Here is a 43,839-nt window from a genome sequence, read left to right as displayed (position 1 = left end):
GTAATTGTTAAAGGTACAGCTCCATACATATTATATTCTTTTGCTATACCAGCCCTATGCATGGCTCCCAATTGATCGTCTGTTATTACAAAGCGATCCAGTATTAAAGTCTGCTTATTACCATCCCAATTATATCTATCAAAAGACATTAGGTTAAAATCCATTGAATAATTACCCTTACCATCATGTGTTGCACGACCTCCACCATACAGCAATACACCACCAGTAGCATAGTACCAATTTCTACTATCAGCAGTAGCTCCACTTGCTCCTGTAGAATGGAAATCTATCACTCCTTTTGAAGTCAAATTTTCTTCAATAAATAATTGAGCCTCGTTAATTTCCTTTTGAACAATCGGGGCAATACCACTATCTTTCATCAAGCCTTCAAGATCTATTTGATAATTTTCCCCAGAGTTTGCCAAATAGTGTCTTAATGCAGCGGTTGCATCTGGATATACAGGGGAATTCAGGGCTACGCCCATGGCTATACTATAATCCCTATATACTTCAAATGATGCTTGTTCACTACCTCATTCTCCAGCACCAGCATCATATTTTAGCTTAGGGTAGCCTTTCCCTAGTTTATAATCTTTACTCCAAAACCCATCACTCTCCATCTCTCCCTCTAGCTGCTCCTTATTCCCATCCAAGATTGCTTGGTTGTTTGTGTGATAAGCAAGCTGTTCATTGGTGCTTAGATTTTGCAGAGTTTGAGTGGTTGGCGTAATGGCTTGTCTACGGGTGTTGATATCCTCTTGATTGAGACTTATGCCAATATTATATGCAAAGTTACCAAGTTTGCCCATATGGGTGGCAGAAGTTTCACCTAAGCCATTATGGTGGGCGATTTCGTGGTTTAGGGTTTCCAGGGTGTTGCCGAGATGGTCTATGTCAAGGTATGTATGCCCTTTGCTGGGGTTAGCAAGCCCTTGAACAAATTCGTCTTGTGGATTGGTGGTGTTTTCGGTTAAAAAGACCTGAGTATCTTTGGCAGTTGTACCTTGAGTAAGCTGTGTGTTGAGCTCATTTAGGATGTCTTGGTTTTGGGCGACATCGGTTAGGTCTCCATCGGTGATGGCGTCTATATGAGCGTTTAGGTTGGCTTGAGATTTGTCTGCTCCTGTGACGACGTTGTTTCTAGCTTGGATTAGATTATCTTTGGCTTTTTGGAGGTGTGAGCGGTCGCTGTTTTCATTATCATCTAATAATCCTGCCGCGGTTGCACCTGCAGCAATGCCAAGCATACCAAAGGCGGCTTTGGTGTTGGTAGGTAATTCCTCTTGCTCCTTTTTAATCTCCTCCCTACCCTCTTTGGTGAATACTCTAGTATCGATGGTGGTATTGACATCTAGACCGCCTGTTTTTTGGTCTTTGATGACTTTTTGGGTGTTTAGGGCATCGGTGTTGATGTCTGTTTGACCAATGTCGGTGGTGGATTGGGTTTGGTTGTTGTGAATGATGCTATCTGTGATAGTAGTGCCTTGGCCAATGGTGGCAAGCGTCAAGGTTTGTTTGTCATGTCCGCTGTTATTGGCGGATAAACCAATGCTAGATGCTTTGGTATCACCTTGTTTGCGTGTCAGGCCCACATTGATGCCAAAGCCTGTGTTTTGGCTGTATTCGGTGGCTAGTAGGTCTTGGGTGGTCAGGGTGTTTGTGGTGAAGTTGACTGGACTGTTGGTTTGATTGCCTTGTTCGTCCTGACTGATGGCAGCAATGATACCACCTGTGACAGTGGTATGATTGGCAGTTAGGCTATGAGCGCTACCAGCAGTACCTGTCGTGACATAAAGGATGCCTGATGGAGCGTTATTGGTGGTGATATCGCTTTGGCTCTTTTGCTCGTTGTAGCCTAGGTTTAGACTGCTTGTGCCAACACCGATATTGCCACCTTTGCTACTACCACGCTGAGTTTGATGATTTTGGCTGGTGGTGACATTGAGCACATCTGTGCTGTAGTGTCCACCATCTGCGATGATGGTAGCACCGTGCAAGGTTGTTTGTTCGGCGTATCCATTAAACTCACCTAGGACAAGCTTGGTGTCATGGGCGGTGGTGGTATTGCTGTGAGATTGGCTTTGCTGTCTGCCCACACCTGCTGATACACTACCTGTGCTACTGATGCTAGCATCTGTGGTGTTAGTACTGCTTTGGTTTTGAGTGGTGTTTGTGGTAGTGCCATGTGTTAAGGTGAGCTTATTGAGGTTATCAATATTTAGCTTACCGATGGCGCCTTGCAATCCTTTGGCGGTGAAGGTGTCACCAAGCAAAACTGTATATGGCAGCAGTGGTGGCTACTCAATACAATCCTGATATTAAAGACCAGTACGAACGCTTACAACAACATGGCAAATGCAAGATGCAGGCTTTATGTGCTGCCATGCGTAAGCTTGTACAAATCTGTTTTGGTGTCATTAAACATCAAAAACCCTACCAACCACAAATTCAGGCAATTTAGGGTTTGACTTTGGGGTTGGGAGATGGTATCTACTGTACTAACCTGAGCCTACGAGCTAAATCACAACATATATAAAAGGCTTTTTTTCTGTTACAGCCGATAAAAGATTGCTGCTTTGATAATTTATATCACCCCACTCAATTAATCTCAACGTGGATGAGATCCCCGAAATATAGGCATCCATAATTAAACTTAGGATTTGTTGTGATAGCATTGGGTGTTGCAAAGAAAAATCACCCCAACCATAGATACAAATATCACCCCATGTTAACCAATTTTCCATGAAAAAATCAGACACGACATCAAATAAGGCATCAAGACTGCGACCACTCACCAAATCAGGACTGTCTTTTCCTCTGATTTTTTTCGATATGAGCAATATGACATCCTCTTTGCTTTCACAGATGGACAAATCAATCTTTATTGCTTTTTTCATTTTTGGTAATTGGTTTTTTGTAACAAAATGGATCATTTTATTCTTCCAAATGGTTTGCCGCCGTTATCGCCATAGTGTGTACCAGTATAATACATGCGACCGTCACTACCTACGACAATTCTGTCAATGCCAGCATTGTTTGTGCCACGAGTGTTTTGTATGTCATACTCTTTATATGTAATTCGAGTACCATTTGATGTTGTTCGAGGTAAATCTCCGCTTCGATTTTCGCCAACCCAGCCTACAAGCTACAGCTGGGTATGCAAATATTCATCCAAACCGATTCCTTTTTTGTATTGATAAGCACTATATCCATCATATTGTATGGAAAATTCAGATATCGTATTTGTTTCATCATAATTTATAATATAACTGACTTGGTCATTAGTAAAAAATACCATTATTCTATATTTTCCTATATCTTGATCGCAAATACTCTTTTCCCAATGCAAAACACCTCGCGTATTTAAAAAGGATATAACCGTTTCCGCATAACCCTCTTGATTGATTTTGATATCATACAGACTAATGAATAGAGATTCTTTAAAAGAATCATCATGGTACTTTGCTTGGATGCAGTATAATACATCAAAACAATCAAACCAAAACAGAATTCCAGCAGCCTGAATGATATTAAATCCATCTTGTTTCTGGTCTTCGGGAAAGCAATAAATCTCTATTTGAAGTTCATTTATAAAATATAAAATATATTCTTTTGTTTTTCCTAATAATAAATATGGATTATTTGAAATATCCATCATTTTAACCACCTTTATTGGATAAATTCGGGAAATTTAGAAGATTTTGTCGCTTTTATTACAGCGTCAATATTAGCCGTAGTATTGCTAATATATCTTTGATCTGTGGTTAAGTTTGGCAAGTTTGTTTTCATGTCAATTAATCTAGCTCTGAATGCAATTCTAAAATCAGGGTTGCTCCAATTCTCTTTGATTTGCTTCGTGGCTTTATTTAAATCTCCGCTACCAAATAATTTAACCTTCAATTTGCCTGTACCCGCAACTCCCTGTATAATCACCTCTCCATATGATGTATGTAAATGAGGACCTTTGGATAAAATATCACGAGCACCCGAAACAGGTAATTTAATGCCGTTAAAGCAATCATTATGCACCCACACCCCATACTTACCACTTTGTGCTGAGACAAAGTAGGTGTGAGTGTTGTCAACGGTTAGGTTGTAAGCAGTGAGAGCCTCTTTGGCGATGCTGACGGATTTGACAGTTTGCCATGTACCATCTTCGGATAATAATTGATAACCTGCCTGTAGATTGCTAGCATCTATCCAAACACCATGATCAATTTCACCCTGATAATCATGACCTTCCGATGAGACGGGGACTATTGTATCATAAGGCGCTTTTGCAAAGAATGGGTGAATGGCATTTGAAATCAGAATTTGCTCATTGCCTTGAGAATCAACAATAGTAACATACACAGTTTCTTGATACTGATTGTGATACCAATTGGTGACAGGCTGGTAGCTATATTTGCCCGTATATTCATCACGAGACCAAACAAAATCCCCAATCTTGATGGTTGAGATTGGCTTGTATCCGTTCGCCGTTGAAATGAGAGTACTGCCATGGAATGAGCAGGTTTTCTTAACAGCCTGAACAATTCTACGACTGCCTGATTTAACAATCTTATAGCCATACTTGCCAATATTACCCGCAATAGCTTGAGCGATATAATCCTCTCCTTTTTCTCGGGCTAGCTGTTCAACGGTCTTTTTACCTGATTTTAAATCTTGTATGTCTTGATAGACTTGATAAGCGGTATATAACTTACCTAATACAAAGATGGTTGCGGGAATGGCAGCCCAAACAGCATTATTCTCCACCGCCTCCTCAGCACTCCCCACTGCCGTATCCACATCAAACCCATACAGTAGAGCTACAGAGCCTGCGGTGAGTTTGGCGGTGTTTAAGATTTTTTGTGTCTCTTCGTCACTCAGGATAAGGATTTTTTCACCATCATCCATGGTGACTTCATGTTTATTAGCCATCCAGTCACCCACCATTTCACCGATGATGGCACCAACGGCGGCAGACTCGCAAGACTCGTCTTTTGCTTTGGCAGCGACACAACCTGTTAGACCTGCAGCAAGCTTATGAACTGCATTGGAGAGATGTTGTGTATCATTGTTATTGAGTGGCTTGACACCGTTTTGATATACGCTTGCAGCTGCAGCATCTACCAATTGGTTTGTTAGATGGTTTTTTAGACTATCCTCCAGGCTTGTGCCATGCATTAAGCTTTCTGTTAGAGCATGACCCGTACCCTGAATCACCCCTCGTGCCAGCTTGTCATCAAACCCTGCACTGGCTGAAATGTCAATATTGGTTGTATTGGCGATGATTTGGTCTAGGCTTGCTGTTACACCTGCGGTAATGGCGGCTTGAGCCATACTTTTAACCGCATCAGATTTGCCCAGATCTTTTAGAGTTTGTGCAACATTCCCTTTGTTATTAATCAAAGTAACGCTAGCTTGAGACGCAAGAGAGCTAAAGGCAGCATTTGCCATTGCCGTGGTAGTCGCTCCTGTTGTGCCTAGCAAACCTGCACCAACACCACTCGTGGCAATACCAACTGCAATAGAAATTAAAGCCGCTGCTGCAGGCGTCAATCCCTCTTGTTCATAATCCCAGCTATCTTCTGCTAAGATAATCTCTTGCCAAGTAGCGTCTTGTTTATCAATAAACTGGTTTAAATAGCTATACTCAGGCTGTTGTATGAGTGTGTCAATTTGTTCTTGTAGGGTGACACCTGCCTTTTGCTCTTGTTGAGAGATGGGGATTTGTATCTCTACGCCATCTAAGGCAATGATGGTGGGTTCGTTATTGCCTACAAAGCTTGGTAGTGTGGCAGTTTGCTTAATGCTGCCGCTATCTTCAGCCTTTTGCCAGACGACATAGTTATCATTACTGGTGGTATGCTCAGATGTGCCTGAGATGGCGGCTTGTAGGTATAGCTTACCACCACTAACCACAGTCGCATTGTCAGAATAATGAAACTGCGTACCCTCTAGTAGCGTTGAACCCGTTGATTGAGTTGCAATATTTTTGGCTTGCAAGGTAGTGGTGATGGCATCCACCTGCTCATGAGCGTGAGTATAGTCACCTTTATCAACGGTTGCACCAATCCATTTGCTGTTTTCACTGCTACTGGTTTTGGTAGATAGGGTATCTTTGGCGGCATCCATGATTAGATGACCACCTGCTTCAATACGGATTGTTTCAGTAGCCTTAGCCTCTACACCTGTTAGCTGTGTATTGCCGCCTGATTTGATGAGAATATTTTCACCACCCACCATACTTTGAATACTGGTATTGCTATCCATCTGATAGGCAGTTTGGGTGGTCTTTTTGCTAACAAGTCCTTTGTCGGTGAATTTACTTGCAGTGTCCAGGCTTTGGGTAGCACGGCCTTCGGTGATGCTGATATCGCCTGTGGCAATCAGTGCTGTGGTGCCAGTGGCATTTAGATGCGAGCCTTGGATGTTGATACCAGCCCCTTTGCCTGTTGTAGCTATCGTTAAGTTGCCAGCACTGGTGATGGTTGAACCCACATCGGTGCTTTGGCTGTGGTTAAAGTAGTTATTGGGATCAGCGACAGCACTGATGTGATTGCTTGTGGTAAGGGTTGTGATATTGATGCCGTTTTGGGCAGTGATTTGGGTATTGCCACCCTCATTTTGTATGTTGGCAGCTTTGTTTAGGACATAGTTACCCGCTTGGATATTTAGGGTGGTTAATGGATTGCCATTGTCATCTGTTTGGTCTTTTAATCCATCGCCCACACGGATGGTAGCGATGCGTGTAATGGCGGTGTTGGATGAAGCGCTTTGCCCTTGTTTATTGTGATGGGTAGCTGTTTGGCTTTCATTGATGATTTGGTTGCCCGCATCAAGCCTCATGGCACTGTTTGCATACATAGTGCCATGATTGGCAATGGTGTTATCTGCTGTGACAGCGACAAAGTTACCATAAACACCGCCGTCATTGGTGACATTGTTTGCATTGATGTTTACGGTATCTTTGGCAATGATATTACCATTGTTATCCAAATTGCCAGTCAGCTGTATATCCATGCTTTTGCTAGACATGGCAGCATATCTACCATCAGGAGTAAGCGCACCTGTAGCGATATTGGCAGATCTTAAATACAGCTTGGGTACCAGAACATCTTGGGTTTTGGTGATGCTATTGCCATCTTTGTCTTTGACGGTGTAGGTGATGGACTGTTTGACCAGCCACACGATGTCAGTGGTTAAGTTTGCCATCTGCTCGGCGGTGAGTGCGGTGCCAAGTGTGTAGCCAAACTGTTTGGCATGAGTGATGCCATTATCCATCAACTGTTTAAAGGCTTCTTCGTTACTGCGGTAATCGGTGTTGATATGTCTGCCTGTCAATAGATAATACTGATCTTTAATGCGCTCTTGTTCACGATAACCATCAGATAAGCGTTTGTGGATGTGATTTGGGTCTGATTGTAGTGCTTTTAGCATATAATCGGACGATAGCCACTGTTTGTAATCGGTGAACGCAGGGTCAGTTTGAATGAGCGGTAAGTTAGGGTCGTCAGCGTTGATGATGTACAAAGCTAAACTAGGGATGGTCGGCTGTGATAAGTCTGCACTTATCACAGAGGCTGGTTTAGCATCAACGCTTTGAGACAATGCTTTGGTCAACTCTGATAAGATTGCTTCATCAACAGAGTGTCCTTGCTCTTTGTCAGCAAGTAGCTTTGATAGCTGTTGCTGAGCATCAAGGGATAAGGCAGCTTGATTGGCTTTTAGGGCAGCAAGCACCGTCTCCACATCACCGCTGGCTAGGGCTGATTGGTCAATTGTCATGACCGATGGGGTTTTGTTGATGGTGGCGCTCAAGATGGGAAGCTCATACGTTGCTAGTGGTGCAAAGGATTGCGTAAAGCTACCACCGCCAATTGCTCTGCGCTTGTGGCGGTTAATTCCCGAGGGAAATACGCTATATCGGGTAAAGCGACCATTTTCTGTGACTTTGGTTTTTTCACCATACAAGCCATTGTCAGGTGTTTGAATGACAGTATCACCAATCACTGCAAAGCCTGCACCTGCATTCATTTGGCTTTTATCATTAATTAAGGTATCGCCATGTATGACAAGATTTTGTCCTGCCACCATACGGGCTGGGTCAGAAGCTAGGGTTTTATCTTCATAGACGACAAAGTCAGTAGTAATGACATCCACCTCTTCAGTGAGGCGATAAAAGTCACCATTGGCATTTTTGACATACAAAGCGCCATCTGGTGCGCCTTTACGGCTGGTTGGTCCAAGCTTTGCTTCATCAGTGGTATAAATGTTTAGCGCCAAATCAACATCGCTTTTATTTTGGTTAAACTGACGGTTATATTCCCTAATAGCCAGCTCTAATGATTCAATGGCAGCGGCATTATCCGCTTCCCATTTTATTAAAGGACCCATAGCCTTGGTATAATTGGCTAATGCCTCATTATACTGTGTACAAGCTTGGTTGCTTGCCTCTGCCAACGCACAACTTTCAGCGGTTTCATTCTTTGGCAAGTCAGGCTCATCCAAGCGGTTTTCGACAGCAATGACTGGTGCAGGCTCAGCTGGTGCTGCAATGTTAAAGTATGACCAAATTGTAGAGTCATAATCATAATTGACAATACACTCACTACCTTCAGGGCAGTCAAATAAACCCGCCATTGGCTTGTTGCCCAAATCAGCAACATCAGTGCTTTTTTGGGCGGTGGGGATGGTGTCCGCTTGTTTGTGAGCGCGGTAAAGCGTTTGTCCATAAACAGATTCTGCTTCCACCTTAACCGTATGCTTTTTAAAGTCAGCATTGGTGTTTAGCAAGGTTTTGGTGCTAACCTGCATCTGTCCTGCTGATTCAATCGTCGCACCTTTATTGACAACTGTCTGTGCTTTGCCTGTGGCGTGATGATTGTCATCTAGACTGCCGCCAATGTGCAGACTGCCAAGACTTGTGATTAAAGCTTGATTGTCGAAATCTTCGTTGAATTTGCCTGCTCTGTCAGGGTTGGGGTTGTTGTTTAAGGTGTTGACACCGATATCCAGACGCTGCCTAGCAGCAATCACAGGGCTTGTATGATGGTCATTTTCTTGATTGGTTTGTTGGTTGGCAGCTTTTGTTGGCGTATTATTCAGCGTGTCAGCTTGGATGGCAAGATGTGTGCCATAGATACGACCACCAGCAAGGTTGTTGATGGTGTTTGTGGCTTTAACAATGGTCGTGTCGCCATTAATTAAGCCTTGGTTTGTGATATCCGTTTGGCTAGTAATCTGTGTGTGATTGCCGCTATTGATAATACCTGCTTGCGTGTTATCAATATGCTTGGCATTCAGTGTCAAATCTTGATCGGCGGTTAATTGGCTTTGGTTAATCAGCTTGCCACTTGTTGTAAACGCTAGGCGATTGGCAACAAGCTTATCTTGATCCGTGTGGGTATAGTCTGCTTGTTGGGTGATGGTAAGTGTATCAGCCGTGATGGTGCCACCGTTTTGTAACTCTTTGGCAGTGATATCTGCTTGTTTGACTGCGGTAATGGTGCCGTCTTGATTGATAATACTGTCTTTGGCGATAAGTGTGATATCGGTGCCACTTGTTAGGCTACCACCCGTGTTGATGATGGCAGATTCACTATCAATCACCATGCCATTTCTGGCAGTGATACTACCTTGACTGTTGTCAAAGCGAGTTAATTGCCAGTTGATCTCATCTAAGGCGATTTTACTATCGGTATTGACAAGAGTATTGGTGTTTAAAGTGGCGGCATCAATCGATGCTTGCTTGGTGTTACTGGTTTTATCAGCACTGATACCAATATCACCTGTGGCGGTGATGAATGCTTGATCGCCTGTGTTGTGAATACTGCTCGTGGCAGTGATATGACCACGAGCAGTTGGGATGGGTTTGGTTTGAGTGTTTGCACCAGAGTCACTTAAAGCAGGTGGTTGTGGGTTGGTTACTGTATTATCTGTTGGCTCACTGCTGATACTGCCAGCACTTTGATCACTACTTGGGGTAGAAGGTGCAGGGATACTGGTTTGTCCATACAGGCTTTGACCGATAACTGCTTTATTAGTGTTGATCAGTGTATCGGTGGTGATATCAAGCTTGCCTGTACCAGTTTGGATAAGCTGGCCAGTGTTGGTAAGCTTACCCGTATCCACTTGCAAAACACCGCCATAGACACTGCCAAGGTTTTCAATCGCTTCTTTGGCTGCAATCTTGGCAGTTTGGGTGCTGTGAATGATGCCTGTGTTATTAAGACTTGCAGTATTGATGGCAATATCAGCCTGTTCGCTTAACAAGGTGCCGTCGTTTTGAGCGGTGTTATCATGGGTGTTGATGGTGACAGCATCTTTGGCTAGGATTTTACCAGTATTAACAAGATTGCCTTGACTATCCAAGGTGAGTGTACCAGCACCAAGTTGTTGTCCATTGCCAGTTGCTGTGATGACCCCTTGGTTATTCACCCCAAAGCCCTTGTCTGTGCCAATCAGATGGATTTTACCTGCATACATCCCGCCTAATGATGAAATATCAAGAGCGACACCTTGCTGGCTTGTACTGCTGACACCATTGTTTTGATGAACGGCTGATAACTGATTGAAGTTGCCATCTTGTAGGCTGACCTGATTTTCACCTGTAATGACATCCAGCTTATCCCCTGCATAGATTTCATCATTAATCTGCACAGCTTTGGCAATGAGTGCGGCATAATCTGTGCCTTGTAGGTTTAATTTGCCATGGGTGGCAATATGGCCTGTGCCAACTTCATAACCTGTCACTTGCCCTTGATTGACCTGGCTATTTGCTGCTGCCAGATGCACATTGCCAGCATTAATAAACCCAGCACCATTGACCACCAAGCCTGATGGGTTTGCGATAATCACATCCGCCTTTTTACCTGCCACTTCAATAAAGCCATTCAAATGGCTTGGGTTATTGGAATTAACCTGGTTTAAGATGGTAGAAGCTTCCCCACGAGCCATATAGGGGTTAGCCGCCACAAAGCCTGCAATTTGGGTATTAACTGCTTTACGGTTGTTATTTAATACAGCACCTGTACTGCCAACATCAAACTGGCTGTAATGGTTATTGGATAAGCCACGAGCATTGGGGGTGGCGATATTAACAGACACAACACCACTTGCGGTATTTAATACAATCGGCTGTAAGGCTTTATCGGCGGATTTATCTGCAATGATGGTGGTGGGGGTGTTGGCATGGGCCGTCAAGCCTAGGCTAAGAAGAAGCGATAATGAAAGAGTTTTTAAGCCTAAGCCCCATCCAGATGATGATGTCGTGCTACCACCCATGCTAGGGTTGTCAGATTTGCCTTGCGATCTTGTCTTTTCAGAAACCACCACAAGTCTTCCTAGACTTTTACTAAAGATCACACGATAACAAAAACGGTTCATAATACACCCACTTATACAACCAGATTCTACTCTTAATCATCCAACGCATCTGCCAGCTTGCCAATTCTTAGCAACAAAACAGTAATATTGGGCAGATATTATCACAGATAATTTTAAAAATAAAGTCTGATTTATTTAAAAGTTGGAATTTTATTATTTTATCATTATTTAAAAGATACTCTGTATACTTCAATGATTTATGGTTTTAATTTGCAAGAGAACATTGATGATAACTAAGTAGCCAAATATAAAACCAATATATTTAACAACCATTTAATTTTTTTAAGATAAATCAAATGATGATAATAACTAAATAAAAATCCTTGCAATCAACAAATTCATAAGTTACAATCGGGTAACTTTAAATACTGATTGGATGGCCATGACACGCTTTTGTTTAAAACCGTTAACCCTAACCACTTGGATTGCTTTAGGAGTCATAACACAAATCAATACCGCACAAGCAGCGGATGATTTCTTGATTGCCAACACCACCAACCAAACCCTAATCCAAACTCAAGATGCTCGCAATCAGGCATTGCTAGAGCAATTGGTGCCAAATCCAAGCGTGGTGGTAGATATAGCTGCCACTGATACCACCACCCAAACCCAAGAACAACCAACAGCAGATAACGCCATTTGCTTTGATATTCATAAGATGGGTTATTCGGTGTTATCACAAGATGATCTTATCTTTGCAAACAAGCTTGGCTTTGCACTCATACCCGAAATCATGGGCAACAGCAGCGTATTAGGTAAGTGTATGACAGTCACCGACATCAATGCTATCGCCACTCGTGTGCAAAACCGCCTCATTGAACAAGGCTATGTCACCAGTCGTATTATGGTAGGCAATCAGAATTTGGCAGATGGGGAGCTAAGATTAACCCTAATCCCTGGTAAGATTGCTCAGGTGGTGGTGAATACAGCGGATAGTAAAGTACCTGTCTATACTAAACAGACAAATAGGGCTTATCCTGCCATCTTAGACACAGCACTCACTACACAACCAGGCAAGCTATTAAACATCCGCGATTTAGAAACCACGCTTGAGAACTTTAAACGCGTGCCAAGTAGCGACACCAATTTTAAAATTGCACCAAGTCATACTGGTTTAAATCCATCAGCAGGTAATGCTATCAACACCCTTGGCTTTAGCGATATTTTAATTGATTATACTCAGCATCGCCGTCTTCGTGGCAGTCTAAGCATTGATGATTCAGGCTCCAAATCCACAGGGAAATATCAAGGCGTGGCAACACTTAGTGTGGATAATTTGGCAAACTATAATGACTTATTCTATCTTAGCTTTGGGCGAGATTTGGGCAATCAAATCAATGATGACAAAGACTACCCATCTGATAAGAGCAAGGGCTCTAAGAATTATGGTATTGGTTATGTGATTCCTATTAAAAGCAGCGTACTGCAACTAAATGCCAATCGCTACACCTATCATCAAACTGTAGCAGGTAGTACCCAAGATTATATCTATGGCGGTAAATCCAGTGGGTACAACGCTAAGCTGTCTCATCTGGTACATAGAGATGCTCATAGCAAAAGCCATGTGTATATTGGTGGTTATGTCAAATCCCAAGAAAGTGATATTGATGGTACAATCATTGATGTACAAACCCGTAAAACCGCAGGTTATTTATTTGGCATTAGTCATGAGACCACTTTTGGCAAACAAGCCAATCATAGCCTAAACACCGATATTTCTTATAAGCGTGGTACAGCCACTTTTAATGCCTTACCCTCACCAGAAGAGCTGTTTGATGAAGGTTCAGCTCGTGTTGGTATTTATCAGCTAACCTCAAGTCTAACCAGTAGATACAATCCAGTCATAGGTAATAAACCACTACCTATCATCCACAGCACCACACTCAAAGCCCAATACGCCACCGACAGTCTAACACCAGATTTAAAAATGGCCATTGGTGGCAGATACACCGTCAGAGGCTTTGATGGTGAGCGTTCATTATCTGCGGATAATGGCATCCTAATCAGGCAAGACATCAGCTTTTATCCAAGTTTTTTAAATCAGCAAAAAGCAAACAACCAAAACAACTCACAAAACAGCCAATCAAACCATGCCATCTACCTAGGATTGGACGCAGGCTATATCACCAACCACGACAAAAGCCAAAATGAGCTATTGCTTGGACAACACTTAGCAGGTGCTTTCATTGGCATCAAAGGCCAATACACACCAAATACAAATAACCCTTACCTAAGTTTTAACTATGACATTTTCACCTCAAAAGCAATCAGTGAGCCCAACGGCTTTTCAAACAAAGATTGGGTCAGTGGTGTGAGTCTGGGGATGAGTTTTTAAAAGTAAGTTGATATCAGACCCATCAATCAGAAAACCATCAGTTGAGCAGATTGGCTTGGCTGGTGGTTTTTTATGGGGTGGTCAAATAAGAGTGGAATGGGTGAACATTTGGAGTGGAGTGTGCAAAAAAACTTTATTAAACATATTTATTCAAGGTATATTAGATAAAGTTATTCGGAAAACTATAATAATTATCTAACAAATCATATCTAGAAATCACCGACACTAAATCAAAAAATCGTACGCTAGACCAAGCATATCAAGGCAAGCCAGTGCTAACACTAAATACAGAAATGACCCAAAGCAACCGGCAAAATATCAAAAACATAAGAACATCAAAGCAGACATCAGGCGATAAAAAACCACCGTCAAAAAAGATGGTGGCGGGGTTGGGGTTGGGGTTGGTTGGGTGGGTTTATGTCTTAGCACAAACTACAGACCTTTGCTTTGCTGGTGTATGGGTGCAACCTGTACTTTTATGCTGACACATATGAGTATGTCTGTCATCGGCTATTGCATTAACTAGAATGTGGATATCCATCAGGGGTGATGAGAGTCTGGCGTGAACTAGAGTGTGTTGCACGCACGCTCAAAAAACCAATCAATCAAAGGTGTTGCGGTATGCACTGTAGCCCGTAGGTCGGGTTTAGGAACGAAACCCAACAAAATCAATGAGTTAAACCAAAAATGTTGGGTTGTGCTGTCGCTAAATTAGCCTACGGGCTGTCGCTAACTTAAGCCTATGAGCTCAATTTAATCTACAGCCTCAGATTTTACTATTTTACAATTTATGGGCAATATATAATAAGACTGATCTTTTGCTATTTTTGATATAGCGAGTTGGGAATTTGCATCACAAAAATAATCAAAGCCTTTCAGGCTGTTATCTAAGAATAATTGATTTTTATCCAAATCACCTTCTTCGGTTAATTTAAGATAAAATACTTTTACAACATTATCATTTCGGACTCCCAAAGATTTTTCTAACAACCCGTTATTTGGGCTACGAAAAATCACGCCATCAAAAGAGAGCACCCCTCCCTGTGTTAAAAAATCCCGCAAATCATATTTTGTTTTCAACCCACTATTATTTAGGTCATAATTAAGCTGCCTGATAATGTTTTCTTCTAAACTTGGATATAACGAAAAATTCTTCCAAAGAAAAAATATTGACAATATGATTGCTAAAACACAAATCTTTTTCATCAATCAATTCCCTCTATCACAGTTTTATTAAAATAATCCTCTCTCTTCTGCTGCAAAACAGGACCTGCTCCTGTGTTATCTAACCCCCGAAGTGTTGTAACAGCTCTATTATAAAGTTCAGCTGGCAGTCTTGTCTTAACCACCAAATAACTACCATCTATTTTTTTCACCTGATACAGCCCATAATTATAATGATAAACAAGCACTTTTTGGGCATATTCTTTATTTGACAACTTTGGTGATTTTGCAGCCAATTCCCTGCCAATTTTATTGTTAAACTGATCGGCAACCTCATCGGCAGAACTAAGACTGCTATAAAAAAGCTTGTCCAAATAAACCCCTCCATATGTAGGCTTTTCGATATCTTGGTGTGTATAAGTATTTTCGTGAGCATTACCAACTTTGATAGCTATATCAGATCCAAATTTATTTGCGATAATAGCTTGCCACAAAGTATGTCTGTAAGCATTTGATATGCTACCCTCTCCACTTATTGCATCATAATCTCCCCCATTATTATTTAGCAAATTTATTTGAAAGGTGGCTACAACTGTGGAAATATTTGGGTTTTGAACCGTATGTAAATCCGCACTTGGCATCACAGTACCAATCTGAGAAGCTATCCAAGGATGTTGGGCGGCAAACATTACCTCCTTAGCATTAGCATTATTCTCCACCCCCACTTTCCCAACTTCAGCCGCACTCACAGCATCAGCAGTGCTGCCATCAGTTGCTGTATAAGCCGTTGTTACTGTGGTTGGGTTATTGCCTGTAGCGTAGCTTACTGCAGCTCCTAGTATAGCATGAGCCAGTAGGTGATTGGCTGATTGTTCTTCTGGTCTGTTGCCATTGTCTAATTGGTTTAGTGTTTTATTGTCTTTAAAGTATTGCCCAATCCGATAAGCAAGCTCAGGACTTGCTGCTCGTGCAACATCACCGATGATACCATTTGAGTTAGGTGCATACAATGCGGAGGTGATGCCATCGAAGAGTCTTAGGTTGTCGTCTATTTGTTTGGCTTTGGTTTCTAACTCTGTTCTTTCTTGGCTGCCCTGTGGAAGTTCTTCAGCTTGTTTACGATAGCCTTCTGCTTTTTTGGCGTATTCACTTCTGACGGCACGGCGTTCGTTGTCAAACTCAGTCGTAATATTCACCTGAGCCCCAAGCTCTGTTAACACTTGCTCTTTGTTAAAATCATTGGTGATGATTTCATTAAGCTGGTTTTGAACTTCTTCTTGTTTGAAGCTCTCTGTGTTGATATGGCTAAGTCCTGCTTGGTCAGTGATGACAGAGTGGGTGGTACTGGTTTTATGGACTGGGTCTATTTTACCATAACCAATGCCTTGTAGGGCAGGTTTTGCTTTGCCATTTGGATTGCTGGTGTCTGCACCAATACCAATGCCGACACTGATGGCATCACCTTCATAATTTAGGTGATTTTGTATATCTTGGGTTTGGATACCTTGGGCAAACTGGGTTTGGTTTTTACCTGCATCGGTGATGAGATAGCCACTAGTGAACTTACCTTGTCCTTGTACAGACAGGGTAGATTCTTGGGCTTTGATGCCTGATTGGTGGGTGACTTGCGCATAATCGGCATCTGCATCGGTTTTACCACCATTGATGCTAAAGCTTTGGGGTTTGCCATCAAAGCCAACATCAGCACTAAATCCTGCTTGTTTTTGATCATGAGTGTATTGATAGCCGTCTTGACGGCTTTTGACAATCAAATCACCGCCAACTGTGCCAGTTAGGTGCTTGGTATTTAAATTAGCACCATCTAGGATAAGATTGCCACCAATGTCATTGACGGTTGTGCCACCGACAGTGACTTGGGTATTGGTGTGGGTGGTGGTAGTCTCATGACTACCGCCTTTTGCTTTGTTGGCATTGACGGTAAAGCCTTGATTGGATTGACCGCTACCTATCTGAGTGCTGGCATAGACACCCACGCCCCAGCCTTTGCTGCTGTTTTGACTGTCTTGGGTGTCAGTTTGTGTTGAGGCTTGGTAGAGTACATCACCTTCTACCGATTGGTAGAAGTTATTGCCCACTGTAAGATTGCTACCTGTGACAGTCAAATCCGAATCCGCACCTTTGCCTTTGAGATTGACGATCAGATTATTTTGAGCCAAAAGGTTGGCGGCATCATTAGTTTCTTGATGGCTTGTGGTTTGGCTCTTGGTGCTTTGTGAGCCAATAGCGGCTTGAACTCGGATAGAGCCAAGATTACCACCGCTTAGGTCTTTGGCAAGCGTACGCACTTTAGAAGCCGCTGCTAAAGTGCCAGCCAATTTAGCTTTGCGAGAGTCGGTGTCATTAACAGACTCTTTTAGGGTTTCCTGATATATCCATATACCAGATACATTAAGATATTTAGTGCTTGAAACAAACATATAATCTCAAAAAAGTTGTTATGCAATCATAGCAGAAAAAATCCCTGCATTCTAAATACAACACACAACATAAAACTTGTATAAAGTTTAACATTTTTTCATCTTGAAAAAAATGCTGCTAAATTGGAATTTCTAATACCTGATTAACTATTTCTGTAAATTCAAAATCCCATTCAGTACCCGGTTATTGTCATTACTATACCGATGATTAAAACTGGCGATTTTTCCATTGTTAAAACCTGTAAGGATGCCTTTTGATAACTTGCCGTAATTTATAGCAAGTGAATTGATAAATTGACGCAAACCATATGGGTTTTCATGGGTTAAAAACTTGGCTTCATTGTTTACTTGAATGATAATGCCAGCCGAAGACTGGGTGCGCCTATCATTGCTTGGTTCGCAGTCTAGGATGTATGTAGTGGTCAACTAATTCAACAGTCCCCAATAAGTTGATTTTGCTAGAACTGGAGCCAGACCTTGATTGTATTAATGTGGGCGAATGTGATTATAATACATCACATAGTCTTTGATATCATTCATTGCACTTTCAACATCAGGATAACTGCCTTTTGGCATCCACTCATGTTTAAAACTGCGAAACCATCGCTCCATTGGGCATTATCCCAATAATTACCTCGGCGACTCATGCTTTGGATTAGTTTGTGTTTGTTAACGCAAGCTGCAAACTTGTCACCGCCATAAATACTGCCTTGATCTGAATGAAAGATCATGTTTGGTGTGTGTTTGTACCGGCACAACATTCCTAGACACCCCATAAAAGCTTATACCCCAAGCTAGGAGCATTCTCTCATGACAAGCAGTGTCAGCAGTACAGTATCGAGTATAAGCTGAGAATGGCAAAGCTTGTCATATAAAATATTGCAAGATATAAATGGGGATGATCGAACTATTGGGTACGCAGTGCTAAACTGAATTAAATCAGTCTTGAGCTATTTCAAAAGAAGAATACGTAAAGATGCTTTTTTCTTGTCATAACCCTAATAATACACAAATAATTAAAGTTTTTATGGTTATACCCATAAACAAATGATGAAATTGGCTTAACATTTGGCATATAACCAAAAAAACTAGAGAGATTAATTAAGTACCAAAATCTCAAACTATGCAAAACATGCCTTTAATTAAAGCACTTAAAGGCAACATCAATCCTACCTCACCAACAAATACCCCTTACCACGACCATTACGCACAGTGGTTGCCAATCCCATGCTCTCAAGTTCATTGAGTAGCTTACGAGCGGTACTGTCTGAGATGCCAAGCTCATTAGACACTTGTTTGGCAGTCAAAACTTGATCAGCTGGCGTATTTGTGAGTAGCTGATACTGATGGATGCTAAGATTGCTATAATCAATAGTCGGATTTGCAGGTGCGGATTTTGGCATAGATTGTGACGCTTGGTCAATCGATAGCAGCGCCTGCAAATCGTTAATAGCTCGATCAATGATAGTGAGCTGATATGCAATAAAATAAGTCATATCCAATTCATCAGTTTCTACATCAATATAGCTTTGTGCATACTGCTTGGGTGCTTTATGCAATAAGCGACTGATGGAGATATAATCAAAATGCGTATAGCCTGATTTTTGTAGCGACCAATAAAATAAAGCTCGGGCAGTTCTGCCATTACCATCACCAAAAGGATGAATAAATCCAAGCAAAAAATGCAGAATAATCGCTTTGACAATCGGATGGATAAAGTCATCCCCTTGATGATCAGCATTGGCAAAATCGCAATACGCCTGCATCAAGGTCGGTAGCGTCTGCCATGTCGGGGGCTGGTGAACAATTTGCCCATCATAATCAGCGATGACAATCTCATCATCTTGGCGAAATTCACCCGAAATCGCATCATTGTCAATCGCACCCTCTGTGGCGATGCGATGCAATTGCAGAACCATAGTGATATCAAGCGGTTGAGTTAATTGTTGTTTCACCGCTTGCATCAAGTGATAATTATTGACAATCATCACCTCGCTTTTATTCATGGGTGCACGGCGACTGCCGAGTAGCTCTTTGGCAACCTTGCGTGTGGTAGATGCGCCTTCAAGCTGAGCACTGGTAATCGGCTCTTCAAAGAGCAGCTCTTCGGTATCAATAGACCATTGCCATTGGTGATAGTGATGCTCAATGTGATATAGCTTGGCTTGCAGGCTTTGTGTTAAACAATACGAGAATTGATAACCGCCAATATGTATCGACTGCATAATGGCGTGACGGTTGAGTTTTTGAGCAAGCCAGCGCCGTTTGCTGTCAGTTGGGTGGCGATAGCGAAACTGCTCCCATGACAAATAACGCCCCTTGACATCTGTCGGTGGATGCTCTGCCAAATATCCCAAAAGCACAGGCGAAATATCCCCTGCTTCTAGTTCTGATAAAGTGGGTGGCTTGGGTAATTTCATCGTTATTTTCCATAAAATGTCGCAATTTATCGTATTTTACCTTATTTTATCGTAATTTGTCGTAAATTATCGTATTTTATCTTAGTTTGTCGCTAATTGACTTTTGGATAATTATTTTATACTTGAAACTTTTGTATATATAGAAAAAGTTTCAGGTATAATTGAAACTTTTTCTATATTAAGACAAGTTTTCAATGATCATTAGGGAAAGTTTTAGCCTTGAGTTGTCAAACCAACAAACCCTTGTCTTGTTGGTATATCTCATCTAAATGCTGAGCAATCATTGTAATGGTATATGCCAGTACAAAACACTCAAATACCGAGTCGGCTGATAGTTACTGATCATAAGCAAGCACCTCGGCGATGGTTTTAGGTTTGATTGCTTTGGGTTTGGTTAATTCCATAAACCGAGCAATATCATCCAAAATCATCCACAATAACAAAAAGTTCTTCAAAGAAATATGCCCTGTATTCTCAAACCGACGAATGGTTGGCTCAGGAATCAAGGATTTTTCAGCCAGCGCTCGGCGTGACAGCTTGGCATCTTTGCGTTTTTGTTTTAGATACACTGCCAAAGCCAAGCGTGCATCAATATCGTCATACAGATGAAGCATAACCAATCTCAACTTGGTTTAATTTTGATATTATTTTATCAAATTTATGCATGAATAACTTTGTTGTAGCTACTCCACAAGACAACTCAGCTCATAACTTTGACTACGTCCAGAAGCTAGTGACTTCACCAAAATTCCTTCTTCAACCAAATCATTGATGTCTCTTAGGGCGGTATCTGTGGATACTTTTGTGATACTTGCCCATTTTTTGGTGGTAAGCTTGCCATAAAAATCACCCCAAAGCTTATTAATCATCACCACCTGCCGTGGATTGAGTGATGTGTAGCGATATGTATGCCAAAACTGTGACTTAGCGACAACCTTTTGTGACTGAGCAAGTGCTTGTATCAAAGCTGCTTCTAGATTGGTTAAAAACCAAATTAGCCATTCGGTGGCTGATGCCAAGCCCCTTTGGGTCTGTTCAAGTATGTGATAATACTCACGACGATTGGCAAGAATTTGTGCGGACATGCTATAAAATCGCTGCGGACTGCCATCGCTTTTGGCGAGCATCCGCTCAGTGAGTGCACGAGTTAGGCGACCGTTACCATCATCAAATGGATGTAGCGTGACAAACCACAGGTGTGCAAGCCCCGCCTTAATTGTCAAATCAAGTCCCGTTTCATTATTGTTATACCACTGAAAAAATCGCTCAAGCTCATCGGGCAATCTATCGGCCTTTGGTGCTTCAAAGTGTACTTTGGCTTTGCCATAGGCACCTGAGACCACCTGCATCGGGCCATTGGCATCATCTCGTAATGCGCCCACATTAATGTCATACATACCACTTAACCCTTGTGGAAATAGTGCATGATGCCAACGATAGACTTCATCTAAGGTTAATGGTAAGTCAAATCCTGAAGTCGCCTTAAGCATCATTTGAACAATCGCTTCCACTTCATAGCTTGGTGTAACAAGCTGATGCTGATACAGCGCTTCAATACCTAAGTGCCGAGCAACCGAAGAGCGTACCTGTTCAGTGTTAAGATATTCACCCTCAATCTCCGATGTCTTAATCACCTCCAGTGTCAATGCCTCAAGACTAACTTCAAGTGGTAAATCAAACCCAAGGCTGCTCATCTGCCCCAACAAGCGCCCCTGAAGCAAACGAATGCGAGCGACAAGGGGAAGTAACTGTACCTCATCAAGCTGCCAATCTGTCCAATTTGGATATTCATGAATAAACGTATCAACCATCACTATTCTCAATTTTGCCTCATCTGCGGTAATTATACCACATATTCTCCGCAAAATATGCGGTGAATAATACCATCAATCACCGCAAAATTGACATACCAAATCAAAATCCAAACTGACAATTTACAAGATTTTAATAAAAAAAGTTTAATATTATTAAATAGAAAATATAAAATTAAAATAATTTAAATCCATCAATACCTGCAACTTTCATCAGCAAGCACAAGGGCAAAAAATTTAAAATTATGATAAAATACGAAAAATGATGGAGTAAATTTACCCTATTGTTTTTCGTGCCAAGATATAAAAAGACATCAAAGCGCGCAATCAGCATCCACTCTGATAATAATCATAAGATATTGATATATAAAGAGGTTATTTAAGGTAAAATAAGGTTATTCGGCGAAAAATAGTCGCCTAAGATTGCCAAGGTTGGGGTTTCCATAAAATGTCGCAATTTATCGTATTTTACCTTATTTTATCGTAATTTGTCGTAAATTATCGTATTTTATCTCAGTTTGTCGCTAATTGACTTTTGGGCAATTAGTTTATACTTGAAACTTTTGCATATATAGAAAAAGTTTCAAGTATGATTGAAACTTTTTCTATATTAAGGTAAAATAGCAATTATAGTTTTAGGATTTTACTGTGAAAAAAGATTTAGTTTATCGCCAAAAATACCTTGAAACGGTACGCCCGTTTATCGGAAAACGTTTGATTAAAGTGTTTACTGGGCAACGCCGTGTGGGTAAAAGCTATTTGCTGTTTCAGATTATGCAAGAGATTCAAACAGTGGATGAAAATGCCCACATTATTTATATCAACAAAGAAGACTTGGCATTTAGTCACATTATAACTGCAGAGAACCTGAATGATTTTGTGCAAGAGCAGAAAAAGAGCGGTCAAAAAAATTACATTTTTATCGATGAAATTCAAGAAATTACAGATTTTGAACAGGCGTTGCGTTCGCTTTTATTAGATGACGAATTGGATTTGTATTGCACGGGTAGCAATGCTCATTTGCTTTCACGGGATATTGCAGGCAGCCTGAGTGGGCGAGCGATTGAAATTAATGTCCACTCCCTGTCCTATTTTGAATTTCTTGAGTTTATGAAACTGGACGATAGCGATAAGTCGATGTCGCTGTTTTTAAAATATGGCGGTTTGCCTTACTTGAAAGATCTGCCGTTGCAAGACAATATCGTATTTGAGTATTTACGCAACATTTATTCCACCATTGCCATTCGGGATATTGTGAACCGTTATTCATTGCGAAATGTTCAATTTTTAGAGCAGCTTACGCAATTTTTAGCGAGCAATATTGGCAATCTGTTTTCCGCCAAAAAAATCTCTGATTTTTTAAAATCGCAGAAAATTACCACATCAAGCATGCAGGTACAAAATTATGTGGAATATCTTGCCAACGCCTTTTTAATTCACAAAGTACCACGCTATGATATTGAAGGTAAACGCATTTTTGAGATTGGCGAAAAATACTATTTTGAAGATTTAGGTTTGCGAAATGCCCTGATTGGCTATCGGGTACAAGATCGTGGCAAATTGCTTGAAAACTGCATATTCAATCACCTTCAAATCGCAGGTTATGATGTCAAAATCGGCGGTTTAAATAGCCAAGAAATTGACTTTGTAGCAGAGAAGGATGGCGAACGTATTTATGTGCAGGCCGCGCTGACCATTAATGAAGAAAAAACACTTGAGCGAGAATTTGGCAACCTGCTGAAAATCCAAGACAACTACCCGAAATATGTGGTGACAATGGACGAATTTGATGGCAATACTTTTGAAGGGATACAGTGTTTGAGTTTGAGGGCATTTTTGAGAGAGATTTTGGGTGGATGATGCAAAAAACCATCTATCACCAATTTCAAAAATCTGATAAGCTTAGGATTGAGCTAATAACAGAGTATTTAGAACTTACTAAAACAACAAAAACAAGGAGCGTGTATGTTCAAAGAATACAGCCAATACGATGCCATGGGACTGGCCAAGCTGATTGATGATGGGCAAATCAGCCCCAAAGAGGCTCTGCTGGCAGCCATAGATCGCGCCGACCGCCTAAATCCCAAATTAAACGCCATCATTCACCGCTTTGACGATCGGGCATTGGCAGCGTGCGATACATTGCCCAAAGGCGCGTTTTTTGGTGTGCCGTTTTTATTAAAAGACTTGTTGTACGAGTACGCAGGTGAGCCTTTGTGTATGGGCAGTCGCAGTGTGCGCATCACACCAAAGATTGATAACGAAATCGTCAAACGCATCAAACAAGCAGGACTGAACTGCTTTGGCAAAACCAATACCCCAGAATTTGGATTGATCATCACCACCGAACCCAAAGCCTATGGGCCTGCGCACAATCCCTTTTTGCATGGTTACAGCACGGGCGGCTCGTCAGGTGGCAGTGCTGCTGCTGTCGCAAGCGGCATTGTGCCGATGGCGGCCAGCGGCGATGGCGGTGGCTCCATCCGTTTTCCTGCGGCGTGGTGCGGCGTCTTTGGGCTAAAGCCGACTCGTGGCAGAAACCCCATTTCATCCGTCTTGGGCGAAGATTGGCTTGGCGCAGTGGCAAACCATGTCATCACACGCTCAGTGCGTGACAGTGCGATGATGCTGGATGTACTAAACGGTGCAGAGCTTGGTGCGCCTTTTATATTGCCATCTGACTGTTTTTATCAGGCGAGCCAAACAGCGCCCAAACGCCTAAAAATCGCCCTGCACCAACGCCCCTTGGTTGCCAATACACCGATTGATAAGGATGTGATGGACTGCCTTCACACCACCGCCAAGCAACTGGCGGACATGGGGCATATCATTGAAGAAGCGGAGCCTGATGTGGATATCGAGCGTTTGTGGCAGGACTTTTTGGTGGTGGTCGGTTGTCACACGGCGTATTTGATAGATGACATTGCGCGCACGCACGGCAAGGCGATGATTGCAAGCCTTGAGACACAAACACAAAATCTTGCCATGTTTGGCAGATCTATGACGGTACTGGATTTATTAAATGCCAAACAAGGCTGGCACAGCGTGCGTTACCAAGTGGATAAACTACTACAGGACTACGATGTCATACTCTGCCCCACCGTGCCGACACCTGCTGTGCCACATGGACAACTGCCACCAAAGCCTGTGGATGAGTTTATGATGAATCTTAGCAATCCTTTTAAATTTGGTAAATTATTGCTCAAATCAGGTATTGTAGAAAAATTAAGCCACCCTGTACAATCCAAGATAGCGTTCACCATGCTTGCCAATATCACTGGCATGCCAGCGATGAGTATGCCTTTGGGTCTAAGTCGTGATGGCTTGCCGATTGGTGTGCAGATGATTGCACGGCTCAACGATGAAAAGACCCTATTTGCCATTGCAGGCGAGATGGAGCGGGCTGGATATTTTATTCAAACACCAGTGGCTGATTGATAGGCGCAACTGTGATGCGTCTATTAAAGCACGGCAGATGTATTGATTGAGCATTTGCAAGTGTTGGCGTGACTTGGATGGATGAATGAGTGATGGATTGGATAGACTAGGTATATCCAATCCATCAAGATGCAGATTTTGTTAATTCAACTTCACCAAATCCAAACGCTCACCTTCAAACAATTCCATATCAGGCGCAAGCGTCACCATAAAGCGATCAAAGTACAATAGCTGCTTGACAAGCAGTGCAAAATCTCTAGGGAAATGGATGCCGTGTCGTTTGCCGATTTCCACCATCTCTAGCATCATGGCATTTAGGCTGTCGTTATTAGCATCTGCTTTTGTAGTTGGCTGGGTGTTTGGCGTGATTTTTCCAAGCATCTTGTGCAAATCATTCGCCAGACGATCAATATCCATCTTGTCAGCTGTATGCGTCATGCCGATATTCACCATCGCTTGTGCCATGCCACGATAATCACTGATTTGCAGGCTCTGTACCAGACCAAAGCACGCCTGCAAACTGCTCGGCTGAATTTGACCCATCAATCCAAAATCCAAAAAGGCAATACGCCCATCATCCAGTAGCATCAGGTTCCCTGCGTGCAAATCAGCATGAAACTCACCCGTCATCATCAAGGATAAGAACCAAGTATCCAGCACATCACTCATGATCTGCTTGCTGTTTCGTCCTGCTGTGCCATCCCATATCAGACTGTCATCAATGAGTGATTTACCCATCAACAGATCCATCACCAGCACACGCTTGGTGGAGAGTGCATGATGCACAGTCGGTGCGGTGACTTTGGTGTTACCGACTTGTTTTAGATGTGCCAAAAACTGCTCAATATGGCGACTTTCGGCGATAAAATCCGTCTCAGCCAGCATCCGAGCACGCATCTCATCGACGATGGGCGCAAGATTGGCCGCCTTAAGATTTGGCACAAGCTTTTCAAGCGTCCAAAACACACTATGCAGCACGCTCAAGTCTGTGTGCATCACAGTATCCACATTAGGTTTTTGCACTTTGAGTGCCACTTGTCTGCCGTCTGCCAGCACCGCCTTATGCACCTGTGCGATACTTGCTGATGCCAGTGGCACAGGATCGATGTACGAAAAAATATCACCCAAACCACGGCTATCGGTCTCAAGTTCTTCAATCAGTACCGAGCGAATCTTGGCAAATGGCACTGGCGTCGTCTGATCCAGACAGCCCTGAAATGCCAGCACATATTCACGCGGAAAAATCGATGGCGTACTGGCGATGAACTGCCCAAGCTTGATATAAGTCACGCCCATCTGCTCAAAGGCTTCACGCAAGAGCTGTGCATCCATCTGATCGCCTTTGGCAACTCTTAGGGCAGATAAGCCTGCGACACTGGCGGTTTTTTGTAGGCGAGATAGGATATTGACACCTAGATTTAGCTGTTTTTTGGCGAATTGTAATGGATTTTTGGTAAATTTATTTTGCATAAGTCATTATTTTGTAATGGTAATAAACAGTGATTGCACTGATGCGATAATTCAAATAGCGATTGTACTGTGGCATTATGATGGTATTCACACCCAAAATCAAGCACCGCTACAAACCGCACAGTCAGGATCGATGGTATAGCTTAGGTGCTTGAGCGTCATTGATTGCCCCTGCCAAATCAATAGCTGATTGGCAATGGGATTATTGCCCCTACCCAAAAAACTCAGTGCGATTTGTGATGCCATCGCACCGATGATTGCCACAGTACTGGCCAGCACGCCAGATGTCGCACAGGTCATCTCATCACCTGCATCACCACCAAATACGCACTGATAACAGCCTGTATCTTGTGTATATAGAGCAATCTGTCCTGTCTCAGCAATGGCGGATGTAGATAATAATGGCAAGTGATTTGCTCGGCAGAGTTGGTTTAATAAATCACGAATTGCAAAATTATCCGTACAATCAATCACCAAATCCGCACCGACAATCAGCTGCTGCACATTATCCTGTGTCAATCGCTCAGTGATTGACACAATATCCGTCAGTGGATTGTGCTGATGTAGTGATGACTTTGCGACGATGGCTTTTGGTTTGCCGATATCAGCATCGTGATATAAGGACTGTCTTTGTAAGTTGCTGACATCAATATCATCATGATCAATAAGACTTAGTCGACCTATCCCTGCACGGGTCAGTGTCGTCGCGATTGGGCAGCCAAGTCCGCCCATACCAACGATGATGGCATGGCTGTTTTTGAGCCGTAACTGTGCATCGATATCCCAGTCATCTAGCAAGATTTGGCGAGCATATCGCATCAGCTCAGCATCGCTTAGGTGGTTGGCTTGGGTGCTGATTAAACTGTCTGTTGTGCTTGTTGTCGTCATGTTATCTATTAATCACTGATAGGCCTAAACCCAAGCGTAATGCGGTCATTATCGCCATAATCCTTAAGTGTCCGCACATTGCTAAGTCCTACACTACTCAAAATCTCACGCACCGCCAGCCCCTGATCATAGCCATGCTCGATGACGATCAGCCCACCTGCTTTTAGGTGCTGATGCACACCATGCGCGATGGTAATGATATCTGCCAAGCCATCTTGATCGGCGACCAAGGCAGTGACTGGCTCATGTGTCAGTGATGCCATATGTGCATCATCTTTGGCGATATAGGGTGGATTGCTGACGATGATGTCAAATTCGCCATCAATCTTATCATACCAATCAGAGTGTATCAGCGTGCAGTTGTCCGCACCAAGCCTACGCGCGTTATCTGTGGCGACCGCTAGAGCCTGCGGCGAATAATCCACCGCCACTACCGATGATGACGCTAATTCTAACGCCAAAGTAATGCCAATACAACCAGTGCCCGTGCCCAGATCTAGGATGCGTGGTGATGTATCGATACTGCCTTGCTTGACAATATCCAGCACCGTCTCAATCAAAATCTCCGTATCCGCCCTAGGAATCAGCGTATGGGCATTGACCATAAATTCACGCCCCCAAAACCCCTGCATCCCTGTCAAATATGCCAGCGGCTCACCAGTCATCATCCGAGCGATGCCACCACTGAGCTGCATCACTTCATCATCACTTGGCACATAATCCGAATCCGTGATCAAAAATACCGATGGCTGATTGAGCACCGCAAGTAGCCATCCATCCAACCAATGACGTGGCAAATTCTGCGACTGCCAACTGGCAAACACCTGCCGAATGCGTGCAATCGACAGGTGTTTTAGCTGATTATAAATACTTAATTCATCCATCATCAATTATCAATCTGTGGCTCGCTGATGTCGATATGTTTATTGACCAAATAAATCAACAGCAGTACAGGCACACCAACCAAGAAAGTAAAGCCAAAGAAAAATGCATAACTTGTCGCATCGACGATCGCACCTGAGTAGCCACCAATCAGCTTCGGCGCCAATGTCATCAACGATGAGAACAATGCATACTGCACCGCTGTAAAGCGAATCGATGTCAATGCCGACAAGAAAGCGATAAATACCGCACTGGCCAGACCTGCCGCCAAGTTATCGGTAATCACTGCAAAGTACATCATCGGCACAGTCGGGGTCATAAATAGCAGAATAAATAGCAAGTTGGTTACGCACGCCAAAATCGCACCGACACTCATCGCTTTCATGATATTCATCTTTTGGGCAAGCCAACCACCGATAAAGCCGCCACCGATACTGGCGACCACGCCCACGACCTTGACTGCATCAGCAATTTGGGTCTTGCTAAAGCCCAAATCTTGATAAAAGATATTTGAAATATTCCCTGCAATCACATCACTGATACGATACAGACCAATCAAGGCAAGCAGTAACAGTGCTTTTTTGCCATAGCGAGCAAAAAAATCCGCCACAGGCTCTACCCAAGTTTTCATCGCTACCGATTGGGCGACCACGCCTGCTTTGACCAGTGCATAGCCAATCACGGCAAACGCCACAAAGCTTAAGATAAACTGCACACAGCCATACAAAAAGCCTGCCAATACGCTTTCGGTCTCAGGCAAGACACCGCCTATCGTACGATAAGTGATGATAAAGCCCACCACCGACAGCACAAACACCAGCACCAAACGCAGATAATCACGGGTCTCATTGGTGATTGGCTTGATGGCAACTTTTGGCTCACGGATGATGAGTGTCGTCGCCACACCGATGAGCATCACTGCCGCCATGATCAGATAGGTTTTTTGCCAAGCCAGATAATTATAAGCTTCCATCGTCGAACCAAAAAAGTCCGCCAAATACAAAGCCCCTGCACCTGAGACAATCATCCCCACACGGTAACCTGCCACATAGGTCGCTGACAAAGCAGGCTGCATATCCGCTGGTGCCGACTCAATACGATAGGCATCGATGACAATATCTTGTGAAGCTGATGAGAAACCCAGTAGCACCGCCCCTGCCGCCATGACACCAAGCATCTGCTCACTGCCTTGGGGATTGGTCATCGCCATCAATACCAGTGCGGTGATGATCATCACTTGGGTCAGTAGCAGCCAACCACGACGACGGCCAAGCAGGCGAGTCAGAATCGGTAACGGCAGTGCATCCACAAGCGGCGCCCAAATAAACTTAAACGAATAACCTAATGCCGCCCAGCTAAACATCGTCACGGTCGCACGATCAATCCCAGCCTCACGCAGCCAAAGCCCTAGGCTTGAAAACACGAGCAAAATCGGAATGCCTGCTGCAAAGCCCAAAAACGCCAAAGCCAATGCCTGTGGATTAAAATACGCCTTTGTAAACGCTTGCCATGCACTGACTTGCGTCGATTGGTCAATATTTGTACCGCTCATAGTTTACCAGCCCATCATCATGATTTGGTGCCATTATCGATGATTGTAACGCCAAATCTGGTTTGTCAATTCATAAAGGCCACATTTTACCGTATTTTTGATGGATTTGTTATTAATTTTGCATTTTATCCTACCTTTTTTTATAAAAATTCGGTATGATTAACTATTTTTATTTATTGATTCACAAGGGCAGTTATGGCAATTGACATCGTCATCAATCAGCGACATTTGCAAATTCAGCTTAAGCAACTAGAAACCGTTTGGCATACCGTGGTCAATGGCTATAATCTCAGCCAAGCTGCTGAGCTACTACACACCAGCCAATCAAGCTTATCCAAGCAAATCGCCGCCCTAGAAAATCAGCTCAAGGCCGATGTGTTTACTCGTCAAGGCAAGCGTCTGACTGGACTTACGCCGATTGGCAAGGCATTATTGCCGCACATTGAGGCGATTTTTGCTGAGATTCGCACCATCGAAAATTTAAGCCTTGATTTTAATAACGCTCAAGCAGGCACTTTGACAGTTGCCACGACGCACACGCAAGCACGCTATGTGCTACCGCAGATTGTCAAAGAGTTTCGCCAAAAATTTGATAAAGTCAATCTCGTGCTACAGCAAGCCGACCCTGAGACCATCGCCCAGATGGTGATCCGTGGACAAGCCGATATCGGCATCGCCACTGAATCCCTGTTGAATAATGATGTCCTACGCTGTCATCGCTATTATGATTGGTCGCATGTGGTCATCGTCCCAAAAGATCATGAGCTGGCGGTATTTGCCGATCAAGTCGATGGCATTGACTTGCCGACTTTGGCAAGCTATCCGATTGTCACTTATCATGGTGGCTTTACTGGTCGTGGTGCGATTGACAAGAGCTTTGAGGCAGCAGGCTTTGCGCCTGATATTGTACTGGCGGCACTTGACTCGGATGTGATCAGTACCTATGTCTCGGCAGGCCTTGGCATCGGCATCATCGCCGAGATGGCGTATCAGCCCAAGCATTATCCTGATTTGGTTGCTATTCCTGTGACTTATTTTGGTCGCTTTACCAGTTGGATTGCGGTGCGTGATGACAGCGAAATTCGCAAATTTGGCCACGAATTTATCAAGCTGTGCCAAGCGCAGTTTGGTGATGTGTGATCCAAAATCACGATTCAATGCATTTATAGATGACAACTAAACTTAGCTAAAATTAAAGTTCTTATCCATCCGCCAAGGCTCAGGCAGCGGTCGATCCATTAACATCAAAGTCTCTCGCTCGATCAAGCGCACCATGGTATCGAGCGCCAGATCATGATGATCGCGCCCAAATGGCTCTTCTAGCTGCTGCGCCAATTCATCCAAACCCAACAATAAATAGCAAATAAAACCAACCAACAGCGGCGTCCATAAGCCCATCACCGACTGTAAGCCAAACGGCAGCATCCAACAAAAACAATACACCGCGCGATGCAGCAGCGCCGAATACGGAAATGGCAATGGTGTGCCATGAATGCGATCACAGCCAGCTTGGATATTGCCCATCTCAATCACATGCTTTTGGATACTCATATAAATAATATCACTGATGTGGCCTTGTTTGACGGCATCGATCAGCTGCTGCTGCATCGACTCTAGCACGCGCTGCGGGGCATTGATCTGGTTATCAAGCCAATCCAAATGCGCCTCATCAATCTGAGTGTAAGCAAATTGCGCACGGTGAATGGGCTGGCCACGCAAGCGATCTCGCAGCGTCGCCACAAACATCAGCATCTGATACAGCAGCACTTGCCTGTCTTTGGCTGGCAAAAAATGACTGTCACGGCTCAGATGGCGCGTATTGGCAATCAGCGCACCCCACAGCTTACGCCCTTCCCACCAGCGATCATAACAGGCAGTGTTGCGAAACCCTAAAAAGATCGAAATCACCACACCAAAGATGGTAAAACCCACTGCAGGCACCGCAGTGATATCAAACCAATGGTATCGGGTCAACAGTCCAGACAGCAAGGACAACAGCACGATACCCAAGATCGTCGGCAGCACTCTGGGCAGCACGGTACCGCGCCACACGAACAAAAGCTTAAGGCTGTTTGATTTATCCCGAACAATCATTTATCACCCAAAAGTAAAAGTAGCAGCCGCGCTGATGCACGGCTTATGATTTAAAATAAACTTAGATGCCCAAAGCCACCTGTACCGTATCATCAGATGATGGCTTAGGGCTTGATTAGGCGTGGATTTGAGTTGCCCCAAATGGTGTACAAATCGGCCAGCAATGCCTCATTGATATCCTCAATCTCAGCTTGGCCGATGCGTGCATTGCCCTGCGCACCATAGATGACCACCTCATCATTGATACTGACAGGCTGCTTGGCGATGATATCGGTCACATCCACCATGGTGGTGTTCATCGAGGTCTTGCCAAGTACTGGTGCACGCATGCCACCAATCAGTACCACGCCTTTATTGGTGAACGCACGGCGATAGCCATCAGAGTAGCCAAATGGCAAATTGGCCAGATATGAATCACGCATCAAGGTATGGGTGCCATCATAGCCAACGCTTGTCCCTGCAGGATAAAACTGCACAGAAGCAACTTTGGTCTTAAAGCTCATAATAGGCTTATAAGCAGGCTTGGCATCGATGGTGTCGCCATAGATCAGACCACCAGGGCGAACCATGTCCAGATGACTCTCAGGCACTGCGATCGTGGCAAAAGAATTGGCGGTATGCAAGGTCAGCTTGTTACGATCAAGATTCGCCGCTTGGATCAGCCACTGGCTTTGTTCATTGAATTTTGCCAAGCGCTCACGCACGAAATCGACATCTTCATTGGCATAATGCGTCATGATGCCCGTGATGCGCAGATTTGGCAGTTTGGTGATCGCGATGGCATCACGCTGACCTGATGCACCATCCACATCGATGCCGTTGCGATCCATCCCACCAGCATTCAGCGACAGATGATACTCGATGGTTTTGCCATGCTTTTGGGCGATGGCACTTAGCGCCTGTGCGTGCTGTAAACTGCCAGTCAGCTCAGTGATGCCGTATTCTAGCGCCGCCTCAGCCTCATCGCCACTGGCCAGACGCACGCGCATGATGGTGCCTTGATAGCCGTGCGCACGAGCGACACGCGCCTCTTCATTGCTGGCAATGCCGATGCACGGCACATTCAGCTTGATGATACTTGGCATAAGCAGATCAATGCCATTGCCATAGGCATCTGCCTTCATGATGGCGCAGATTTTGGTGTCATCTTTGAGCGTATTTTGTAGGCGTGTGATGTTATCTTCAAAGGCTTTGACATCGATCTCAAGATAAGCATTGGCTTTGTGATGATTGGCATAGCTGTAGTCGCCATGCGTCTGTAACAGCGGAGCTGCGTGCGTGATGCTGGCAGTCGTGATGGCAAGACTTGTCAAGATGGCAAGCGTAAGAGGACTTCGTTTCATAATCATTCCCTGTTGTTGCGATAAATTTGATTTGTATTTTATACGAAAATTTATCAGGGATAAAGATGGCAGCAGAAGTTTTTATGATAAAATTTCAACAAAAAAAATCCCAAGCGATTAAGCTTGGGATCTTTGAAAATGGCGCAGCGGACGGGGCTCGAACCCGCGACCCCCGGCGTGACAGGCCGGTATTCTAACCAACTGAACTACCGCTGCATAGTGGTGGGTGGTAACGGGATCGAACCGCTGACCCTCTGCTTGTAAGGCAGATGCTCTACCAACTGAGCTAACCACCCTAAAATGTCTTTTCCGATTTGGAAAACTGATACTGTGTCAAGGTATCACATTTTAAGTCAAGAACCAAACACGCTACAGTGCGTTGCTGTGTTCGTTCGTTGTGGTGCGTATTATATAGAAATTTACGCAGGTGTCAAATACTTTTTGAGATAAAATATGAAAAAATAGCAAAAAATTTTATAAGTTATTGATTTATTTCATATTTATTAATTATCTCAATCGTCCTAATCTCGCCTGCCTAAGATGAGCTGCGCTGGTCTTTGATGTACTGGGTGACTTGCGCCAGACGCTCAAGGGTGCCAACATCAAACCAAGCCTTTTGCATATACTCGCCTGTGACTTGCCCCTTGGCCATCGCAGCTTTTAGGCGCGGAGCCAATGCTGCGACCTCTTGGCTGCCGACATCAGCGACGATCTTAGGCGACATCACACTGATCCCAGCAAAAGTTAAGGCATCACCCTTACCGCTTTTGGCCTGCACGCGTCCAGAGATCAACTCAAAGTCGCCCGATGGATGATGTTCTGGATTATCCACCAGCAGCAAGTGCGCCAAATCATCACCCAGCTGATGCGCCATCAGCGGTGCAAAATCACACTCGCTCCACACATCGCCATTGACCAAAATAAACGACTCATCTTTTAATAAACCCTGCTCCAAAGCATATTTGATGCCGCCAGCTGTCTCCAAAGGCTCGCCTGCCTCCACCGAGATCTGAAGACTGATGCCCAGCTGATCAGGCAGGTTCAATGCCTCAAGCCCTTCAATCAGCACATCAGACAGATAGCCAGCATTTAGGACAATGTGCGTGATGCCAGCTGCTGCCAGACGCTCGATATGCCATATGATCAAGGGCTTATCAGCAACAGCGATCAGCGGCTTTGGGGTGGTGAGCGTCAGTGGGCGCATGCGCGTACCTTTGCCCGCCGCCAAGATCATCGCTTGGTGAATCATCTTACGCTCCCTGCTCTTTGCTGTTAGCAAAACGATTCTGATAAGCCGTCAGAACTTCAGCATTCAGCCACTGCAAAAACTCGCCATACACAGGCGCTGCGCCATGCGCCTGTAGCCAGTCAAGCTCGGTCAATAGATCGCGTATCACCTTGGGGATATCGTTTAGATATCGGCGCTTGCCATCACGCTCAGACAGACGGATAAAGATGCCCAGCACCTTTAGATGACGCTGCACGCCCATGACATTAGTCTCGGCAATAAAGCTGCCAAAATCCACTTTGGGATTGATCAATTCATAAAACTCAAGAATGCGCTTTTCGACCCATTTTTCGTCATAATCGATATAAGCATCGCGCACCAAACTCACCAAGTCATAAGTATAAGCACCGATCACCGCATCTTGAAAATCGATCACGCCCAGCGCATCACTGCCTTTATCGGCCATCAGATTGCGACTGTGATAATCACGATGCACAATCACAGATGGCTGCTTGGCGATATCGGTGATCAGCTGTGCTTTTAGCGCCTGCCAAACTGCTTTGGCATGATCATCCATCGACACATTGACATACGGCAAAAACCACGCCTCAAACAAATCCATCTCTTGATGAAGTTTGTCATCGGTATATATAGGCAAATCCACATGCGTATCCAGACTGTGCAATGAGGCAAGCGTTGATAATGCTTGACTATAATACACATCTTTATGCTTGGCATCATCACGGATCAGATGTGCAAATTCTACTGTGCCAAAGTCTTGTAATAACAAAAACCCACGCTCAATGTCACGCGCGATGATGTCAGGCACATTCACCACCTCGCTCATGATGTCCGCCACATGCACAAATTCGGTGACGCTTTCTTTTTCAGGGGGTGCATCCATCAAAAGATAGGTCATCTCAGCCTTACCCATCTCAGCGATCACTGGTAAATGAATGCGGTGATAACGGCGAAAACTGGCATCCCCTGGCAGACTTTCAACGCGAAAGCCCGCTGCCAAATTGGCATTTAAAAAGCTCATCATCTCAGTATGGCGCAGATCATTCATAGTTCATCTCTTAATTAATATAGGTTAAGCAATCCATCGGGCGGTAAGTCATACAATTGGCAAAGGAATTTTATCGCATGGATCGTGGCGCTGCCCACCATTTGATGACCAACGCCAAAAACAAATCCCAACTCACACCAAACCATCAACTCATATGATCAAAAAATCAGCCTCATATGACCGCCAAATTTGTCAGTAGTTTAGCGGATTTTGCCGATTTTCACCAGTAAAATTACAAAAAATCCTTGCCACTCAACACCTAAAAACCCCTAAGCCTTAGACATCACATCAGCATGATTGGCATGACGTTTTTAGTTTTGGACTGCAATAATCTTAATGCACAGCCATTAAATCACACGCATCATGATCACCATCAAGTCATTCACCACTTTGATAAAAAAAATAATCGCACGCATCAACGATAATGGTGTAAAATAGCCAAAATTTGATTGTATCGTTAATATTGAAAAGGTCATATCGTGATTTGCTCTCGTACTCGTCTGGATCAGCCCGTCAGCCAACACACCCCAAAAACTTATTTGGCTGTGGCAATTCGCTGCGCGCTGTTTGGTGCAGTCAGCCTGCCTTTTATAATGCCAGCTCAGGCTCAAACGGCCACTGACATTGCGCCCAAGCCCACTTTGTCAGACACCCAGGCAGCCGATATTCAGCCGATGACCGACACTACGCCAGCTGAGGCCAATGCTTTTGATGGCTTTGATTTTAGTGCCATCGATGCCCAATCTCAAGCAAACGAAGTGCCTGCAGCACAGGCGCAAGCACAGCCATCAAGCACCGCGATGGATGATTTTGTGGTGCAGAGTCAAGATGCTGCACCAAACGATGACAAACCTGCACTGGGTCAACAGATCGCTGAAAAGCTAGGGATGGATAATGGCGTCGCCAAAAGCCGAAGTCTTGCCAAGCTTGCCGAGAATTATCAAGCCAAACCCAGCCAAGATGCGCGCTGTCAAGGCGTCTGGGTGCAGCCGATCAGCCAAGCGCCCAGAACTCAAGGCAGCAGCATCGCACGCATCGATGACAATGGCAATCCACTGCCAGCTGATACCATCTTTGCCCAAGCAGACTATGGCTACTATGATGCTGCATCCTATGCTGAGCTATCAGGCAATGTCATCGTCGAACAAAATGGTCAGCAAGTCATCGCCGATAAAGTGACTTTGGATACGATCACAGGCCAAGCCATCGCCCAAGGCCAAGTACAATTTAGCGATGGTCACGATCCAGCTGCCAAATCAAGCACCGGCATCATCGGTGTCGCCGAAAATCTAGCGTACAGCACTGATGGCAAGACCGCGCGCGCCCAAGATGTGGCCTTTGCCAGTACCGCCATCAATGCACACGGCTATGCTGGGCAGATGCAAAAAGTCAGTGACAGCCAATATCAACTTGAAGATGTGATGTTCACCACCTGTCCACCGACAGAGCGCAAATGGTATCTGGATGCCAGCAGCATTGATATTAACAGCGACACTGGCCGCGCGGTGGCAAAAAACGCCACTTTACGCATCAAAGAAGTGCCTGTGTTTTATTTGCCGTACTTTAATTTTCCAATTGATAACCGCCGCGCATCAGGCTTTTTGTTGCCGAGTGCAGGCTTTGGTTCATCAGACAGCTTTGAGATCAGCACACCGTATTATCTGAATTTGGCACCCAATTATGACGCTACGATCACCCCGACCATTTTCACCAACCGCAATCCGATGCTGACGGGTGAGTTTCGCTATTTGACCGAAAATTATGGCTCAGGGGAGCTGACTGCTTCTTATCTGCCAAGCGATCGCCAGTATCAAGATGAAGATCGCAGCCGCGTGCGCTTTGATCATCGCTGGCAACCCAAGCAGTTTGATAAGATCAATGCTTATGCACAATATCAATATGTCTCTGATGCCAATTATCTGTCGGATTTTGATACGCTGGGCCTTGAGACCACTAAGCTGAATCTACCACGACGCATCGGCGCAAGTTTCTTGGATGAAAATGTATCAGCTGATTTGCGCTTTGAAGATTTTCAGCGATTGGAGGGTTATGACATCAATGGCAATCCGATTGCTGATAAAGACCGCCCTTATGCCAGACTGCCGCAGCTGTCGGTGAATTATCACCTGCCAAAGTCATGGATGGGCGTGCCTGAGGGCTTACAAATCAGCGGCGTGCATAACTCCGCTTATTTTAAAAAAACCATCACAGATAACTCAGAACCCGAAAAAAGCGGCGCCAGAATGTTCAACCAAATCAGCGCCAGCTATCCACTGTTGCGTTCATGGGGCTATGTCACACCCAAACTTGCTTTGTCGCATCTGTACACCAGTTATGATGAAGACAGTCTGGCTGATCAAAACTTAAGCAAGCAAGATGGCAGCTATTCGGTCTTTGCGCCGACTGTGAGCATTGATAGCGGTCTGTTCTTTGAAAAATCAGGTGCTCCGTTTTTATTTAAAGATGCAGGCGGCCATCAAGTATTGACACCACGACTGCATTACACCTACACGCCATTTAAAGATCAACAAAACATCCCTAATTTTGAGACTACCTTGGGGCAGCTCAGTTACGAGCAGCTACTGGCCAACAGCTGGTTCTTAGGCTATGATCGCATCCAAGATCTGCACGCGCTCACCCCCGCCATCAGCTATCGCTATGTCGATGGTCAAGGCCGTACGCGCATCGAGGCTGGCGTGGCTGAACAGATATTGCTTGATGATGTCCGTGTCGGTATTGATAACAGCGAAAATTTCAGTGGCACAAGCTCAGGCTTGGCTTGGCAAGCAAGCCTGCAACCTAAGCAAAATCTGTGGCTCGATGCCTCAGGATCATTTGCCACCAATTACGACCCAAACAGTTTTGTGGCACAAGTGCGCTATCAGCCTGATGACCAAAAGTTATTTAATCTTGGCATCATCGAGCGTAAAGAAAATCGCGCGATCAATCAAGCACCTTTGTCCGCCTATACTGCTGCTGCGATTTTCCCGATCAATAATCGCTGGCGTGTGATGGGTCAGGTGCAATATGATTATCATCAAAACTATGTGATGGATTCGCTGATGGGGGTTAATTATGAAGATTGCTGTTATGGTCTGTCGATCTACGCGCGACGCTATCGCGATGCTTTCAACCCACATCAAGATCCGAACACCGCTGTGATGGCCGAGGTACGCCTAAATGGCATCACCAATGGCGGACGACTAAATCGTCTGCTTAACGAGCGCGTGCTGGGATATGATCAAGTTCAGCAGGCATGGCAGCGCGCTTACTGACCGCCAAGCCTTGCCGCCGATTTGGCTCAAGACTTGACTGATGATCAGCCGCCCAAGATTTGACCCGTTATGCCATTGGGATAATGAAGATACTTTGCTTGATATTATTAATTTTGTAAACTGATTATCATTATTTTGGGTGTCAGGTCAGCAGTATTTGACGATTGGTGTGGCAAGTGCTACACTTAGGCAATTTGATGAACGGCGCTTCTCAAGTGGTTTAACTAAAAGCACACTTGTGGCAGCGCTGCTTTTTGGCCATCGAAGTGTGTGATGGTTTCATGTTATTTATAGATATTTTAAGGATCATTCATGCAAGGCAAATTTCTCAACCACACTTTGGCTGTCGCCCTGATTGGCTGCTTAAGCCTAACTGCACAAGCCTCCATCAGCGGAAATAGCACCGATGGCATCGCAGCTAAGGTCAATGACGAGATCATCCTAAAAAGCGAACTCAAAGCAGCCACCGAGATCGTGATGACTGAGCTTAACAAAACTGGCTCAAGCGTCACAGCTGCCGAAGCGCAAGCGATGGCGCTTGATGGCCTGATCAATGAAAAGCTACAATTAGGTTTGATCAATCGCGCTGGCATGGTCGCTAATGACACCGTCATCAATCAACAGCTGCTCCAAGTCGCGCGCGCACAAGGTCTTAACAGCCTATCTGAGCTACAAACCAAGCTGGATGCCGAACGCGCTGGCAGCTATGCCGCCTTGCGCCAACAAATGATCCAAGATGCCGCCCTGCAAGCTTTATGGCAAAATCAAGTTCAAAGCCGTGTACGCATCAGCGATGATCAAGTCGATGCCTTCTTAAAAAGTCCAGAAGCTGCACGCCTAAACCAAAATCAATATCAGCTGCTGCACATTCGCGTCCCCTATCTAAATAACGATGCCACAGATCAAAATCGCGAGCAAGCTCTAGCGGTCGCTCAGCGCGTCAAATCTGACTTGGATGCTGGCGCATCTTTGGATCAAGTGCTAAGCCGCTCACGCCAAAATTACGCGCTCGCTCTGCAAGGCGCGGATACAGGCTTATTGCCAGCCACCAGCATTCCACCGACGATCCTAGCCCAAGCAACCAATTTGACTGTTGGCCAAAGCTCAGCACCGATGGCGACCGCTAATGGCATCGATGTGGTAAAGCTTATCAATAAAGTGGAAGACAAAACAATCGTCTCAGAATGGCAAACCAGCCACATCCTAGCACGCGTCGATGGCAGCCAAAGCAATGCGATGGCCGAACAAAAGATCAATGCACTGTACCGCGAGTTACAACAAGGCGCTGATTTTGCCACATTAGCCGCGACCTACTCTGATGATGCAGGCTCAGCAGCACAGCGTGGCAGCTTAGGCTGGGTGAATGAAGGGGATATGGTGCCTGAGTTTGAGGCGATGATGAAGCAGACCGAACGTGGTGACTTTTCTGCACCATTTCGCTCACAATTTGGTTGGCACATCCTAAAAATCGATAATACCCGCCAAAGAGATGTCACCGAACAGTATCGCCGCTCTGCCGCGCGTGAGTTCTTATTCTCACGCCAAGCACCTCAAGCCCAAGAAGATTGGCTGCAAGAGCTGCGCTCTGGTGCTTATATCCGAGTATTTGAATAATCCTTTTGTTCAAATAAGACAAAGCCCTCAAAATCATGCCTAGATTTTGAGGGCTTTTTATTGTTTATCACAAATATCAAAAACCCCAAGATCACAGATCTTGGGGCGGTGATGTGATCGATGCCATCGTCACGCGGATTATTTTAATACTGTCAATGGATCGACATACACGCCATTTCTGGCAATGCGAAACTCAAATAAAGCTGAGCCGCCAGCTTGGTTTTTCATACTGGCGATGCGCTGGCCAGTTCGAACGGTATCACCGGTTTTGACTTGTGCGTCTTTGATGTGGATATAGCTGGATACAAAGCCATTGGTATGCTGAATGACGATGCTTGCGCCATCCATATTGCGATCAGCCTGTACGACTGTGCCTGAATTGCTGGCATTAATCGCATCCCCTTCTCTGCCTGAGAACCACATGCCGTTGCTGGTCACGGTCGATCCAGCGACGGTGGCCGTACCGAAGCGGCGCACCACAGGATTGCTGTTGCCCACAGGATAGCGGAACTGCATCACGCCTGAGCTGCCTGTGGCAAATGGTGCTTCGGCGCTGACGCTTGGCGCTGCCACTGGTTGAGGTGTTGGCGTGGGTGTTGGCGTTTGAGCTGCAGGACGACTTGGAGTGCTGGCAGGTCTTGGTGCTTGAACTGTGGTTTGGGTTGCGCCCGATCGGATGGCACGCTCGCGTGTGCTGATGCTGCCCGTCCATAGTGTTAGCCATTGGCCAGTGTAGATGGTGTAGCTACTGTTTAAGTTATTGAGCTGGCCGATCTCGCGCCAGTTCAAGTTATATCGCTGCGCAATGCGGCTAACGGTGTCGCCTTGCTTGACTTGGTAGCGATTTGGCACGCCTTTGCTATCAGTGATCACCTGCGTGCTTGATGCACTGGCGCCTGTGCCAGCGGTGCTGTTATAAGTGGGTTTGCTGGCACATCCTGCCAATACACACATGGTTGCTGCACTGATTACCAAGCCAAATTGTTTCATAGATTTTTGGCTAGATACGCCGATCACACTATACACAATACACTTCCCGTTTAAAAACATTAACCAAAATCACCTGTTAGCACAAGCAATTCACCAAAATGTCGTCGATGAGCTAAGGTGTTACGACAAATGCGCCTATTGTAACATGCTCATAAAAAACACAAAACCCGCCAGCAGGCAGGTTTTGTATCTTTTTGTCAATGTTTTTTGCTCAAATTCATCCAGTCCCAAAACATTGATGGATCGTCACCAATGCTTAGGCGGCGACTTTGAGTTCAGGCAGCTGTTTTGGCTTAACCAGCGCATAGGCCACGCCTGTTAATAGACTGCCAGCACCGATGGCCACCAGATACATCAAGGCATGATTGACCGCACCTGGGATCAGTAGCACAAACACCCCACCGTGTGGCGCCACCAAAGTGATGTTAAATAGTGCCACCAATGCACCAGTCAGCACACCCCCTGCGATACAGCAAGGAATGACGCGTACAGGGTCTTTGGCAGCAAACGGAATCGCACCCTCTGAGATAAAGCACGCACCCAATACCACCGCGGCTTTACCAGCACTGCGTTCGTTGTCGGTGAATTTTTTGGCTGCCAAAATGGTCGCAAGTCCGATGCCAATTGCAGGCACCATACCGCCTGCCATCGCTGCTGCCATCGGAAAATAGCTTTCTGATGTCAACAGACCCACCGAGAACGCATACGCCGCCTTATTAATCGGCCCACCCAAATCCACACACATCATACCAGCCAAAATCATGCCAAGAATCACAGCATTGGCCGTACCCATATTAGCAAGGAAAGTCTCCATCTGCGTCAAAACATAAGCCACAGGCGTGCCGATGACATAATACATGGCTAGACCAACGATCAGCGTACTAAATAGCGGAATGATCAAAATCGGCTTAAGCGCTTCAAGCGTCACAGGCAGATGCAGTTTTTTGGCAAGAAATAGCGACACATAACCTGCCAAAAAACCTGCTGCAATACCGCCAAGAAAACCTGCGCCCAGTGTGCCAGCCAGTGCGCCACCCACCAAGCCTGCTGCAAGACCAGGGCGATCAGCGATCGAATAAGCGATATAACCTGCCAATAGCGGTACCATCAGACCAAATGCCGCTTTACCCGTACCCATCAAGGCTGCCGCCAATGAGCCTTCAACCTCAAACGCCTTAATCCCAAAAACAAAAGACAGTGCAATTAAAAGACCACCTGCCACCACCATCGGTAGCATATAAGAGACACCTGTTAGCAGATGCTTATACACGCCTACTTTTTGGGTATTGTCCGCCTGTTCGCTGCTTGCAGTTTTTGAGCCATTCAGTGGTGATGCGGTAGCGATGGCGTCATCAAAGGCTTTATCGGTTTGCTTTAGTGCCACACCTGTGCCACAGCGATAAACCTTTTTGCCGACAAAGCGGTCAGTATTCACCTCAATATCTGTCGCCAAAATCACAAAATCGGCACGATCAATGCTGTCTTGGCTAAGAATGCTCTTAGCACCCACAGAGCCTTGAGTTTCGACATCAATGGTGTAGCCACGACGCTCAGCACCCAGCTTCAATGCATCTGCTGCCATAAAGGTATGCGCCACGCCTGTCGGGCAAGCGGTAATCGCCACAAAATGCAGTGGCCGATCTGTCACCTTAAAAACATCCGTATTAGGCGCTGCAAACAAGCTCTGTAAATAGTCGCTGTCGCTAAATTCATCGCCATTAAGCTTGTGCGCTGCAAGATGAATCGAGCCTGCGTCATGTGCCGCCTCGTCAGCGATGGTCACCATCGTCGCCCCTGCCAAAGGCTCATCGATGGCGGTGGTGATGCCGCGCGCTTGTAAGACTTTGGCTAATTTTTTGGCGATAAGCAGCGCATGTGCTGATTCGCTTGCCACAGTGATGGCGACCAAAGAAGGGAAATTTTGCATAATAATTACCGCGTTAATAAATTAAATTCGATTGATTTGGACTTGAGCCATCAATGTCGCCAAGCGTTCAGGATCAGCCACCCCAAAGCCAACAATACTCACTGCATGCGCAGATAGCGCGACAGCTTGGGTCAGCACTTGTGCATCTTCGTCTGCACCTAGCAGCCCTTGGATCATGGCTGCCACCAAAGTATCGCCAGCACCAACTGTGCTTTTTACCGTCACTTTAGGTGGTGTGGCATGATAAGCAGTATGTGGCGTGTACCAATGCACGCCTTTTTCACCCATTGAGATGACCACATGCTCAATGCTTGCACCCACTGCTGTCAAAAGCGCGCGCTGCTCATCAGGTGTCTGACACGCCATGCCAAATGCTTCAGTCAGCTCATCGCTATTAGGCTTAATTAGCCACAGCGGATAACTCATGGCTGCTTTTAGGGCTTCACCACTGACATCAACCGCAAGCTTGGGATTGACCGCCATCACCACATTAATCAGTTGGTGAAAATCATCCATACCAAAACCCTG

At 44.8% G+C, this 43,839-nt stretch carries 28 protein-coding genes, 2 tRNA genes and 2 pseudogenes (1 of these 32 only partly in view); 7 read left to right on the top strand and 25 right to left on the bottom strand.

The window, feature by feature from the left end:
- Positions 1-485 (bottom strand): hypothetical protein (locus B0681_RS05460; protein ID WP_211271507.1); only part of this gene is annotated, 485 nt, incomplete at its 3' end.
- A 48-nt stretch (positions 486-533) separates the two neighbouring features.
- Positions 534-2,273 (bottom strand): hypothetical protein, encoded by a 1,740-nt coding sequence (locus B0681_RS05455; RefSeq protein ID WP_078317727.1) that lies wholly within the window; start codon positions 2,271-2,273, stop codon positions 534-536.
- Between B0681_RS05455 and B0681_RS05450 the strand changes: the two are divergent.
- Positions 2,267-2,461 (top strand): annotated as a pseudogene (locus B0681_RS05450) (IS110 family transposase); the annotation flags it as partial. The gene B0681_RS05455 and the pseudogene B0681_RS05450 sit on opposite strands and share 7 nt — an antisense overlap.
- Before the next feature lie 55 nt (positions 2,462-2,516).
- Here B0681_RS05450 and B0681_RS05445 read toward each other — a convergent pair.
- The 4 genes and pseudogenes from B0681_RS05445 to B0681_RS05430 all read right to left on the bottom strand — a co-directional run bounded on the left by B0681_RS05445 (position 2,517) and on the right by B0681_RS05430 (position 11,373).
- Positions 2,517-2,933, bottom strand: coding sequence for a hypothetical protein (locus B0681_RS05445; protein ID WP_078317726.1), 417 nt, complete (start codon positions 2,931-2,933; stop codon positions 2,517-2,519).
- Positions 2,930-3,112: pseudogene (locus B0681_RS10615) on the bottom strand (ribonuclease domain-containing protein); the annotation flags it as partial. The pseudogene B0681_RS10615 and the gene B0681_RS05445, both read right to left, overlap by 4 nt.
- A gap of 33 nt (positions 3,113-3,145) precedes the next feature.
- Complete coding sequence (locus B0681_RS05435) at positions 3,146-3,658, bottom strand: hypothetical protein (RefSeq protein ID WP_078317725.1); 513 nt, start codon at positions 3,656-3,658, stop codon at positions 3,146-3,148.
- An 11-nt stretch (positions 3,659-3,669) separates the two neighbouring features.
- Entirely contained in the window at positions 3,670-11,373 is a 7,704-nt protein-coding gene (locus B0681_RS05430) for a two-partner secretion domain-containing protein (protein WP_078317724.1), read from the bottom strand.
- A gap of 382 nt (positions 11,374-11,755) precedes the next feature.
- Between B0681_RS05430 and B0681_RS05425 the strand changes: the two genes are divergently transcribed.
- The gene (locus B0681_RS05425; RefSeq protein ID WP_158077922.1) at positions 11,756-13,708 is read left to right on the top strand and encodes a ShlB/FhaC/HecB family hemolysin secretion/activation protein; all 1,953 of its coding nucleotides are present in this window, start codon (positions 11,756-11,758) and stop codon (positions 13,706-13,708) included.
- A gap of 753 nt (positions 13,709-14,461) precedes the next feature.
- On the opposite strand, the gene B0681_RS05420 is transcribed toward B0681_RS05425, so the two are convergent.
- The 6 genes from B0681_RS05420 to B0681_RS05395 all read right to left on the bottom strand — a co-directional run bounded on the left by B0681_RS05420 (position 14,462) and on the right by B0681_RS05395 (position 21,541).
- Positions 14,462-14,914 carry a hypothetical protein gene (locus B0681_RS05420; protein ID WP_078317722.1) on the bottom strand — a complete coding sequence of 151 codons (453 nt, stop codon included), beginning with the start codon at positions 14,912-14,914 and terminating at the stop codon, positions 14,462-14,464.
- Positions 14,914-17,310, bottom strand: coding sequence for a hemagglutinin repeat-containing protein (locus B0681_RS10465; RefSeq protein WP_078317721.1), 2,397 nt, complete (start codon positions 17,308-17,310; stop codon positions 14,914-14,916). Before B0681_RS10465 ends, B0681_RS05420 begins: the two co-directional genes overlap by 1 nt.
- Before the next feature lie 486 nt (positions 17,311-17,796).
- Positions 17,797-17,922 carry an IS3 family transposase gene (locus B0681_RS10315; protein WP_114144955.1) on the bottom strand — a complete coding sequence of 42 codons (126 nt, stop codon included), beginning with the start codon at positions 17,920-17,922 and terminating at the stop codon, positions 17,797-17,799.
- Between the two features lie 557 nt (positions 17,923-18,479).
- Positions 18,480-19,730: a Fic family protein gene (locus B0681_RS05405; protein ID WP_078317720.1), complete on the bottom strand. Its 1,251-nt coding sequence runs from the start codon at positions 19,728-19,730 to the stop codon at positions 18,480-18,482.
- Positions 19,731-20,065: 335 nt separating this feature from the next.
- Positions 20,066-20,344 (bottom strand): helix-turn-helix domain-containing protein, encoded by a 279-nt coding sequence (locus B0681_RS05400; RefSeq protein WP_078317719.1) that lies wholly within the window; start codon positions 20,342-20,344, stop codon positions 20,066-20,068.
- Positions 20,345-20,413: 69 nt separating this feature from the next.
- Positions 20,414-21,541 carry a Fic family protein gene (locus B0681_RS05395; protein ID WP_078317718.1) on the bottom strand — a complete coding sequence of 376 codons (1,128 nt, stop codon included), beginning with the start codon at positions 21,539-21,541 and terminating at the stop codon, positions 20,414-20,416.
- Positions 21,542-22,189: 648 nt separating this feature from the next.
- Between B0681_RS05395 and B0681_RS05390 the strand changes: the two genes are divergently transcribed.
- Together B0681_RS05390 and B0681_RS05385 are read left to right on the top strand one after the other, a co-directional pair.
- Positions 22,190-23,401: an ATP-binding protein gene (locus tag B0681_RS05390; RefSeq protein ID WP_078317717.1), complete on the top strand. Its 1,212-nt coding sequence runs from the start codon at positions 22,190-22,192 to the stop codon at positions 23,399-23,401.
- Between the two features lie 105 nt (positions 23,402-23,506).
- The gene (locus B0681_RS05385) at positions 23,507-24,979 is read left to right on the top strand and encodes an amidase (protein ID WP_078317716.1); all 1,473 of its coding nucleotides are present in this window, start codon (positions 23,507-23,509) and stop codon (positions 24,977-24,979) included.
- A 141-nt stretch (positions 24,980-25,120) separates the two neighbouring features.
- On the opposite strand, the gene B0681_RS05380 is transcribed toward B0681_RS05385, so the two are convergent.
- From B0681_RS05380 to B0681_RS05365, 4 genes are all read right to left on the bottom strand, one after another.
- Complete coding sequence (locus tag B0681_RS05380) at positions 25,121-26,449, bottom strand: ABC1 kinase family protein (RefSeq protein ID WP_078317715.1); 1,329 nt, start codon at positions 26,447-26,449, stop codon at positions 25,121-25,123.
- A gap of 99 nt (positions 26,450-26,548) precedes the next feature.
- Positions 26,549-27,337, bottom strand: a complete 789-nt coding sequence (locus B0681_RS05375; RefSeq protein ID WP_078317714.1) for a HesA/MoeB/ThiF family protein — start codon at positions 27,335-27,337, stop codon at positions 26,549-26,551.
- An 8-nt stretch (positions 27,338-27,345) separates the two neighbouring features.
- Positions 27,346-28,224 (bottom strand): peptide chain release factor N(5)-glutamine methyltransferase, encoded by an 879-nt coding sequence (gene prmC, locus B0681_RS05370; RefSeq protein WP_228143867.1) that lies wholly within the window; start codon positions 28,222-28,224, stop codon positions 27,346-27,348.
- A complete protein-coding gene (locus B0681_RS05365; RefSeq protein WP_078317713.1) occupies positions 28,224-29,771 on the bottom strand; it encodes an AmpG family muropeptide MFS transporter in 1,548 nt (515 codons plus the stop codon). Before B0681_RS05365 ends, prmC begins: the two co-directional genes overlap by 1 nt.
- 195 nt (positions 29,772-29,966) lie before the next feature.
- Between B0681_RS05365 and B0681_RS05360 the strand changes: the two genes are divergently transcribed.
- Positions 29,967-30,911, top strand: a complete 945-nt coding sequence (locus tag B0681_RS05360) for a LysR substrate-binding domain-containing protein (protein ID WP_078317712.1) — start codon at positions 29,967-29,969, stop codon at positions 30,909-30,911.
- Between the two features lie 42 nt (positions 30,912-30,953).
- On the opposite strand, the gene B0681_RS05355 is transcribed toward B0681_RS05360, so the two are convergent.
- The 6 genes from B0681_RS05355 to B0681_RS05330 all read right to left on the bottom strand — a co-directional run bounded on the left by B0681_RS05355 (position 30,954) and on the right by B0681_RS05330 (position 35,505).
- Entirely contained in the window at positions 30,954-31,865 is a 912-nt protein-coding gene (locus B0681_RS05355; protein ID WP_078317711.1) for a bestrophin family protein, read from the bottom strand.
- A gap of 104 nt (positions 31,866-31,969) precedes the next feature.
- Complete coding sequence (alr, locus tag B0681_RS05350) at positions 31,970-33,208, bottom strand: alanine racemase (RefSeq protein WP_078317710.1); 1,239 nt, start codon at positions 33,206-33,208, stop codon at positions 31,970-31,972.
- Between the two features lie 139 nt (positions 33,209-33,347).
- A tRNA-Asp gene (locus B0681_RS05345) sits at positions 33,348-33,424 on the bottom strand.
- Between the two features lie 4 nt (positions 33,425-33,428).
- A tRNA-Val gene (locus B0681_RS05340) sits at positions 33,429-33,504 on the bottom strand.
- Between the two features lie 239 nt (positions 33,505-33,743).
- Positions 33,744-34,457 (bottom strand): nucleotidyltransferase family protein, encoded by a 714-nt coding sequence (locus B0681_RS05335; protein WP_078317709.1) that lies wholly within the window; start codon positions 34,455-34,457, stop codon positions 33,744-33,746.
- A 1-nt stretch (position 34,458) separates the two neighbouring features.
- The gene (locus tag B0681_RS05330) at positions 34,459-35,505 is read right to left on the bottom strand and encodes an aminoglycoside phosphotransferase family protein (RefSeq protein ID WP_078317708.1); all 1,047 of its coding nucleotides are present in this window, start codon (positions 35,503-35,505) and stop codon (positions 34,459-34,461) included.
- Between the two features lie 479 nt (positions 35,506-35,984).
- On the opposite strand from B0681_RS05330, the gene lptD reads away from it, so the two are divergent.
- Together lptD and B0681_RS05320 are read left to right on the top strand one after the other, a co-directional pair.
- A complete protein-coding gene (gene lptD, locus B0681_RS05325; RefSeq protein ID WP_228143866.1) occupies positions 35,985-38,780 on the top strand; it encodes an LPS assembly protein LptD in 2,796 nt (931 codons plus the stop codon).
- 312 nt (positions 38,781-39,092) lie between these two features.
- Positions 39,093-40,394, top strand: a complete 1,302-nt coding sequence (locus tag B0681_RS05320) for a peptidylprolyl isomerase (RefSeq protein ID WP_078317707.1) — start codon at positions 39,093-39,095, stop codon at positions 40,392-40,394.
- Between the two features lie 138 nt (positions 40,395-40,532).
- Here the strand turns inward: B0681_RS05320 and B0681_RS05315 are convergent, their stop codons facing one another.
- The 3 genes from B0681_RS05315 to pfkB form a co-directional block, all read right to left on the bottom strand.
- Positions 40,533-41,384, bottom strand: a complete 852-nt coding sequence (locus tag B0681_RS05315) for a peptidoglycan DD-metalloendopeptidase family protein (RefSeq protein ID WP_228143865.1) — start codon at positions 41,382-41,384, stop codon at positions 40,533-40,535.
- A 256-nt stretch (positions 41,385-41,640) separates the two neighbouring features.
- Positions 41,641-43,311: a fructose-specific PTS transporter subunit EIIC gene (locus tag B0681_RS05310; protein ID WP_078317705.1), complete on the bottom strand. Its 1,671-nt coding sequence runs from the start codon at positions 43,309-43,311 to the stop codon at positions 41,641-41,643.
- A 21-nt stretch (positions 43,312-43,332) separates the two neighbouring features.
- Positions 43,333-43,839 carry the 3' portion of a 1-phosphofructokinase gene (pfkB, locus tag B0681_RS05305; protein WP_078317704.1) on the bottom strand. Its footprint extends 432 nt past the window's final position, so the window shows 507 of its 939 coding nt (coding positions 433-939); its start codon lies off the right edge, out of view — the gene reads right to left on this strand; its stop codon occupies positions 43,333-43,335.

Source organism: Moraxella porci DSM 25326, from assembly GCF_002014855.1.
Lineage (GTDB): Bacteria > Pseudomonadota > Gammaproteobacteria > Pseudomonadales > Moraxellaceae > Moraxella > Moraxella porci.
The sequence above is the reverse complement of the archived record's forward strand: the minus strand, read 5'-3'. Positions and strand labels throughout refer to the sequence as shown.

Excerpts from the sequence above, each read along its gene's own strand:
- B0681_RS05445 (WP_078317726.1), bottom strand. The coding sequence starts at position 2,933 with ATGATCCATTTTGTTACAAAAAACCAATTACCAAAAATGAAAAAAGCA.
- B0681_RS05435 (WP_078317725.1), bottom strand. The coding sequence starts at position 3,658 with ATGATGGATATTTCAAATAATCCATATTTATTATTAGGAAAAACAAAA.
- B0681_RS05430 (WP_078317724.1), bottom strand. The coding sequence starts at position 11,373 with ATGAACCGTTTTTGTTATCGTGTGATCTTTAGTAAAAGTCTAGGAAGA.
- B0681_RS05425 (WP_158077922.1), top strand. The coding sequence starts at position 11,756 with ATGACACGCTTTTGTTTAAAACCGTTAACCCTAACCACTTGGATTGCT.
- B0681_RS05420 (WP_078317722.1), bottom strand. The coding sequence starts at position 14,914 with ATGAAAAAGATTTGTGTTTTAGCAATCATATTGTCAATATTTTTTCTT.
- B0681_RS10465 (WP_078317721.1), bottom strand. The coding sequence starts at position 17,310 with ATGTTTGTTTCAAGCACTAAATATCTTAATGTATCTGGTATATGGATA.
- B0681_RS10315 (WP_114144955.1), bottom strand. The coding sequence starts at position 17,922 with ATGGAGCGATGGTTTCGCAGTTTTAAACATGAGTGGATGCCAAAAGGC.
- B0681_RS05405 (WP_078317720.1), bottom strand. The coding sequence starts at position 19,730 with ATGAAATTACCCAAGCCACCCACTTTATCAGAACTAGAAGCAGGGGAT.
- B0681_RS05400 (WP_078317719.1), bottom strand. The coding sequence starts at position 20,344 with ATGCTTCATCTGTATGACGATATTGATGCACGCTTGGCTTTGGCAGTG.
- B0681_RS05395 (WP_078317718.1), bottom strand. The coding sequence starts at position 21,541 with ATGGTTGATACGTTTATTCATGAATATCCAAATTGGACAGATTGGCAG.
- B0681_RS05385 (WP_078317716.1), top strand. The coding sequence starts at position 23,507 with ATGTTCAAAGAATACAGCCAATACGATGCCATGGGACTGGCCAAGCTG.
- B0681_RS05380 (WP_078317715.1), bottom strand. The coding sequence starts at position 26,449 with ATGCAAAATAAATTTACCAAAAATCCATTACAATTCGCCAAAAAACAG.
- B0681_RS05375 (WP_078317714.1), bottom strand. The coding sequence starts at position 27,337 with ATGACGACAACAAGCACAACAGACAGTTTAATCAGCACCCAAGCCAAC.
- prmC (WP_228143867.1), bottom strand. The coding sequence starts at position 28,224 with ATGATGGATGAATTAAGTATTTATAATCAGCTAAAACACCTGTCGATT.
- B0681_RS05365 (WP_078317713.1), bottom strand. The coding sequence starts at position 29,771 with ATGAGCGGTACAAATATTGACCAATCGACGCAAGTCAGTGCATGGCAA.
- B0681_RS05360 (WP_078317712.1), top strand. The coding sequence starts at position 29,967 with ATGGCAATTGACATCGTCATCAATCAGCGACATTTGCAAATTCAGCTT.
- B0681_RS05355 (WP_078317711.1), bottom strand. The coding sequence starts at position 31,865 with ATGATTGTTCGGGATAAATCAAACAGCCTTAAGCTTTTGTTCGTGTGG.
- alr (WP_078317710.1), bottom strand. The coding sequence starts at position 33,208 with ATGAAACGAAGTCCTCTTACGCTTGCCATCTTGACAAGTCTTGCCATC.
- B0681_RS05335 (WP_078317709.1), bottom strand. The coding sequence starts at position 34,457 with ATGATTCACCAAGCGATGATCTTGGCGGCGGGCAAAGGTACGCGCATG.
- B0681_RS05330 (WP_078317708.1), bottom strand. The coding sequence starts at position 35,505 with ATGAATGATCTGCGCCATACTGAGATGATGAGCTTTTTAAATGCCAAT.
- B0681_RS05320 (WP_078317707.1), top strand. The coding sequence starts at position 39,093 with ATGCAAGGCAAATTTCTCAACCACACTTTGGCTGTCGCCCTGATTGGC.
- B0681_RS05315 (WP_228143865.1), bottom strand. The coding sequence starts at position 41,384 with ATGAAACAATTTGGCTTGGTAATCAGTGCAGCAACCATGTGTGTATTG.
- B0681_RS05310 (WP_078317705.1), bottom strand. The coding sequence starts at position 43,311 with ATGCAAAATTTCCCTTCTTTGGTCGCCATCACTGTGGCAAGCGAATCA.